We start from the raw sequence: 57,671 nt of genomic DNA, 5'->3' as shown, positions 1-57,671 counted from the left end.
ACCTGGTCCAGGGCGGACCTGATGTCCTGGCGCATGATCAACCCGCCCGGGCCGGTGCCGGTGAGCGTGGTGATGTCCACGCCGTGCTCCTTGGCGAGCTTGCGCACCAGCGGCGAGATGACCGTGGGGGCCATCCTCGGTGCGGCGGTGAGCGCGTCGTGGGTGTGGGAGGCGGCACCGGCCTGGCCGGTCGCGGACCCGCCGGCGGTGCGCGCGGGCTTGCCGCGGCGGCGTCGGCGGGAGGAACCTCCGGACGTGGTGCCGTACCCGATGAGCACGTTGCCGGAGGACTCATCGGAACTGTCATCAGCGGATTCCTCGGCCGTCGGCTGGGTGCCCGCGCGCTCTTCCTCCCGGTAGCCGGCGCCCTGGGTGGGCTCGGGGGAATCGGCAGTGCCGGCGGGTGAGGCCTCCGCCGCGGGCGCCGGGGCGCCCTCCGAGGCCGGGGGTTCGGCGCCGTCGGAGACCGCGATCAGGGCCTGGCCCACCGTGAGCGTCTCGCCCTCGGCGCCGTGCAGTTTGTGAACGGTGCCCTCGAACGGGCTGGGGATCTCCACCGCTGACTTGGCGGTTTCGACCTCCACAATGGGCTGGTCCATGGCCACGGTGTCACCCTCAGCGACCAGCCAGTGCAGGATGTCCGCCTCGGTGAGACCTTCGCCCAGGTCGGGCAGGTGAAACACATTGATACTCACGGGTCAGTCCTCCCACTGCAGTTCGTCCAGGGTGTCGAGGATCCGCTCGACACTGGGAATGTGATGGTGCTCGAAGGCCGGCGAGGGGTAGGGGATGTCGAATCCCGTCACCCGCAGCACCGGCGCGGCCAGCGAATGGAAGCAGCGCTGCTGGGTTCGCGCCACGATCTCCGAGGCCACGGACGCGAACCCCTGCGCCTCGGCAACCACTACGGCGCGGCCGGTCTTGCGCACGGAGGCGGCAACCGTCTCGTCGTCGTAGGGAACAATGGTGCCCAGGTCGATGACCTCCACGTTCAGACCGTCCCGGGCGGCTTCTTCCGCCGCGGACAAGCACACGGGGACGGACGGGCCGTAACTGATCAGGGTTGCGTCCGTACCTTCCCGGGCGACGACGGCGTGCCCCTCGCGTTTTGCAGCGGTGCCGTTCGCGTACTGTTCGCGCAGCTCGTCCAGGTCGATCTGGGCGGTGGACCAGTACAGCCGCTTGGGTTCGAAGAACACCACCGGGTCCGGCGAATCAATGGCCTCGCGCAACATCAGGTAGGCGTCCGTGACGGAGGCCGGGGTGAAGACCTTCAGGCCCGGGGTGTGAGCGTAGTAGGACTCCGAGGAGTCACAATGGTGCTCCACGCCGCCCACGCCGCCGCCGTAGGGGATGCGGATGACCAGTTGCATGCCCAGTTTGCCGCGGGTGCGGTTGTGCATCTTGGCCACGTGCGAGGCGATCTGCTCGAACGCGGGGTAGGCGAAGGCGTCGAACTGCATCTCGACCACCGGTCGCATGCCGTTCATGGCCATGCCCACGGCGGTGCCGATGATCCCGGACTCCGCCAGGGGGGTGTCGAAGCAACGCTCACGACCGAATGTGGCGGTCAGACCATCGGTGATGCGGAAGACACCACCGAGGGTGCCCACGTCCTCACCGAAGATCAACACGCTCGGATCGGATTCCAGGGCGTCCGCGAGGGCGGTGTTCAGCGCCTTGGCAAAGCTGATTTTCGAAACGCTCATCATGCCTCCTCTCGGGACAGTTCGTCGGCCAGCAGGTCGGCCTGCTCGCGCAACTGGGGGGTGGGTTCGCTGTACACGTGGCGGAACAGATCCTGGGGATCCAGTTCCGGCTTGGTGGCCATGGCTTCGCGCAGGCGCTTGGCCATGTCCTCGGCGTGCGCCGAAATCCGCTCCGAGGCGGCGTCGCCCAGGGCGTCCTGATCCGTGAGGTAGCGCTGCATCCGCGTGATCGGATCCTTGGCCACCCATTCGGAGACCTCGTCGCGCTCGCGGTAACGGGTGTCGTCATCCGCGTTGGTGTGCGCTTGCATGCGGTAGGTCATGGCCTCCACCAGCAGGGGACCCTTGCCCTGCCGGCACAGCTCCACGCCACGGCCCAGCACGGACAGCAGGGCCGCCAGGTCGTTGCCGTCCACGCGCTCGCCGGCCATGCCGTAGCCGACCGCCTTGTGCGCCAGGGTGGGAGCGTGAGTCTGGGAGGACAGCGGCACGGAGATCGCGTAGCCGTTGTTCTGCACCAGGAACAGCACCGGCAGCTGGAACACCGCGGCGAAGTTGAGGGCCTCGTGGAAATCGCCCTCGGAGGTGGCGCCGTCACCGCACATGGCCAGCGTGACGGTGTCCTCGCCGCGCAGCTTGGCCGCGTGAGCCACGCCCACCGCGTGCAGCAGCTGCGTGGTGAGCGGGGTCGCTTGGATGCTGACCTTGTACTCGCGGGGGTCAAAGCCGCCGTGCCAATCACCGCGGAACGTGCTCATGACCTCGAGCGGGTCCACGCCTCGGGACATCACGGCCACGGAATCGCGGTAGGTGGGGAACAGCCAGTCGTTGTCGCCCAGGCACATGGCCGCTGCGACCTGGCATGCTTCCTGGCCATGGCTGGACGGGTAGACGGCCATGCGGCCCTGACGGACCAGCGCCATGTTCTGGTCATTGATGCGCCTGCCCACCACGAGCTTCTCGTACGCCTTGAGCAATTGCTCGGTGGGGGGCATGGGGTACTCGTGTCCCGGTTCGGGACCTTGTTCACTGTCCGGAACGGGCTGACCGTCCGGGGCCAGCAGCTGGATCTCGTTGGCCGCCGGAAGCATGTAGGCCTCCGGGGTGATGCCAAAGTTCTTGGAAGCCTCCACTGCGGGGATCACGGGAGTGGCGTTTTCGGAGGCGGGATCGCCGCCGGGTGAAGTGGGCTCGCTCATGGCCGACCCCTTCCATGGTTGGTTCAGACGTTTCGTGATCCAAGTATGGGAACTGGCGGCCTGTTGTCTCTCCGATTCTGGGATGCACTGGACGAAAGTGCGTTTCAGGGGCTCATCGTGGACAATATGATCTGATGTGATGTGCGTCATGACGGTTTGTCAGATGGCTCACTGCCCCTGTCGGTCCTCGGCCGGCGGGCGGGGTGGGTGTGGAGGCGGCGGGCGGCGTCGTCGGCGAAGTGAGCGGAGAACGAGGAACGAGATGGTGGAGAAGCGGCGGGCGGATCTGGACGATACGGATCGGCGGATCCTGGAGGAATTGACGCGGGACGCGCGGCAGTCGGTGACGGCGCTGGCGAGCAGGGTGCATATTTCGCGCGCGCACGCCTACGAAAGGATCAAGAAGCTCCACGATCAGGGCGTGATTCTGCGGTACACGGCGGTGATTGATCCGGTACGGGCGGGACTGGATGCGTCCGCGTACGTGACCGTGCGGCTGAAGCAGAACACGTGGCCGTCGCTGTGCGCCAAGCTGCGGAAAATATCTCAGGTGCAGCACGTGGCGCTGGTGGGCGGCACGTTCGACGTGATGTTGCTGGTGCGAGCCAGTAGCACCACGGAACTGCGCGACGTGATTTTCGAGATGATCCAACCCATGCCCGAGGTGGTGGACACCCAGACCTTCTTGATTTTCGAGGACGTGGATGCGCGGGGGTGAGCCGTGAGTAGGCCGGGCCGTGGGGCTCCCGGCCGGCGCTCGGGGACGCTCAGTTGTCGGTGGAAACGGCGGCCTTATCCCGGCTCGACTTCCGGCGCCACACCGCGATTGCGGCGAGTACGAGCGCAACCGCCAGGAACGGCAGACCCCGCCGCCAGACCTCGCCCTCGACCTGTGTCATCAGCAGCAGGCACGAGACGATCCCACCAATGGGCAGGAAGACGGGCACGCGGAAGTGGCGGTGGTCCGCGCGGTCCCGGCGCAGTACCAGCACCGAGGCATTGACCGCGAGGAACACGACCAACAGCAGCAGCACCATGGCCCCGGCCAGCACTTCGATGGTTCCGGTCAGTGCCAGCAGCACCGACAGGGCGGTGGTCACCACGATCGCGACCCAGGGGGTGCGTCGGCGCGGCAACAGCCGGGTGAGGGCCGAGGGCAACAGCCCGTCGACCGCCATCCCGTAGGCGAGGCGAGAGGACATGATCCCGGTGAGCAGGGCGCCGTTGGCGACGGCGACCAGCGCGACGGCGCTGAACACGATCGGCGGGACGATCCCGGCCGCGGAGATCACCTGGGCAAGCGGGGCGCTGGAGCCGGCGAGCTCCTCGGTGGGCACCACTGCCGATGCGGCCGCCCCCACCAGGGCGTAGATGACACCGGCGACGATCAGCGCACCGAACAGGGCGCGCGGGTAGGAGCGAGCCGGGTCCTTGGTCTCCTCGGCGAGATTGGCGCTGGTCTCGAACCCCGCGTACGAGTAGAAGGCGAGAACGCTGCCGGCCAGCACCGCGGCGATCGGCCCGTTCTCCGGGGTGCCGAGTTCCGTGAGCCGCCCCAGATCGGCCTCCCCTCGGATCACCACCAGGGCACCGAGGGCGATCACCAGCAACAACCCGGACACCTCGATAATTGTCGCCACGCGGTTGGCGCCCAGGGACTCGGAGATACCGCGGGTATTCAGGGCCGCCAGCAAGCCCAGGAACAACACCACCACCAGGATCGTGGGCAGTTCGACGAACACGGCCAGGTAGTCCCCGGCGAAACCGAGCGACAACGCGCCCACGGAGACGATGCCCGCGGACAGCATGCAGAAGCCCACCAGGAAACCGACGAACGGTCCGAAGGCGCGGGTCGCGTAGTGCGAGGACCCTCCGGCCCTGGGGTACTTGGTGGCGAGTTCGGCGTACGAACCGGCGGTCAGCAGGGCCAGCAGCAGAGCGACCAACAGGGGCACCCACAGGGCACCCCCGGAGATCTGGGCGATCTCCCCGGCAAGGACGTAGACACCCGCCCCGAGCACGTCTCCGAGGATGAACAGGAACAACCCGCCGGTGGTGACGGTGCGGGCCAGAGACGCAGAGCGGGTGGGCGACGAACCGGCGGCATGATTCATACCACAACCATAGGTGGCAGCCGCACGGGCGACCCACATTGGATACGCACAGCTTCACAGCCGCACCCTTCCCGGCCCCGCGGATTCGCTCCGCGTACAGTGATTTAAAAACCATCGGTGCCGCCCGCCATCGAGGCGCCGCCACTGTCAGGAGCTGCAACATGAGTGAGACCACACGATTGGCACTGGTCACCGGTGCCACCGGATACATTGGCGGCAACGTTGCTCAGAAACTGCTGGACCAGGGTTGGCGGGTACGCCTACTCAGCCGCAGCGCGGACAAGGTCCGTCACCTCTCTTGGGGTGATCGCGTGGTGGTTGATGGTCGCAAGGCCGGACCCGGCGAGGCGGAGGTCATTGAGGGTGACGCCTCCGACGCCCAGGACATCGCCCGGGCCATGGAGGATGTCGAGGTCGCCTGGTATTTGTTGCACTCCATGGGAAACACCGAGAACTTCGTGGAAGAAGAAAAGTCCATGGCGGACACCTTCGCCACGGCCGCGCGCAACGCGCACGTGAAGAGGATCGTCTATCTCGGCGGACTCCACCCCGCGGATACGTCCACGGAGGAGCTGTCCGACCATCTGCGTTCCCGCGTGGAAGTGGGCCGGGTGCTGATGGATTCCGGCGTGCCCACCGCGGCTCTGCAAACCGGTGTGGTGGTCGGGGACGGGTCCTCGTCCTTCACCATGATTCGGCACCTGTCCGAGCGGCTTCCCGGCGCCATTGCTCCCAAGTGGGTGCGCAACCACATCCACCCCATTGCCGTGGCGGACGTGATGCACTACCTGGTGGCGGCCGCGGACCTACCCGAGGATGTGAATCGCACCTTCGACGTGGGCGGGCCCGAACCTCTCGAATACGCGGACATGCTCAAGGAGTACGCGAGTGCGCTGAACAAGATCCCGCGCTTCTTCCTCATTGCACCGGTGACCACTGCAGAACTGGCGGCGTACTGGATCGGTTTGGTCACTCCGGTGAAGTCGACTCTGGTGCGCCCACTCATCGGTAGTCTCCAGCACGACACCGTGGTGCGCGAGCGCGACCTGGACGATTACGTCGGCCCGCCGCCGGGTGGTTACACCTCGTTCCAGGACGCGGTGCGCGTCGCAGTCAAGAACCTGGACACCTCCCGGTGGAACAAGATTTTCTGGGCGACCACCGCGGGAGTGACCGCGACCGCCGTGATTGGATCGCTGGCGACCAATCCGAACTCGACCTGGTACAAAACCCTGAAGAAACCCGCTTTCCAGCCGCCCGCCTGGCTGTTCCCCGTCGCCTGGACGGCCCTCTACGCGGATATCGCCGCGATCGGTTCCCTGACGATTGCGGATCTGGGCGAGCAGGGGCGCACCAAGGAAAAACGCGGATACATTGCTGCGCTCGCGACCAACCTGGTGCTCAATGCCGGGTGGAGCATTTTGTTCTTCGACCGCCAGAAGCTGGGCCCCGCCGCCGTAGAATCAATAGCGCTGGCCGCGAGCACGGCGGACCTGGTGCGCAGATCTGGCAAGGTGTCCAAGGAAAAGGCAGTGGTCCTCGCACCGTACGCCGGGTGGACCGCGTTCGCCGCGGGGCTCACGGGAACCCTCCGTGCATTGAACCCGCGCCGGGACTGACGCGCGAACTCCCACGGTCCGGCAACTCCAAGACCTCAACACAACCCTTGTGAAAGGCAGCACCGTGAGGGATCCAAAAGCAGTCTCCGCCGATGACCTGCCGGTATTGCCCGGAGGGGCTTCTCGCAGGGCCGTCATCGCCACGGGGGTGTTGGCGGGGGCCGTCCTCGCGTGGTCCCTGCGCATCCAGGCGGGGGACCCGTGGTTTTATCCGGCCACGTTCATCCTGGCCGCGATTTACATGGTGGGTAGTTCCGTGGCGGTCCGGATGGTGGGCAGCAGGTTTCGCTGGCATGCCTCCCGGCGTGGAATTCGCGACGCCGTTGTGGGCGGGGTGCTCTTAGCCCTGCTTTTCTTCGCGGGGGCCTTCCTCGTGCGATACGTTCCCTTTCTCCGCGATCCGGTGGACGAGCTCCTGGACTACGCCCGTGTGGGCAGTCTGGCGTTGGTTCTGCTCATCACCGCGGTCAACGGTGTCGCGGAGGAGATGTTCTACAGGGCTGCGCTGTGGAGGATCCTGAAGCCGGGGTACCGGATCGTGGTGACCACGGTGCTGTACACCGCCGTCACCGCCTTGGCCGGCGTGCCTCTTCTGGCCTTCGCGGCCGCGGCCATGGGTGTGATGGTTGCCGTGTTGCGCGAGCGGACCCAGTCGCTGACCCCGCCGATCATCGCCCACCTCATTTGGTCGCTGAGCATGCTCTTGGTGTTGCCGTGGGTGGTGTGAGTGGCCAGGCCACTGGCTCACCTCGCGCGCTTGCGTACTAGCGTCGTACCCAGCCCATAGGATCGATGCCATGGTGACAGGAACATTGAAAAGCAAGATTGACCGGGTGTGGGATGCGTTCTGGTCAGGTGGCATCTCCAACCCGCTGGAAGTGATCGAGCAGATCACGTACTTGCTGTTCATCCGTCGCCTCGACGATCTCCACACTCTGGAGGAGAAGAAGGCTCGTTTCAACGGCAGTGGCGAAATCGCTAACCCTCGATTCCTGCCCGGGCAGGAACGTTTACGTTGGAGTCATTTCAAGAATCTGGACCCGGACGAGATGTACCGGGTGGTTAGCACCGAGGTGTTCCCGTTCATCCAGCGCCTGGGGCAACAACCCAACGGTGAAAACTCCACGTATTCGGACCACATGAGGGATGCCCGCTTCACCATCCCCACAGCCTCCTTGCTGAGCAAGGTCGTGGAAATGGTCAACGACATTCCCATGGACAGCCGGGACACCAACGGCGACATCTACGAGTACATGCTCTCCAAGATCGCCTCCGCCGGGACCAACGGCCAGTTCCGCACGCCGCGCCACATCATCCAGCTCATGGTGGACATGCGGGCCCCGCAGCCCGACGACGAGATCTGCGACCCGGCCTGTGGCACCGCGGGGTTCTTGGTCGCGGCCTCGGAGTACGTTCGCGAGCACCACCCCTCGGCGCTCACGGATGCCGAGCAGCGCCGGCATTTCCACCAGAATATGTTCCACGGCTACGACTTCGATTCCACCATGCTGCGCATCGGCAGCATGAACATGTTGCTCCACGGCATCGAAGCGCCTGACATCCGCTACCGTGACTCCCTCTCGGAAGGCGCGTCCGGCGACACTGACAAGTACTCCCTGATCCTCGCCAACCCACCATTCGCTGGCTCGCTCGACTATGAATCCACCGCTAAGGACCTGCAGCGCACGGTCAAGACGAAAAAGACCGAATTGTTGTTTCTTGCGCTGTTTCTCAAGCTGCTCACGCCCGGCGGCCGCGCGGCCGTGATCGTTCCCGACGGCGTTCTATTCGGTTCCTCGACCGCCCACAAGTCTCTGCGACGCACCCTGGTCGAGGATCAAAGGCTCGACGCCGTGGTGAAACTTCCGTCCGGTGTCTTCAAGCCCTATGCCGGGGTCTCCACGGCCATCCTGCTGTTCACCAAGACCAATTCGGGTGGGACTGACAACGTCTGGTTCTACGACGTTCAGGCCGATGGCTTTTCGCTGGACGACAAGCGCAACCCGGTCGAAGCCAACGACCTCCCGGACGTACTGGAGCGGTGGCAGAACCGGAAGACTACCGAGCTAGATCGCGCTCGAACCGAGAAGTCTTTCTGCGTCCCCAAGGCAGACATCGTCGCCCAGGGCTACGACCTCTCGCTCAATCGGTACAAGGAGATCGAGTACGAAGAAGTGGAACACCGATCACCCCTGGAGATCATCGCGGACATCGAACAGCTGGAGCAGGAAATCTCCCAGGGCTTGAGCGAGCTGAAGGGGCTGCTGGCGTGAAAACATACCCCTTGGGCGAAATATGCACGTTCACATCCGGTGGGACTCCATCAAAAAAGAAACCTGATTTCTTTAATGGAGATATACCATGGATAACTGGAGCCGACATACGCACTGACGGCTCAGTAGTCCCTCGTTCTTTTATCACACAATCCGCTGTAAATAACTCGGCGACGAATGTACTGCCTAGCGGCACAATCGCCCTAGTGACACGAACTTCCGTGGGTAAAGTGGGCATATTATCGAAGCCGACAGCTATAAGCCAAGACATAACAGGAATTATTCCCGCGGATGGCCTTGACGCCGGATATCTAGCCCACAAACTCAAGAGCTCCAGCGAGTGGCTTGCGAGCCGGGCGCGCGGTGCAACAATTAAAGGGATCACACGTCGTGTGGTCTCTGAACTCGACGTGCCCCTTCCCTCGCTTGACGAGCAGCGGCGGATCGCGGCGATCCTCGACCAGGCCGACGCAATCCGCGCCAAACGCCAGCAGCAGCTTGAGCATTACGATTCTTTGGTTGAATCCGTCTTTCAGTCAATGTTTTCCCAAGAACGATCTGACGTGACCGTAGGCGAAATTGCCGCGGATGCAAAAGGTAGTATTAGAACAGGCCCCTTCGGTAGCCAGCTACGCCACAGTGAGTTCGTCAACTCTGGTGTCGCCGTCCTTGGTTTAGACAACGTGGTCGGCAATAGTTTTAAGTGGGGCGAACGTAGATATATCGCTAAAGAAAAGTATAAGACATTAAGGCGATACACAGTGCATCCTGGTGATGTTCTCATCAGCATTATGGGAACGGTTGGACGATGCGCTGTGGTCCCGAGAAACTTTCCGCTTGCAATCAACACAAAGCACATCTGCGCAATAACCCCGAATCAAGAAATCATAAATTCTTCATTTCTTCGAGCCGCGTTCTTATGGCATCCCGCCTGCAGGGCGCACCTTCGTCGTCAGACCAAGGGAGCGATCATGGCCGGCCTAAATATGGGAATCATTAAGTCCATGCCCGTGCCACTCCCGGCTCTCGAACGACAGAACGAGTTTGCGAAGGTGTCTTTCACCATCACGACACAGCGGCACCATTTGCAGCGCGCCCTCGACCGCGACAATGAGCTCTTCGCCTCCCTGCAATCCCGGGCGTTCAGGGGTGAGCTGTGATGGGGAACTTCGCGTTCATCAAGACGGAGTGGCCGGAAATCCACCGGGACTGCGCGCAGGCGGAGTCCTACATGGCGTCGGATCCGCGGTCGGCGTGCTTCTACGCGCGCCGGGCGGTCGAACTTCTGGTGCGCCATCTCTACGAGCTCATCCCGCTGCCCGCACCGTACAAGACCGATCTCGCGGCGCTCACCAACGACGCACAGTTCACGGCGACCGTGGGCAGCGGGATCCAGCAGAAGCTGAACCTTCTCCGCCAGGTGGGCAATACGGCGGTGCATGACAGTCGCCCCATCCCGGCCCGCACGGCGGTCGATGTACTCCGGCAGCTCTACGACGTCATCATCTGGGCCGCCTTCAATTACTCCACCCTGCCCGAGTCCGTCCCCACCGGCTCCCAGTTCGATCCGGCCCTGGCCGCGAAGTCTGCGCCTCTCACCCACGACCAGGTGCTGGACCTGGCGCGGAAGTTCAAGGAGCAGGATGAGGCCCTCGCCCGCGAGCGCGCCGCGTCCGAGGCCAGGGAGGCGGCGTACGAGGAAGAGAACGCGCGGCTGCGGGAACAGGTCCGGCAGGCGCAGGCCGCCAAGACCGCCGTGGACACCCATGACTACTCCGAGGCGGAAACCCGGGATCTCTTCATCGACGTCCTGCTCCGCGAGGCCGGGTGGACATTGTCGGAGAAACGCGACCGCGAGTACCCCGTTTCGGGTCTCCCCGGTGGGGGCAGGGGTTTCATTGACTACGTCCTGTGGGGTTCGGACGGCTTACCCCTGGCGGTGGTGGAGGCGAAACGAACGCGCAAGAGCGCCGTCGCCGGCCAAGAACAGGCAAAACAGTACGCGGATGCTCTTGAGCGGGAGACTGATCGGCGCCCCGTCATCTTTTACACCAATGGCTATGAGCACTGGCTGTGGGACGACGCCGCGGGCTACCCGCCGCGCGAGGTCAGGGGGTTCTACACTCGCGACGAGCTGGAGCTACTGATCCAGCGGCGGGCCATGCGCCGTTCGCTGTCGGACTTTCCCGTCAGCTCCGAGATCGCCGGTCGTTTTTATCAGACTCGCGCTATCAGGGCCATCAATGACGTGTTCGACAAGAAGCAGCGCGAGGCCCTGCTGGTCATGGCCACGGGCACAGGTAAGACCCGCACGGTGATCTCCCTGGTCGATCAGCTGTCCAAGGCGGGTTGGGTCAAGCGCGTGTTGTTCCTGGCCGACCGCACGGCCCTGGTCGCGCAGGCGGCGAACGCCTTCAGGGAGCATCTACCTTCCGCTCCGCTGGTCAAACTCACGGAAGACAAATCCGGCGAGGGCCGCGTGTTCTTCTCGACATACCCGACCATGCTGAACCTCATCAACGCGGTGGACGAGGCATCGGGTCGGAAGTTCGGGCCGGGGTTCTTCGATCTCGTGGTGATCGACGAGGCCCACCGTTCCGTCTTTGCCAAGTACCGGGCGATCTTCGAGTACTTCGACTCGCTGCTGGTCGGCTTGACCGCCACACCCAAGGACGAGGTGGACCATAATACGTACCGCCTGTTCAATCTGGAGGACGGCGTGCCCACCGACGCCTACAGCCTGGAGGAGGCGATCAGCCACGTCCCGCCGTACCTGGTTCCCCCCAGGGGCGTGTCCGTGGGGACCAAGTTTCTCCGCCAGGGCATCAAGTACAGCGACCTTTCGTCAGACGAGAAAGATCAGTGGGACGCCCTAGATTGGGGAGAGGATGATACGCCCGACGAAGTCGGAGCACAGGAGCTGAACCGGTTCCTGTTCAACGAGGACACCGCGGACAAAGTCCTCGCAACGCTCATGAGCGAAGCCCATAAGGTCGCGGGCGGAGACCGGCTGGGCAAGACCATCATTTTCGCCAAGAACCAGAAGCACGCGGAGTTCATCGAGAAGCGTTTCAACGCAGGGTGGCCCGAATACGGCGGGCGATTCGCCCGCGTGATCACCCATGAGGTGTCACGAGCGCAGGATCTCATCGACGACTTCTCGATCAAGGACAAGGCCCCGCACATCGCGATCAGTGTGGACATGCTCGACACCGGTATCGACGTGCCCGAGGTCATGAACCTCGTGTTCTTCAAGACGGTGTTCTCCAAGTCCAAGTTCTGGCAGATGATCGGCCGTGGTACTCGGCTGTGCCCCGGCCTCTACGGCCCGGGCCAAGACAAGGAAAACTTCTACGTCTTCGACTTCTGCAGCAACCTCGAGTACTTCCAGCAGGACCTCCCTACCGTGGAAGGTTCCTCCCAGAAGTCACTGTCGCAGCGGATCTTCGAACAGCGCGTGGGCCTGGTCACCGCGCTGGATGAACGCGGCACGGATGCAAAACTACGGGCATCTGCGGCGTGGTCGTTGTTCGAGTACGTCAGCGGCATGAGTGTGGACAATGTGCTGGTGCGGCCACACCGGCGAGCCGTTGAGCGCTTCGCCGACCAGGGCGCCTGGGATCGCTTGGACGCCGACGCCGCCCGGGAGGCCTTCTCGCTCGCAGGCCTTCCCAGCGCGGCGAAGGACCCGGACGAACAGGCCAAGCGGTTCGATCTGCTGATTCTCAAACGCCAGCTCGCGCAACTCGAGGGCGACGCCGCGACGGCCGAGCGGACTCGGGAGGCGGTCCAGGACATAGCCGGAGCACTGCTGAGCAAGCTCACCATTCCGTCCGTGGTGGAGCAGAAGGAACTACTGGAAGCGGTCGCAACAGAGGAATGGTGGGTTGACGTCACCCTGGAGTTATTGGAGCGGGTTCGGCTACGGGTGCGCGGCCTGGTGCAGTTCGTGGAGAGGACCGGGCAGCACCCGGTTTACACGGATTTCGAGGACACCCTGGGGGAGCGGGCGGACGTCGAACTATCCGCCGTCACGCCGGGCACCAACTTCGAACGCTTCCGGGCCAAGGCATCGGCTTATCTGCGCAAACACGAAGACCACGTGGCTCTGCAGAAACTGCGCCGGAACAAGCAGCTCACCGCAGCGGATCTGGAATCGTTGGAAAGGATGCTCGTTGCGGCTGGTGGCGAGGAGCCCGACATTCAACGGGCCTCTGATGAACCGGGTGGGCTGGGCGTGTTCATCCGCTCCCTGGTGGGACTGGACCGAGAGGCCGTGGCGGAGACCTTCCGGCAGTTCCTGGACGGTTCCCGGTACTCCGTGGATCAGATGCGGTTCATTCAGCTGATGGTTGATGAACTTACGTCCAACGGTGTCATGGCCCCGTCCCGACTGTTCGAGTCCCCGTACACCGATCGCGCGCCGCACGGGCCGGACATGGTGTTCTCCGGCCCGGACCTGACCATCATTGTGGACATCCTGCATGACGTGCGGAACCGTGCCGAGGCAACCGGCGTGGCCTAACTTCTCTGAGGGATGTGGGCCGCGGGAGGTTCCGGACGTTGCTGTAGGCAGTGCAGGGACCTACCGGTCTGCCAGACGATCGAGTAGCTCCGCGTATCGCTCACGGGCAGCAGACGAAAGCTGGCTGACCTTGAAACTGCTATCGGTGGCCCCGCCCGCACGAGCGGAGTCCTCTGCGCCGGCGGCATTGGAGGCTCCCTGCGGTAGGTCCTCCGTCGCGTGAGGTTCCAAGTTGTTCGTCATGTCTCAAGGCTGCCAAAGTTCTGCGCCCACGAGTAGATGCTCGAATTGTCACCTGGATGGGGCACGCTGAGGACGCGGATTCAATCCAGCTCCAACTCCGCCGTCACCCCGATCCGGGCAATGAAGCTGTCATCATGACTGACCACCAGCAGCGCACCCTCGAACGCGGTGAGCGCATCCACCAGCTGATCCACCGATCGCAGGTCCAGGTTGTTCGTGGGCTCGTCCAGGATGAGCAGCCCGGGTGCGGGCTCCGATGTCAGGACTCGCGCGAGCTCGAAGCGAAGTAATTCGCCTCCGGATAATTCGCCCATGCGCTTGTCAGCCTGTGCGCCGCGGAACAGAAATCGCGCCAGCGTCTCACGGCACGCGTGGTCGGTTGCGGAGGGGTTGCCGCGTCGTAAGTTCTCCACCACCGTGAGATTCGGGCGAGCCACGGTCAGCCGTTGCGGCATGTAGCCAACGGCGGGCAGCCGGTAGCGCACCGCCCACGGATTGGTGCCGGCTACTCCCTCCACGGCGGCGCGCGCCTCAGACGGCCATCTCACCACCCGTTCGAGCAGCGTGGTTTTTCCCGAACCGTTCCGCCCGGCAAGCCGCACCCGTTCAGGACCGGCCATATCGAACCTCTCGGTCTCACCGCCCGGGAGCAAACGTTCCAGCTCGAGCACTGTGGTGCCATTGGCCACGGCGGTCCGGGGGAGTTGGCTGCGGATGTGTCGGTCAGTGCGAACGGCATCTCGGGCCGCCGAGACCGCATCCGTGGCCGTTTTCTCCCGGTCTGCCAGAACGCCGCGCAACTTGCCCGCCTGAACCTGCGCGGATCTCTCGTCGTTTCCCATGGCCATGCCGGGTTTGCGCTTGTCGCGCTTGAACTTTTCGCCCCGGGTCGCCCGGTGGCTCAGCTTGGTTTCCGCCTCGATGCGCTCACGCTTCTGCTTCTTGGCCTCGGCCTCCGCCCGGGAGACGTCGCGCAGCGCCGCCTCCTGCTGGGTGGTCAGGTACGCCTCGTACTCGCTGTACGTTCCGCCGAACTCGGTGAGCTGCCCGTCCCGCAGTTCCACGATCTGGTCCACGAGCTCCAGCAGTTGCCGGTCGTGGCTGACGATCAACAGCGATGCCTTCCAGCCCCGCACGGTCGCGAACAAATCCTCGCGCGCGGCGGCGTCCAAATTATTGGTGGGCTCATCCAGCACGGTCAGTTGCGCTCGCCGCAGCACCGCCCCGGCCAGCGCCGCCCGCACGATCTCGCCGCCGGACAGCTCCGCAACCCGCCGCTGCACATCGGTGGGCAGCCCGCGGGCGGCCAGTTCCGCCCGCGCGCGTTCTTCGATGTCCCAGTCAGCACCGACGACGTCGTACTCCGCCTCAGCCACACTGCCCGCCTCGATTGCGCGGAGACTCGTCAGGATGTGGTCGATGCCCAGCAGCTGGGCCACGGTGGATTCGGAGTGCGCGGTGATGTCCTGCGGGACATCCGCCATGCTGGCCTCACGGTGCAACGACCCCGAGGTGGGTTCGAGCTGCCCCGCGAGGACACGCAGCAGCGTGGATTTACCGCTCCCGTTGTCTCCGATCAGGCCGGTGACTCCCCGCGGAATGGAACCCGAGAGGCCGGTGAAGCACTCGGTGCCGTCGGGCCAGGTGACGGTGAGATCGGAGAAGGTGATGAGTGTCTGTTGTGGATGGGGCATGAGGATCTCCTGACATACACAGAGGATGATCCGCTGCCGCGCCATGACTGGCCCCACGGCGATCGCCCACACAGGGGGCGTCGACAAGTGAAGTGGCCAGAGCGGCGTCGTCAATGAACGAACGAAGGCGTGAAGAAGCGCGTGCAGCGGCGGGCTCAGAGAGAACCGGCAAGCTTCACGGCGCACACCTTTCGTGGACAACAAGACCCCGGTAGCGTAACCCCGGGCCGGCGAGATATCTAGGGTTCCGACCGGCGGGCGGGGCGGGTGAACGCGAGCCACATGGTCGGAATGACTTTCTGGTCGGTGATGTCACCCACGGCCATGCGGTCCGTGAGCTGACCGCTGTAGCTGGTGAGCATGAGCCGGGTCATGTCCGCGGCGGGGATCGTGAACTCCAAGTGCTGGCTCTCTGCCACGCGACCCAGGGCCGTCTCGACGGCGCCGTAGAGCTTGTTGCGCAGCGGACGGACGACGTCGCGGACCTCGGAGGATCGGAAAGCCGCGAGGAACAGTTCCAGGCGTACGGCCTGAACATTCATGTTGGATGTCTGGTCCGTGACGCCTTCGATGATGCGGGTGACGATCTCCTGGGTGTCCGCGTCCGAATCGAGCCACTGTTCCAGCCCCGAGTCGAGTCGGTCGATCAGGCTGTCCACCAGGTCCTCGAAGACCGCCACCGCCAGGTCCAGTTTGGTCGCGAAATTGGAGTAGAAGGCCCCGCGGGTGAATCCGGCGGCGGCACACAGCTCGCCGATGGGTGCGCCATCGATCCCCTTCTCGGCGAAAACCCCCGCCGACGCCGCCACGAGTCTCCTGCGCGTGGCCGTCCGGGACCGCTTCTGCGCATCCTCCTCGGCCGTGTGTGATGTCTGCTCGGTCACTTTCGCTCACTCCCCCTCTTGCTCGCTCGATACATCAGTGTATCGTGAAGGCGAAAACTCGATACAGCAATGTATCCAACACCTTTTCGGGGGCACAATGGCAATGACCACTCAGAGGGCGCGGAATTCCTCCCACCAAGCCGCGGGCAAGGCGCGCGGGCCGTTCTACTCGCCGATCTTCTGGGCGCTTCCGGCGGTGGTCGTGATGGTCCTCGCGGTTCTCGGAACGGCACTGTATCTGGGCGGCCTGTCCAATCCGGCGGGTCACCTCAAGGATTTTCCGGTGGCCATCGTGAACCAGGACCGCGGGGCGGACGTGCCCAGCGACGGCGGCGGCACCGAGCAGCAGAACTACGGTCAGCGCATCGAGGACGAGTTCGCAACCGAAGCGGGCCAGGACGAGCGCCTGGACCTGCGACAGTTGACCTGGGACGAGGCTCGCGAGCAACTGGAGCGCGGCGAGCTGTTCGCGGTGGTGGTCATCCCCGAGTCCTTCTCGGAGGACACAGTGAGCATGGTCAAAGGGTCACTGACGCAGGAGTCCGCCGCGCAGCCGGAAATCACCCTCTACACAGACCCGCAGGCGGGTTCACTCGGCACGAGGGTTGCCACGGAGGTGGTGCAACCCGGCCTTGATGAGGCGAGCTCCGGGATGGGTGAGTCCCTGGTGAAGTCCGCGGAGTCCGCGCAGCAGCAGGCCTACGACCAGGTGCTCTCGGAGCTCGAGTCGCAGCAGGATCAGCAGTCGGAACAGCTGCAGCGCTCGGCGGCTCGGGGCGGTCCGGCCGTGCAGCAGTTCGCGCAGCAGGTTCAACAGGCTCAGGCCGACACGCCCCAGCAGGTGGCGGATCAGCTGGCACCCAAGGTCAGCTCCGTGTCCACCGATCTCCTGCGGGATCCACTGAACGTGGTCACCCAGCCGTACCAAGAACTCGAAGAGGGCACGGCGCTGGGCATGGGGGCCTTCTACTACGCGATCATTCTGTTGGTCATCGGTCTCTCCGGCTCCATTGCGGTCAACGTGCTGATGGATGCCCGCGCGGGCATGGCCCCGTTGGAAATGGGACCATCATTCCGGGACCTGCCCCGCGTGAGTTTGCCTCGGTGGCTGACTTTCCTGATCAAGTGGGGCCTCTTCACGGTGGCGGCCGCCCCCACCTCCGCCTTGATGCTGTGGGTTGCTTCGGGCGTGGGCATGCCGGTGCCGCACGGGGTGGCCTTGTTCTTTGCGGGGTGGCTGTCGCTGTCGGCGGTCTCGGCCGTGGTGCTCGCCCTCATCACGCTGGGCGGTTCAGCGGGCATGCTGTTGTCAATGATCTACCTGGTGTTCATGGGATTGCCGTCCGCGGGCGCGGTGGTTCCGCTGCAGGCCGTGCCGGACTTCTTCCGGGTGATTGCTCCGCTCGAACCGCTTCATCACATCTACATGATGGTGCGCTCCATCCTGTACTTCGATGCTCACGCGGATGCCGGGCTGCAGTCCGGGGTGATCGGGGTTTCGTTGATCCTCGTCATTGCCGTTCTGGTGGCGCTCGCCGGCGGCTGGGTGTACGACCGGAAGTTCGGCAGGCGCGGCTCCCGCGGCCCGGGTAAACATGCTGCGCACCGGGTGCAGTCCCCGGCCACGGATGCGGCGGCGGTAGTGACCGGAGGTCAGCCTGCGGTGAAGAGTGGGGAAAACCCCAATGCAGTGCTGAGTTGACGACCCTAGGCTGGGGGGAGGACGAAAAAATCCCGCCCCTCCACCGCCGGTGGATCACAACCTTGACGGAGATGCCATGAGTTACGAACCGCAGCAACCCCGCCCGGACTACCGCTCCGGCGGTGCCGGCGGCTACGACACCTACGACAGCCACCGCCGGGCCGGTTCCAGTGGTCCCCAGAACGATGAAAAAACCGTGGCCATCCTGACGCACCTGTCCGGGCCCCTTGCCGCGATCATCTCGGTGGGTTGGCTGGGCTTCCTGGGCCCGCTGATCGTGTGGTTCATTTACAAGGACAAGAGCCCGTTCCTGCGAGCGGCCTCCGCCGGTGCCTTCAACTTCAATGTGACCCTGTGGATCATCAACGTGATCGGTTGGATCTGCATCGTCACGGTCATCCTGTTCCCGGTGGGGCTCATCCTGATCGCCGCCTACTGGGTCCTGCTCCTGGTTTGCCACATCATGGCGGCCGTGCGCGCCAACAACGGCGAGGTCTACCGCTACCCCATGCAGCTGCCCATCCTGCGCTGAGGTCGGCTGCGGCGTTACGGGCCCTGCCGCACGTAGGTGGGAGACAAAATCGACGGCCGTTATTTTCCACCCGTGGTGACAAGGGTGTACGCGCGTGGGAAGCTGATGTCCAGCAAATCTCCCGAGCTCGTGCGCGGCACCATCGAAGGCGAAAGAGGATGTCATGATCGACAACGGTTCCACTGACAATTTCCGGATCGGACAGCCCGGCGGGAACCTATCGGGGATGGGACGGTCCGAGACCACCGGGCGTCATGTGGTGGTCTTCGCCGAGACGGAGGACGCGCCGCAGCAACTGCTGCGGGACGCGGGGTTGAACCGGGTGGTCGATTCCCGTGATCTTGGGGAAGGCATGGACGTCTCCGCCGCCGGCGGGGCCGATGCCATCGTCTTCCACAATCTGAACATCGCGGTGGTCAGTGCCGAGGTGGGCCAGCTGGCGGCGCTGCAGACCTCCACCGCGCGTGCGGGGGCCGTGCTGTCGGTCTCACCCGAACTGATCCACCACGTGCTCGCGCCGACCTTGCCGGAGGAACTCACGGCGGCCTACCGGCTGGTCGTGGGGGACCTGTCGCAACACATGCAACTTGGGGACGCCCCGGAGCCGCCGCCCGCCGCCCCGCCGTACTTTCGGGACACGGACGAGTACACGTGGGGCCTGCAGGCCGTGCGGGCGATCTCCTCCCCGTACTCAGGCAAGGGCGTGAAAGTTGCGGTGCTGGACACCGGCTTCGACCTGGAGCACCCGGACTTCGCCGGGCGCTCCGTCACGGTTCAGTCCTTCATCGAGGGCGAGGACCCGCAGGACGGGCACGGGCACGGCACCCACTGCATCGGCACCTCGTGCGGGCCGCGCACCCCCGGCATGGGGCGGCGCTACGGGATCGCCTACGAGGCCGAGATCTACGCGGGCAAGGTGCTCAGCAACGAGGGCTCGGGAAGCGACGCCCAGGTGCTGGCCGGGATGAGCTGGGCCATCGACCAGGGATGCGCGGTGATCTCCATGTCGCTGGGTGCGGACGTCGCCGAGATCCATCCGCCGTACACGGCTGCGGGTCGCCGCGCCCTGGACCAGGGCAGCCTGATCGTCGCCGCCGCCGGCAACAACGCCGACCGGGTGAACGGGAACTTCGGGTTCGTCGGATCACCGGCCAACAGTTCTTACATCATGGCGGTCGGGGCCCTGACCCAGCAGCTGGACGTCGCGTTCTTCTCCGCCCGGACCCTGGACGTCAACGGCGGGCAGGTGGATGTGGCCGGTCCCGGCTTCCAGGTCTACTCCTCCTGGCCCATGCCCCAGCGCTACAACACCATCAGCGGCACCAGCATGGCCACGCCGCACGCGGCGGGGGTCGCGGCGTTGCTCGCGGAGAAGACCGGGTACCGCGGGCGGGAGCTGTGGTCGGAGATCGTCCAGAACGCCCGTCGCTTGCTCGCGCCCTCCGTCGACGTCGGCGCCGGTCTGGTCATCGCGCCGCAAAAAAAACGGGGACATGCCATGAAGAACATCACCGTGACCGTGGACGACTCTTACCTGGCCGCCATGGGAGACGTGGTCGAGCAGCTGCGAGCCCACGGGATGCGAGTGGACCAGGTGCTGTACTCGGTGGGCATCATCACCGGGCGCGCCCCCGATCAGGAGTGCTCCACGCTGGGCGCCGTGAAGGGGGTGGGATCCGTGGACGAACAGCAGCGGTTCCGGGTCCCCCACCCCGACTCCGAGATCCAGTAGGCGTGAGCTGCGAGACAGCCCGTTTCATCCCCATATTGTTGAACAATCCCTTGTGGAGATTGTTGAACAACCTGTAGTCTTCCGGCATTACGTCAATCTGTGACCCCAGTCACCCGACACATCGGATGAAGACATGCCGACAGAAGCACCCCGGCCGGCGCAACCTGCCCAGCCCTCCCAGCCCGGAACCGAACCGGTCAAAGCGAATTCCGGGGGGCACCGTACCGCGCTGCTCGGTGCCATGTTCCTCATGGCCACCAGCGCGATCGGCCCCGGATTCATCACCCAGACCACCGTGTTCACGGTTCAACTCGGGGCGGCCTTCGCGTTTGCGATTTTGGTGTCCATTCTGGTGGACATTGCCGTGCAGCTGAACGTGTGGCGAGTGATCGGCGTCTCGGGCCGGCGCGCGCAGGAACTGGGCAGTCAGGTGCTGCCCGGCGCAGGTATTGTGCTGGCGGCCCTCGTGTTCGTCGGCGGAGCCGTGTTCAACATTGGCAACATTGCCGGAACCGGGCTCGGCCTCAACGCGATGCTCGGGCTGGACCCCAAGATTGGCGGCGCCATCTCCGCGGCCATTGCGATTCTCATCTTCCTGTCCAAACGAGCCGGCATGGCACTTGATCGGATTGTGGTGTTGCTGGGCGCCATCATGATCTTGCTGATTCTCTACGTGGCGATCGTGGCCGCCCCTCCGGTGGGCCTGGCGCTGAAGAACACCGTGCTCCCCGAGGAAATCGATTTTCTGGTGATCACCACTTTGATCGGCGGCACCGTGGGCGGCTACATCACGTATTCGGGTGCCCACCGCATGATCGACTCGGGCGTGAGCGGTGTGGAGAACGTCAAGCAAATCAGCCGCACCTCCGTGCTGGGCATCCTGGTCACGTGCATCATGCGCGTGCTGTTGTTCCTCGCCATTTTCGGCGTGGTGGCCGGCGGTGTGGCGCTGACCAGTGACAACATGGCCGCCGAAGCGTTCGGGGCCGCCGCCGGCGAGATCGGCGTGCGGATCTTCGGCGTGGTGCTGTGGGCCGCGGCCCTGACGTCCGTGATCGGCGCGGCCTTCACGTCCATCTCCTTCGTGACCACGTCCTCCGGCAGTCCACGCACCCGAAACTTGTTGACCGTCGCCTTCATTTTCGTGTGCACCGTTGCCTACCTCTTACTCGGTCAGGCTCCGCAGACCCTGTTGATCTTCGCGGGGGCGTTCAACGGCCTGATCCTCCCGTTCGGTTTCGCCATCCTGCTGTGGGTCGCCTGGCGCCGCCGGGATCTGTTGCACGGGTACGTGTATCCCACGTGGCTCCTGGTCATTGGTGTGCTCGCGTGGCTGCTCACCCTGTTCCTCGGCTGGAACTCCCTGGCCGGGCTCACCAAGTTGTGGAGTTGAGGGACATGACCATCACGGACCACGCAGACCTGGCACGTCTTACACCCCGGGAGGCCCGGGAACGTTTCCGCCGTGGCCTGCTGCGTCCCACGTCCGGAATCTCCGCCGGATACGCGCAGGCCAACCTCATCATCGTTCCGCGTGAACTTGCTTTCGACGTGCTCTTGTTCGCCCAACGCAACGCCAAACCGTGCCCCGTCCTCGGGGTGTTGGACGCGGGGGAGACCACCGGCGAGCTGCTCAAGGACGGTGACATCCGCACGGACCTCCCGCAGTACGTGGTCTACGAGAACGGCCGCGACATCGCCCGCCCCACGGACATCACCGAGTACTGGCGTGACGACCTGGTCACCTTCATGGTCGGCTGTTCCTTCACGTTCGAGGACGCCCTGCTGAACAACGGCATCCGCATGGCCCATAACGACCAGGGCGTGAACGTTCCCATGTACCGCACCAACCGGCGCTGCGAACCGGCGGGGTCTCTCTCCGGCCCGCTCGTGGTCTCGATGCGTCCGGTTCCCGCGTCGCAGGTGGCCGACGCCGTTCGCGTCACCTCCCGCTATCCCGCCGTCCACGGCGCTCCCGTGCACGTGGGCAACCCCGAGGAGCTGGGCATTAAAGACGTTAACCAGCCGGATTTCGGCGACCCCGTCCGGATCGAGCCGGGTCACATCCCGGTGTTCTGGGCGTGCGGCGTGACACCGCAGGCCGCCGTGATGGAATCCCGGCCGCAGTACGCGATTTCTCACGCACCGGGACACATGCTCATCACGGACGCCAAGGACTCCGACTACCAGGTGCCCTGAACCGCTATTCCACGTGGTCCAACAACTGTGCTTCCGCGAAACTCAGATACTCCCGCAGTGATTCGGCAGCCCGTTCGCGTTCACCGGCCTCCAGCAGCCGCAGCAGCTCGGCGTTGCGGTCCACGTAGTCCCCGTGGAAACCGGGGTCCGTGGACATCGAGTGGAACATGAGCCGCATGCGCGCCAGCAACCGGTCCATGGTTGTGACCAGGGTGTCCGAACCGGTCAGATCCATGAGCCCGCGGTGGAAACGCTGATTGGCGTCAGCCATGCCCGTAATGTCCCCGGCCGCACGAGCAGCCCGAGCCGCCTCGATCACAGACCACAACCCCGTGAGCACCTGCTCCGAACAGGAGCCCCACAACACCGCCCCCGGCTCGATGATCCGCCGCGCGTTGTAGATCTCCCGCACATCGCCGGCAGTCGGGCGTGCGACGAAGACCCCGCGATTGGGCACGCGATCAACCAGCGACTCCTCCGCCAGCATTGTGAACGCCTCGCGCAGCGTGTTCCGCGAAACGCCCAGTTCCTGGGCAATGACGTGTTCCGACAGCTTGGTCCCGGGGGCCAAATGCCCCCCGGAAATGCGCTCGCGCAGCCGGCCTGCCGCGAGTGCGCGCGCCTGCGCGCGATGCGCAGCGAGCGGCGTCGGCGGGCCGTGGACAGGGGCAACCGGTGCCGAGGGGGGTTCGAGTGCGAAGTTACTGGTCACCGGCCCATCCTCTCACCGCGCTAGGCGATCTCGCCCAGCGCCTGCCCCTTGCGGACGGCATCGCCCTCGTTCGGCTCGCCACGAGTCAATGTTCCGGAGCGATGCGCGCGCACGGGAGTCTCCATCTTCATGGCCTCGAGCACGAGCACGGTGTCGCCCTCGCTAATGTTCGCGCCGTCCTCCGCCGCCCACTTCACGACCGTCCCGTCCATGGGCGCGGCCAGCGTGGTGTCCGAGGCTCCATGTGCGGTCGACGCCGCAGCCTCACCGCCCGCGCCGGCCCCGCCGCCGTGCAGCAGCGCCTCCACCAAGGCGGTGGGGAGTCCGAGCTGCACGGCCTTACCGTCGAGATCCACGGTCAGGGTGGTGCGCTCGGCGGCGCCGGAGGTCACGTACGGGGACGCCTCCAGCTGCTGCGTGAACGCATCCTCGATCCACGTGGTGTACACGCCCAGCTCATCGGGAGAGGTGAAATCGGGGTGCTCCACCACCGCGCGGTGGAACGGTGCCACCGTGGGCAATCCCTTGATGCTCAGCTCCGCCAGGGCAGCCCGGGAGCGCCGCAGTGCCTGCTGCCGGTCCTGACCCCACACAATGAGTTTGGCCAGCATCGAGTCGTACTGGGGCGGCACCACGGAGCCGGAACGGACACCGGTGTCCACCCGGATTCCCGCGCCGGTGGGAGTCTGGAAGACCTCCACCGTCCCGGGCGTCGGCAAGAATCCCAGTGCCGGATCCTCCGCGTTGAGCCGGAATTCAAAGGCGTGCCCGCGCGGTGCGGGGTCCTCGGTGATGCTCAGGGCCTGCCCGTCGGCCACGCGGAACTGCTCGCGCACGAGGTCCACCCCGGTAGTCTCCTCGGTCACGGGGTGTTCCACTTGCAAGCGCGTGTTGACCTCCAGGAACGAGATCAGCCCGTCCGGAGCCACCAGGTACTCGACCGTGCCCGCGCTCGTGTAGCCGGCCTCGCGACAGATGTCCCGGGCCGATTCGTGAATGGTCCTCCGCTGCTCATCGCTCAAGAACGGCGCCGGAGCCTCTTCCACGAGCTTCTGGTTGCGCCGCTGCAGCGAGCAGTCGCGGGTGCCCACCACGGTCACGTTGCCGTGGGTGTCCGCAACGACCTGGGCCTCCACATGGCGCGGCTTGTCGAGGAAGCGCTCCACAAAGCATTCACCCCGTCCGAACGCGGACGTCGCTTCGCGCACCGCTGCGTCGAACGCTGACTCGACCTCGTCCAGGGTGCGGGCAATGCGCATGCCGCGGCCGCCGCCACCGAACGCCGCCTTGATGGCAATGGGCAAACCGTGCTCCTCCGCGAAGGCGCGGGCCTCGGCGGCGTCGGCCACGGGACCGTCCGTGCCCGGGACCAGGGGAGCTCCGGCGCGTACCGCGATCTCGCGGGCGGTGACCTTGTTGCCCAGGACGCGGATGACGTCCGGGTCGGGACCGATCCACGTGAGCCCGGCGTCCATCACGGCCTGCGCGAACTCCGCGTTCTCGGACAGGAAGCCGTAGCCGGGATGCACGGCGTCGGCGCCGGCGCGGGAGGCGATCCCGATCAGTTTCTCGATGTTCAGGTAGGTGTCCGCGGAGGCGGACCCCTCCAGGGCATACGCCTCATCGGCCGTGCGCACGTGGAACGAGTCGGCGTCCGGGTCCGAGTACACGGCCACGGACGTGAGCCCAGCGTCCGCGCAGGCTCGGGCCACGCGCACGGCGATCTCCCCGCGGTTGGCGATCAAAACCTTCTTCATGAGTTCTCTCCTGATTGCGGGGTGCCGTGCGGTTCCACAGCGCGGAAGACCACGGTGGCACCGGGTGGTAGTTGTGCGGCCAGGGCCAGGTCCTCCGGGACTACCACGGCGATCACCGGGTAGCCGCCGGTCACGGGGTGGTCCGCCAGGAACAGCACCGGAACCCCCGAGTGGGGTACCTGCAGCGATCCCGTGACCACGCCTTCGCTGGCCAGCTCACCGGTGATGGCGCGTTCCAGGGTCTGCCCGTCCTCGGGCGTCTCGAAGCGCACGCCCACGCGGTTGGACTGGCTGCTGACCCGCCACTGCTGACGGGTGAGGGTCTCGAGCGCGGCCGGGGTGAACCAGTCGCCGCGGGGTCCGGTGGTCACGCGCAGCACGGTGGGTCGGCCCGGTTCGGGCAGGGTGACCGCCGGGGCCTCGGGGCGTCCCACCGGGCGCGATGCCGCGGAGCGCACCTCGATCACGCTTCCTGCGGTCAGCGCTTCCGGGCCGATCCGCGCGAGCACGTCCGTGGAGCGGCTGCCCAGCACCGTGGGCCCGCCAAAACCACCGCGCACCGCGAGGTAGGTTCGCAGGCCGGTGTGCGGGGTGCCCAGGGTGAGGGTCTCGCCGTCGTAGAGGGCAAAGGGAATGTCCCGGGGGAGCGGGTTCTCGCCCTGCTGACCGCTGACCGTGGCGTCCACGGGGGCGCCGGACAGCGCCAGCACGTGGTGGCCGCGCGCGGTTACCGACAGGCCACCCAGCAGTGACTCAATGACCGTGGCACCGGACTCGTTGCCCACCATGCGGTTGGCCTGCGCTGCGGACACGTGATCCGCCGCGCCGGACGCAGGCACACCCAGGTCTCCGAGGCCTGGGCGGCCCAGGTCCTCCAACATGGACTGCATCCCGGGGTCCTTGACCACGAGAGCCTGCGCGGGTTCCACGGAGCCCTCGGCGGGTGCCGCCGGGGCCACCGCCACCTGCTCGCGCACCGCGCGGTAGCGCACGGTGTCCCCGGGGCGGATGAGCGCGGGTTCGTCCCGGCCCAGGTCCCAGAGTGTGGCATTGGTGCGGCCGATCAACTGCCAACCGCCCGGTGAACGCTGCGGGTACACGGCGGAAAACCGCCCCGCCAGCGCCACGGATCCGGCGGGCACCGCGGTGCGCGGGGAATCCCTGCGCGGCACCTCGAGCGGATCCCCGGGGGCCACGAGATACGCGAACCCCGGCGCGAAACCGCCGAACGCGGCCGTCCATTCCGCACCCGTGTGCGCCTCGATCACGCCGCGATCGCCGAGCCCGGTCAGCTCGCCCACATCGACCAGGTCCTCGCCGTCGTACACCACGTCGATCTCCACGGTCTTACCGGTCGCCGCGTCGGTATCGCCCAGGCGAGCGGTGACGACGTCGCTCGCGGCCTTGTGTGCGGCCGCGGGTGACGAGAAGGTCAACAGCACCGTCTCCGCTGCGGCAAGGACGTCCAGCTGACTGGAATACGGATGTGCACTGAGATGGGCGTGCCAGCGCATGACGTGTTCGAGGGACGCGCACTCGATCAAGAAGGCCCGCGTCCCCGCCCAGCGGAGGGAGACCGTCGACGGCGCAGCACCGGTGGGCGGATCCTGGCTCATACGAACGACCGGATCTGCACGCCGGCGCGCTCCAGGCCCGCGCGAACCTCCGCGGCCATTGCGGCGGAGCCGGGGGTGTCACCGTGCACGCAAATGCTCTCGGCCCGGATCCGAACGGTGGAACCGTCCACGGCGCTCAAGGTGCCGTCCTCGGCCAGGCGGATCATGCGTTCGGTGACCTCCGCCGGGTCGTGCAGGACGGCGCCTTCTTCGCGGCGGGAGACCAGCGTGCCCTCGGGTGTGTACCCGCGATCCGCGAACGCCTCGGCCACCCCGCGCAGTCCTGCCCGCTCCGCCTTCCGAAGTGCTACGGACCCGGGTAGGAGCAACAGCGGAAGATCGCCGCCGAAGGCCTTGACCGCGTCCACCACGGCCTGTGCATGGACCTCGTGGTGAACAATCGTGTTGTAGAGCGCGCCGTGCGGTTTCACATACTTGATCTCGGTGCCGGCCGAACGGGCCATTGCCTGGAGGGCACCCATTTGATACAGCACGTCATCCGCAAGTTCCTGCGGGGAGCAGTCCATGAAGCGACGACCGAATCCGGCCAGGTCCCGGTAGGCCACGTGCGCTCCCACAGTGACACCTGCGGCCACGGCGTCCCGGCACGTCTGCGCCATCACGCCCGGGTCTCCCGCGTGGAACCCGCACGCCACGTTGGCGGAGGACACGGAACGGAAGATGGCGGCGTCGTCCCCCATGCTCCAGTTGCCGAACGATTCGCCCACGTCGCTGTTCATATCGATGACCGTCATGCGTGACCTCCGTCTCATTGGTGAGTTCAAGAATGCCCCACCGACGGAGATTGTTCAACAATTACCACCGGTCAGTCCGATTCCACCACGTTCGGAACCACCTCCGAAACTTTCCATGGAATAAATCTCGGGCCGGAGGCATTATGTAAGTAGTTCAAATTTGAAATATCAACGGAGCGGGGCCGCGGGACGACCGCAGCGGCGTCGTCATCCACGACACAGGAGGCAGTCATGCAACTCGGCATCTTCACCATCGGTGACGTCACCGTGGACCCCACCACTGGCAAGGCCCCCAGCGAGCACGAGCGCATCAAGGCGACCGTGGCGATCGCCAAGAAAGCGGAAGAACTGGGCATGGACGTGTTCGCGACCGGCCAGCACCACAACCCGCCGTTCGTCGCGCCGGCCAACCCGCCCATTCTCATGGCGCACGTGGCCGCGCAGACCAAGAACATCCAGCTGTCCACCGCCACCACGTTGATCACCACCACGGACCCGGTGCGGATTGCCGAGGACTACTCGTACGTGCAGCACCTGGCCGACGGCCGCGTGGACCTGACCATGGGCCGCGGCAACACCGGCCCCGTGTACCCCTGGTTCGGCAAGGACATCCGGCAGGGCATCCCGCTGGCCGTGGAGAACTATCAACTGCTTTACCGACTGTGGCACGAGGAGAACGTGGACTTCTCCGGCCGTTTCCGCACTCCGTTGCAGGGCTTCACCGCGACCCCGCGCCCACTGGATGACGTGCCCCCGTTCGTGTGGCACGGCTCCATCCGCTCCCCAGAAATTCCGGAGCAGGCCGCGTTCTACGGCGATGGTTTCTTCCACAACAACATCTTCTGGAACAAGGAGCACACCGAGCGCATGGTGGACTTCTACCGCCAGCGCTACGAGTACTACGGTCACGGTTCCTACGACCAGGCGATCGTGGGTCTGGGTGGGCAGGTGTTCATGCGCAAGAACTCACAGGACGCCAAGCGTGAGTTCCGCCCCTACTTCGACAACGCACCGGTCTACGGCCACGGCCCGTCCTTGGAGGACTTCACGTCCCAGACCCCGCTGACCGTGGGCTCACCGCAGGAGGTCATTGAGCGGACCCTGTCCTTCCGTGACTACGCCGGCGACTACCAGCGTCAGCTGTTCCTCATGGACCACGCCGGCCTGCCCCTGAAGACCGTGCTCGAGCAACTGGACCTGCTGGGCGAAGAAGTCTTCCCGGTGCTGCGCAAGGAATTCGACGCGCTGCGCCCGGCGCACGTGCCCGAGGCACCGACCCACGAGTCCCTGGTGGCCCGCCATCAGGCCGGCAAGGACCCGATCCCCGGCGGCGGCCCGGATTCCCCGGCGGCCCAGGAGCGCGCGAAGCAGGCGGAAGCCACTCAGCGCGAGCACTCCAAGTAATTCCACACAGTAAGTAGAAAGAAGGACACCATGACTGATCGTTTGACCCTCGCGGTGGTGACCGCTGGGCTATCGGAAGACTCCACGACCACCCGCCTGGGTGAGGCGATCGCGAAGGCCGCGAGCGGGACCGTTGAACACGCCGGACAGCACGTCGAGATCAAGGTCATTCCGCTGCGCGATCTGGCGCACGGGCTGACCGACATGATGATCACGCACGTGGCCTCCCCGGCCGTGCAGGACGCGATCGACACAGTGCTCAACGCGGACGGCTTGGTTGCGGCCTCGCCCACGTACAAGGCGTCCTACTCCGGGTTGTTCAAACAGTTCTTCGACGTGATCGACGAATCCGCCCTCGAGAACCTACCCACCGTGGTCGCTGCCACGGGCGGGTCGCCGCGTCACTCGCTGGTGCTCGACACCGCCCTGCGCCCGCTGCTGAGCTACCTCAAGGCGCTCGTGTTGCCGCTGGGCATTTACGCGGCCTCCGAGGACTGGGGGCACGAGGACCTGCAGCGGCGCATCGACCGCGTGGGTGCCTCGCTCGCGGCCGTCGTTCTGGCGGGTTCGCCGGGTGGCGCGCCCCGTTCGCTCGACGACGACGCCGCCGGCCCCGGGCTGCGCCGCGAGGTCAAGGACGAGTTCAGCAACGTCCCCGATTTCGCGAGCCTGTTGGCCTCGGTGGGATCATGAGCGAGACGGTGACCTGCGCGTCCGAGCCGTCAGGGCCGGCGATGGGTGCAGGCGATGCGTCGCAGCAGGAATGGGATGCGTGGCAGCTCTACTTCGAAACCACTGCCCGGCTCACGGCGCGGATCGAGGAGCGGCTCAAGGCCAACGGTTGCTCACTCATGGACTACCAACTGCTGCTGCTGTTGTACAACGACCCGGACCACCGGATGCGCATGGGGGAGCTGGCTCAGCGGCTGGTGTTCTCACCGTCCCGGTTGAGCTACCAGATCGGCGTGCTGGGCAAGCGCGGTTGGGTGGAGCGCCGTCGTGTGGAGTGCGACGGCCGCGGCTGGGAGGCGGTGCTCACCGCCCACGGTGTGCGCGCCTTCCGGGAACTGCGCCCCGCCCACGCGCGCGACGTCCAAGAACTGTTCTTCTCCGCCCTCCACGACGACGACGCCGCCCGCCTGGCCGACCTGATGCGTCGGGTGAGCGGGTTGCTGGGGTAGTCGTCTCGCTCGCTCGTGGTGTGCCTGCCGCGGCGAGGTCCGCGCGCCATGGGATGCCGCCTTACTGTGTAGTAGCAACTCCTACTGTGCAGTAAGGCGGCATCACATGGTTCCGGGGGTCGGGAGCCGAAGTTTCTGCGGCCGGCGCGCTCCGCGAAGTCGTCCAGAGCCTTGACGACAGCTGGGACCACCCAAACTTTTTGGCCTCGTACCTTGATGGACCGCTCTTCTTGTAACAACCCGGTTTCGGTGAGGGAGTCCAGGACCTGCCCGTGGAAGGAGCGGACATCGTTGATCAACTGATCTGCGTTAGCAAGCGACCCCAGAACGACATTGGAGAAACACTCCACGATGGACGCGGGGTTTCCAGCGCGGTAGTCATGCAATGCATCGATGTAATCGTCGATGTCGTGCAGCAATCCCGATGAAATGGGAATGTTGACGTTTTGAACCGTCCCGCGCGCGCGGAGCAGTGATGACACGACGGCACGCCCGGTCCGCCCGTTGCCATCGGTGAAGGGGTGGATGGTCTCGAACTGGGCGTGGGCGATGGCCGCCTGGACGGTGGGAGCCAAGTCGCGGCGGTGCAGGAAGTGGATCAGGTCGGCAATGGCTGCGGGAACACGGTGATGCTCAGGTGCCACATAGGCAGCTGTGACCGGGGATTCCCCGCCGATCCACACCCATTCCTTGCGGTATTCACTCGCGTCGTCTTGGACACCTTCCGTCAACACTCGGTGCATGGTGAGAATGGCCGCCGAATCCACATGAGAAGCGGCGTCAAGGGCAGCCCGCATTGCAAATACGTTGCGGGCCACCAACTCCGCGTTTTCGCCGATGTGCGCCCCGCAAGGATGTTGCGAGGGAGATCCGGGGGACAACTGCTGCCGCAAAATTCCCGGTGTTCCGAATCCGTGCGCGATGAGATGCCATGGGGGCACGGTGGTCCCAGCGGTGGGTTTCGTGGCCGGTCGGGGGCCAGCGCACAGCTGACATGGGACTCCTCAGTGAGACTTCTTGACTCTCTTGTCTCAATAAGAGTCTGTTGCAAGAGGGGCGGCATCCCACGGAGAACCACCTTTGCGCGGCCCAACCGCACTGGTCGTCCGGGTGAGCCATCTGGTGAGGCCTTACTGCAGGGTAGGGCGGCCTACCGTGCAGTAAGGCGGCATCAGTTGGCGTCGGGGGCCAGATGCCCGAGTGCCGTTCGCACCGGGCGGGCGCCGGTCAGGCCGGGAAACATGGCCACGGTGCGGTCGAGCTCCGCCACGGCACCGCGGGGACCGGGGTCGGCAAAGAAACCGGCAACTGCGGCACGGGCCGGTGCCGGGCCGGCGTAGCGGGTGCCGGGGAAACGCCATCGGCGCACCGCAACGCGGGCGATGCGGCGCGCCGCGGCGGCGTCGGCCAGGCGGTTGTGGGCCTCCGGAGCGTAGAAAGCCATGTGCCGGTCCTTCAAACGGCCGACCGTGCACATGAGATCTTCCAGAGCGGGCTCCATGCGGCCCAGCCGCCGGTAGACCGTTGCCACCACGGCGGTGTCCAACCACTCGGTGACCATGTGCGCCCCGGTGATGTCCGCGTTCAGGAGATTGGTGCCGATAGCGGCCACGGTGGGCCGGTACCGGTCGTCCCAGGCCCGCCGGATCCGTCCCAGCTGTGTGTCGTCGGGTTCCTGAAGAGGTCGGACGTTGGTGCTCAGGAGTGCCTGCAGGGTTGCCCCCAGCCAGTGTTGTTCGTGCGCCCAGGTGGAAAGGAAGGCGGTCACCCTGGATTCGGCGTGTGTGGGTGTGCCCAGCAGGTCCCGCATCCGGTCCAACGCGTTGCTCTCCACCGTCCACAGGTAGCTGAGCGTCTCCAGCGTCGGTTCCGACAACGAGCTCATTGTTCCCATGTCCAGGTCTGCGGGATACAAGACGTAGGGGTCGCGCATGTACGCGCGTACGTCGAAGGCGGGAACGCTCATGCGGGCACTCCCCGGGAATCCAGGGCCTCGGCCACCAGGTTCAGCCCCGCCATGCCGGGCAACTTGGCGATATGACGGTCTATGGCGAGGATCTCCTTGCGGCCCTCGGGGCCGGAGAACAGGTGCCGTAGCACGTGGTCGACCTCGGCCTCGGGGGAGACCCCGGAGCCGACCGGTTGCCATGCGGTGCGCAGAGCGAGGCGGGCCAGTTTCTGGGCGCGTGGGTTGTCCTGCAACCGGGCGCGGGCCTGGGTGGTGTAGAAGGCGATGTGCTTGGCCTCCTGGGACGCGATCCGACGCAACAGGTCGCCGAGTACGGGGCTGTCCTCGAGCGCAGCCAGGCGCTTGTAAGCTGCGGCGGTGGAACGTTCGTTGATGGAGCCCCACAACATGTGCACCGCCACGAAATCAATGCCCACAATGTTGGACAACAGTGACTGCTTGACGGGGCTGAGCCGATCCCGCCACCCGAGTTTCATCCGCTTGGCCTTGAGCTGGTCATAGGTCACAGTGATCCCGTGCAGGCTCAGTACGTGGGCCAGGGCTTCCCCGTGCCAGATCTCTTCCCAGTTCCAGGTGGTCATGAACGTGCCGACCTCCGGATCCTTGCGTGAGGGGCTCACGAGCATGTCGCGCAGGTAGCACACGGTGTGGAACTCGATCTCGCACATGTAACGCAAGGTGCGCAGGGTGTCGGGCGGCAGGGGGTGACCGCGGAAGACCTCGTAGTCCAGATCCTCCCAGGTGACCGGTGTGGCGGCTTGGGTGTACCGATCGATATCGAATGCCATTGTGTCTCTCCCTGATTCCCGCGCCGTACTCGACGTTGCCTTCAGGAGGGCGGGGGCGCCGAGCGGTGCGGTGGTGGTTGCTGTTGTTTCACCACATGTTCGGAGTCCATGGCGCGCCGGATGGGTCGCGGCGTCAGATTTCGGTGCTGGCCACCAGTGGCAGGGTGGGAGTGGTGGAACCGCCGGCGGGTTCAATGGTCATGGCCACGGCGTCCGCATCGGCCACGTCGCCGGTCAGCCAGGTGCGAAGTTGACCGCCGGAGAAGTGTGCGTCGGGAACCGGCGTATCGCCGTCCATCAACCACATTTGGTACTCGCTGTTCTCCCCGGGGTCGGGCAGGTCGTCGGAGACGAACATGGCAGTGTTTTGCTCCCGGGACACAAACAGGGTGCCTGCCTGGCCACCCACATCCATGCTTCGGGTGGTGACGTCCGAGGCTGCCAGCAGCCGGTTCTCCCGGTCCTGCTCCTGAGCCACGATTTGTTCCTGGTGTCGCTGCTCCGCCTGCACCCCGAGACCCCACCCGCCCGCGAGCACCCCCGGTACGAGAGCGGTGGACACGGCGGCGACGAGCACGCGACGATAACGACGTCGTAGCGCGTCCAACGACACGTGCGAGCCCCTGTCGGAGCGGGCACGGTCTCCCAACGAGCCCTTGGCGGGTTCACGCTCGGCATCCCCGGCAGCAGGCTGGGCCGTGGCCGTAGCGGTGTCGGGGCGTGCCGGCAAGGGGAAGGTGCCGTGAATGGCATTCAGGACGCTGGTGCGCAGGGCGGGCGGAGGCTCCAACGCCACCGCGGCTGCCAGCTGGGCCGTGGTTTCGGCATAGCTGGCGACCTCCGCCCGGCACGGTGGGCAGCCGGCCAAATGGGACTCGAAGGCCGCCCGTTCGGCGGGCTCCAAGGCGTCCACGGCGTACAGGGAGGACAAGTTGTGGAGATCGCCGGGAACGAGACCGGGCTCTGGGATGTCGTGGTTCATTGCTGCGCCCCCAGTGTGGCACCGAGCCTCTTCAAACCATCTCTGATCCTGGCCTTGGCCGTGCCCAAGGGGATCTCCAGCCGCTGGGCCACCTCCTGGTACGTGTATCCGTCGTAATACGCCAAGGTGATGGCCTCGCGCTGCAGCGGCGTCAGGTCTCCCAAACCCGTCCGAACGTCACGCGTGTCCATGGCCTGTTCGACCTCCTGCCAGGTCGCATCCATCGGTGCCCCCACCCTCCGATTCTCATAAACTTGTTCTCTGCCCCGTTCCTGCACCACTTGCCGGATCCGATCCACGGCGCGGCGGTGGGCCAGAGTGGACAGCCAGGCGACCACAGAGCCGCGGCTCGGATCGAAGCGGGCGGCTTGCTGCCAGGCCATCAGATAGACCTCTTGGACGACCTCTGCGGCTAGCTCCGGTGAACGAGTCAGCCGTCTTGTCAGTCCGTAAACCCTGGACGCGGTGGCGTCGTAGAGCGCCGCGAAGGCGGCTTCGTCTCCGCGAGCGCTGCGGAGCAGCAGTTCCGTGAGATCGCCCGCCCTGTCCTCACCGGATTCTACGTGTGCCCGTGAGGATGCGCGCTGTTGGGGGGCGGGCCGGTCCGCGGAGCCGGGAAGAGGATCACGGGGGGTTCCCCGGCCGGAGCCGGGCTCAAACATGCTTTCCCACTGGTCATCCCTTCGACACGAGTATTTCTCACGGGGGCGGTCGATGCTGTTCCAATGTGAATACTGCCATACGCCGCAGATATGGGGGCGCCACTGACACATGTCCCCGAAGGGCACCGTGACTGGGCGGTTTCCCGGACGAACACGTTGGGGCAGGGCCGGACCGTGGCGGTGCGAGAAGGGCTGGCGGGAGGGGTTCACACGGGTGATTCGTAGCCGAACCCCGCACGGATGGCTTTTATCGGGCGCAGTCGCGCAGTGAAAAGAAATCTTAAGGTTCTTCTCAGCTCACCCGTCCGGGCAGCGCTCGGCACCGAACTCTCCGTGTAACACCAGCACAAAGCACCCCCCGCACGCACAGTAAGGAACCGATCATGAACAAGAAGTTGCGTTTGCTCGCCGTTCCCACGTTGGCCCTGAGCGCCCTGGCGCTGCAGGTCGCCCCGGCCATGGCCCACGAGGGCGACATGTGGTCGACCCAGACGACTTTGAACACCATGAACAACTCCGGCACCACAGGTGAGGCCATGGTCGACGTTCACGGCAACCAGGCCACCGTCACGGTCAACGTCACCGGTGCCGCGGAGACCTTCATGGACGGGCCGTTCCCGCACGCCCAGCACATCCACATCAGCGCTCAGGGTGTCTGCCCGCCGGCCACCGCCGACACCGACGGCGACGGCGTGGTCAGCACACCCGAGGGCCATCCGTTCTACGGTCACATCGGTACGTCCCTGACGACCGAGGGTGACACGAGTGCCGATTCCGCCCTGGCCGTGGACCGCTTCTCCGGCGGTAGCTCCTACACCTATGAGCGGACCTTCGATCTCAATGCGGAGACCGCTCAGTCCTTGAAGGACGGCACCGCGGTTGTGGTCGTCCACGGTGTGGACCCGGCGAAGATGCCGGCTGCTGCGGCTGAGAAGATGTCCAGTCTGGATCCTAAGTTGCCTCTGGCCGCGACCCTGCCGGCCGCGTGCGGCACCTTGGGGGCATCGCAGATGGAGGCCATGCCGGACGGCGGAGCCGACACCGGCGTGGAGACGGACACGAACACCGGTGCGACAGTTGGAATCGCCGCGGCCGGTGTCGGTGCCATGGCGCTGGCCGCCTCCGGAATGTTCGTGGCTCACCGCCGCGCCCGGAGCTGACCGATTCGAATGCCGATCCGGCACTAAGGAGTTTGACTCCCATGACGGGTTCGAGCAAAGATCGCCGCGCAGGCCTGATGGCTTGCGCGGCGATCGCTGCCCTCTTCACCTTCACCGGCTGCACCGCCGACGCCGCTCCGGAGGCCGGGGCTGCCGGTGATGTCCCCGTGGCGTCGGGCAGCCCCACGGCAGCCACGCCGGTCCCCAGCCCCACGGGCGCATCGGCAGTCGCTTCCGGGCCCGCACAAAAGGTACTGGCCGCATCGGACCCGCACTCCCTGTCGATCCCGGCCACCGACACCACGTCCGAACTACTGCACCTGGGCTTGCGCGAGGACGGCTCCCTGGAGGTCCCACCGGAGCCTCCCGGGTCCCCGGCCGGCTGGTACGACGGCTCTCCCACACCCGGCGAGCGGGGCCCGGCCGTGTTGCTCGGCCACGTCAACGCCGCGGGCGGTGGCCCCGGAGTCTTTGCAGACCTGCGCCAACTGCGTGCCGGGGACACCATTGAAGTTGCCCGGCAGGACGGGACCACCGCTACATTCACGGTCGATCGCGGGGAGGCCTACGCGAAGGACGAATTCCCCACCCTGAAGGTCTACGGCAACACCCCGGGGGCCGAGCTGCGGCTGATCACCTGCGACGGCTACGATCCCGCCACCGGTAACTTCGGGGACAACTACGTGGTGTACGCCACTCTCATTACCTGAACCTGCAAGGGCGGCGCTGGTATCCCGGGAAATGATCCTGGAAGGATGGGGCCATGAGCGTTTCGCGAGCGGCACTTCCGCTGTCCGGGCAAACCGCGCTTGTCACCGGGGTGTCACGACGCCGCGGGATCGGGTTCGCCGTGGCCCGCGCCTTCGCTCGGTTGGGCGCCAGCGTGTTCATCCACCACTACGGCCCGCACGACGAGGACCAGCCGTGGGGCGCGGACGACCTGAGCGGCGTCGTCGGCGAAGTAGAGGCCGAACTCACCGAGGGTGCCGTGCTGGGCGAGAAGAGCGCGGACCTGCAGGACACGGGGCAAATCCAGTCGCTCATCGACGCCGCGCACGCGCTCACCGGCTCCCTGGACATTCTGGTGTGCAATCACGCCAAGAGCGGCGGAGACGGGTCCATTCTGGACATGACGCCCGAGGCGCTGGACGCGTTTTGGACCACGAACACTCGCTCCACCCTGTTGCTAACGCGAGCCTTCGCGCTGCTGAAGGCCGACGCACCCACCGAGGCCGCGCGTCCCGGTGATCGAGTGCGGACCGATCAAGGTCCGAAATTCACCAAACCGACCGGTCGCGTGTTTTGGATGACCTCGGGGCAGGGGCACGGGCCCATGCGAGGCGAAGTCGCCTATGCCACGAGTAAGGCCGCGCTCGCGGGTGTGACCGCCACCGTGGCCGCGGAACTGCTCGAACTGGGTATCGTGCTCAACACCGTGAATCCCGGCCCGGTGGACACCGGTTACCTGTCTCCCGATGCCACGGACCGTTCCCTCGACGGCATCCAGGAGTTGCTGGCTCGCCAGCCGTTCGGGCGCTTCGGTCGCCCCAATGATCCGGCCAACCTCATCAGCTGGCTCGCTACGGACGATGGCGCGTGGATCGTCGGTCAGGTGCTCACCTCGGACGGCGGGTTCTATCTGGGATGATTTCGGGTGGGATGCCCCTGGCGAGCCATCTGGTGCGGCCTTACTGCGGAGTAGGACGGCCTACCGTGCAGTAAGGCAGGATCAGATGGCGGCGCGAGTGGCGCGGAGAGTTTTCGCCGCCACCACCGTCACCACCAGTACCGCAGCCAGGAACACCAGGCCCAGCCCGGAGAAACCGACCAATGCCAGGATCGGCCCCGCCATCGCCCCGCCCAGAGCGCCGCACAAGTTCATGACCAGGTCCGAGGTGCCCTGCAGCCCCGGCCGGTCCTGCACCGGAACGGATTCCGTGACCATGGTGGAGCCCGCCACGGTGGACGCGGACCAACCGAGACCCAGCAAGATCAGGGCGGTCAGCACCAGGGTCTGGTTTTCTGCGCCCAAGAACGTGAGCAACAGTGCGACGGCGAAAATCGCCTGTCCCAGAAGTACGGTCTGCGCGCGGCCCATTTTGTCCGCGAGCCACCCGAAAACGGGGGACAGCGCATACATACCGGCCACGTGCAGGCTGATGGTGAGCCCCACGAGCGACAGAGCGGCACCGTGGCTGGTCAGATGCACGGGCGTCATGGACATCACCGCCACCATCACGGCGTGGGAGAGCGCCACGATCAGGACAGCCCGGCGAGCAGCCGGAACGGAACGTAGGCTCCCGAATCCACCGGCGGGACCGGGCTTGTTCTTGATGGCGGCACCCCGGGCGAGTGCGAGTTTGAGCGGGTCCGGGCGCAGCCCCAGGAAATAGACCGCCGCACCCAGGACCTGTGCGGCCATGGCAATCAGGAACCCACCGGTGAACTGGGGAAGTCCAAGGGCCCGGCCCAGGAGCTCACTGGGTTCGAAGAGGTTGGGCCCCACCACGGAACCAAGCGTGGTGGACCACACGATCAAAGACAGATCCCGGGCACGAGTCTTCTGCGGGGCCAGGTCCGTTGCGGCGAAGCGGGACTGCAAATTCAGCGCAATGCCCGCACCCTGTAACCCCATGCCGAGCAACAGCAGGGGAAGCGATCCGAGAACCGCGGCCGTAATAATCACGGACGCACCAAGAATTGCCACCAGTGCTCCGGTGGTCAGCGAGATCCGCCGCCCCCGCCGCTAGGCGAGGCGGGCCAATGGAATGGCCAGGATTGCCGCGCCCAGGGTGTTCATGGTGGCCGCCAGCCCGGACAGCGCACTGGACCCGGAGACCTCGCTCACCAGGAGTGCACCTAGTGCCAAGGTGGCGCCCACGCCCAGCCCGCCCGTGATCTGACCGGTGGCAAGGACGATCAGCACCTTGCGGTGTAACCGGGTACTACCCTCGGGGGGCCTCGTGGAGTGTGTGGGCGAAGAAGCGGCCATGCAGGCATCATGACCGATCACGGGCCGGCGCGCATCCACGTGGCCGGATCACAGCCACGTGCTCGACGCCCCCACCCGGTGAGCGGGTGATCAGGAGCGCACGGTGAAGACCCGCTCGTGCCAGCCCGAGGAACCGTTGGGGTCGGGACGTGCCTGCTCCGAGGTCTGCACCTGACCGTCCGCGTCCACGGCTCTGACCTCGGCGGTATGGGAACCGGCTGGAAGATCGGTGACGCGCACGGACCACTGCCGCCAGGTGTCTTCGGACGGCACCGCGGCGAGGGTCGCGTCCCTCCATTCCCCGCCGTCCACCCGCACCTGAACCGCGGTGATTCCCGTGTTCTGGGCCCACGCGCTGCCCGCGAGGGTCGTGTCGGGGTCCACGCTCGCGTTTTCTCGGGGGACGTCGATACGCGAGGACATCTTGATGGGCCCCTCCGCGGACCAACCCCGGGGCGTCCAGTAGCCTTCGGCCTGGTCAAAGCGGGTGACCTCGAGATCCACGAGCCATTTGGTCGCGGATACGTACCCGTAGAGACCCGAAACCACCATGCGCACCGGATAGCCGTGCTCGAGGGGCAGCGGCTCTCCGTTCATGGTCACGGCAAGCATGGCGGTGCGGTTTTCGTCCTTGAGGGCGCTCAGGGGTGTCCCGGCCGTGAAACCGTCCTCGGACGTCGAGAGCACCATGTCCGCGTCCGGGCTCACTCCGGCCTCCGCGAGCACTTCTCGCAACGGCACACCGGTCCACACGGCGTTTCCCACGAGGTCACCGCCCACCTGATTGGACACGCACGCGAGCGTCACCGTGCGTTCGTGCAGCGGACGCCCGATGAGGTCGTCGAAGGTCAGCTCGATCTCCCGGTCCACCATCCCGTGGATGCGCAGCCGCCACTGGTTCACGTCGAGATGGGGGACGCTCAGTGCGGTGTCGATCCGGTAGAAGTCCTCGACGGGGGTCAACCACGGCTCGGTGCCGGCGACTGGCACCTGGGTCCCGGCGGGGATGGCCTCGCGAGCGACCGGGGCAGGGATGCTCAGCGCGGCGCGCATGTCGGGGACTTTCCGGGCCGCCGACACCGCCCATCGCCCCACTGCGCCCGCAACCACGCCCAGGGTCAGTGCTCCCACGGACAGCTGGAGGAATTTACGGCGATCCAGCGGGTCATCGGCCACGGGCGCTGCCGCACGGCCACCCGCGTAGCTGAGGAATGCGAGGCCGGCGCCGGTGCCGACAACGACGGGGACGGCGTTGACCGCGTCCGTGCCCGTTCGGGTCATCACCGCGACCAGTCCGACCAGCCCCAGCGCGGCGAGGACCGCGATACCCGTGCGGCGCCGTCTCCGCTCCGCGACGCCGACGAGCAATCCCAGTACCACGAGCCCCACGGCCATCATCACGAACAGGAAAATCTTGTCACCGGTGCCGAACACGGCGATCACGGTGTCCTTGACGGGCGCGGGGACAGAGTCCACCACGACTCCGCCCACCGCGGTCAGGGGGGACCCCAAGGGCCCGGTCAGCCACGCGAAGAATTCGGCGATCCCCGCGGCCAGCGCGGTCGCGGCCACGCCCAGCAACTTCCAGGCACCGGTGAAGCTGCGGTGCGTGAACGGAGCGGCTGCGTCGGCAGAATCCGTGCGGCGTGAGGACGAGGGCATGTCACCAAGGATATGCGGCAACGGCCCAGACTCCTCGTGCCCGTGCCCTGCAAGACGTCGGGCGGTCATCGGCCGTGGGTCGTGGTTCGAGGCGATCCAGGCGGAGCAGAACAGCGCGTCTTTCAGCCGGTTGTTGCCCGAGCGGACGGAGGAACTTCCCGCGGATCGAGGATGCTCACACAGCAACGGGACGAATCAGTACGTTTCCGATATCAAAGCCCGGTTCCGGAACGTCATGGGTGTTGCTACCGTGAGGCGCATCACTCGTTGATAACATCAACGATGGAGATTGTCCTCTATTTCAGGAGATCATCCGTGTCCCACCCGGTCAACATCAATCCCGTCCGCGGCCTGCTCTTCAACCAGCGGTACAGTCGCGACCTGGCGGCCGTGATTTACGAGGGCCGCACCTATAGCTACGACGAGTTCGCGGCCAATGCGCGCGAACTCGCGGCGAGCCTGGCGGCGTCGGGCGTGGGTGAAGGCGACCGCGTGGTGTACCTGGGCCTGAACTCCGAAATGTTCCTGCGCACCATGTTTGCCACCTGGTGGCTGGGCGGTGTTCTCGAGCCGCTCAATTTCCGCCTTGTCCCGCGCGAGGTCGGCGAGCTCCTGGTACGTTCCGCACCTCGCGTGATGGTCGTAGAACCCGGTCACGTCCCGGTGGTCGACGCCGCCCTGGGCGCCCAGGACTCCGCCGGCCAGGAAAAGGCGGGGTGGCCTTTCCAGACCGAAACCGTCCTGATCGATGACGATCCCGCGGCGCCGCTCAACGCCGGCCTCGAAGTCGCCGAGCACTGGATCCCGCTGAGTGGTTTTGTGCAACGGGCGGAGGGCGCCGAACTCGGCGAACCGGTGGAGACCACGGACGACACCCTGGCGATCCTCATGTTCACCTCCGGCACCACGGGTAAGCCCAAGGGGGTGCGACTGAGCCACGGCAATATTTTCTGGAACGCGTTCAACGTGGATTCACTCGTGGACACCCGCCGCAGGGACATCAACTACGCCGTGGCGCCCTTGTTCCACATTGGTGCGCTGAACTCGTTCACGGTGCGAGCGCTGGTGCGCGGCAACACCACGGTGGTTCGGCGCGGGTTCGTGCCGTCCCAGGTGCTCGCGGACATCGAGAACTACGGCGTGAACAATGCCTTCTTCGTGCCGGCCATGCTTTTGTCCTTGACCCACGATCCCGAATTCAAGGGATCGAAACTCGATTCCCTGCGCGCCCTGATCTGCGCCGGGGCCCCCGTCCCTCCCGTGGTGATCTCACTCTTCGAGGCCAAGAACGTTCCCGTCCAGCAGGCCTGGGGTCTGACCGAAACCGCACCCTTCGCCACCTACCTGCCCACCGAGCTCACCTACGAGAAGGCCGGTTCGGCGGGAATGCCCATGCTCTACACCGAGGTGCAGATCATGGATCCCGGCACGGGAGAGCCCGTTTCCGAACCGGATACGCGAGGCGAACTGTGGGTGCGGGGCCCCAACGTCACGAGCGGCTACTGGGAGGACGAGGGTGCCACCGCCGCAGCCTTCACGGACGGCTGGTTCCACACCGGGGACATCGGCTACCGGGATCCGGAGGGTTATTACTACATCGTGGATCGGCTCAAGGACATGATCATCACCGGCGGTGAGAACGTGTACCCCGCGGAGATCGAGCGCGTCCTGGCCGAGCACCCGGACATCTTGGACGCAGCGGTGGTGGGCGCTCCCGACGAGCAGTGGGGTGAGCGCATCGTGGCCGTCCTGCAACCGCAGCCCGGGCACGAGGTTCCGTCCATCGCGGAGCTTCGACAGTTCTGCAGTGACCGCCTGGCGCGCTATAAACTCCCCAAGGACCTGGTCACCGTGGCAGAAGTGCCCCGCAACGGTTCCGGAAAGCTCGACAAGGTGGCCATCCGCCAGTTGGTCCGAGGCTGAGAAACGACGACGACGCCCGAAACCCGCGACCTTGCCGCGCGAGCTCACTAAGCTGAACTCATGCAGCCGCACACGGACATCACATTCCGCACCCGCAAGTGGGTTAAACCCGAAGATCTCAACGCCAACGGCACCCTGTTCGGCGGGTCGCTGTTGCGCTGGATCGACGAGGAAGCCGCGATCTACGCGATCGTGCAGCTGGGCAATCAGCGCGCGGTGACCAAGTACATGTCCGAGATCGAGTTCGTGTCCTCCGCCGTGCAGGGCGACATCATCGAGATGGGTCTGTCCGCCACCAAGTTCGGCCGCACGTCCCTGACCATGCGCGCGCAGGTGCGGAACATGATCACGCGCGAGCTGATTCTGAGCATCGACAAGATCGTGTTCGTGAACCTGGACAAGCAAGGCCGTCCCACCCCGCACGGGTACACGGAGATCACCTACGACCGCGACCGCATTCCCACCACGGCGGTACCGATCGTCCAAGAGCTACGCAGGTCCGAGCGATGAACCGGCTCAGCGCGCAGCGGCTGACGCCCAGCTGGGTCTACCACGGCGAGGGCCCCTGCTGGAGCCCCGAGTGGGGTGGCCTGGCGTGGGTGGACATGCTCGCCGGGGACATTCTCACGTTCGGTCGTGACGAGCAGCCGCGCAGGCAGCACGTGGGATCCGTGGCGGCGTGCGTGCGCCCGCGCGTCAATGGCGGCCAGATCATTGCCGTGGAGCGGGGGGTGCTCCTCACGGACGCCGCCGGTAATCCCGAGCAGGAAATCACCCTGTGGACATCGCCGGAGATTCGGATGAACGAGGGCGGGATCGCCCCGGACGGCACCTTTTACATCGGGTCCATGGCCTACGACCAGTCCGATGGGTCGGCCACGCTCTACCGGGTCTCACCGGACCTGGACTGGGAACCGGTGCTCGAGAACGTCACGATCTCCAACGGCATCGCGTGGTCCCCGGACGGTTCGCTCGCGTATTACAACGACACCCCCACGGGAGAGGTCTCGGTCTTCGACTGGTCCGCGGCGAGCGGCCTGCACAATCGCCGCACCTTCGTCTCACCGGTTGTCGACGACGACGCCGCGGCCGGTGCCTGGGACGACGACGAAGAGTACGAACCCGCCAGCGTGTCGGCCAACCCGGACGGGCTGACGGTGGACTCGGACGGGGCCGTCTGGGTAGCGCTCAACGGTGCCGGGCAGGTCCATCGCTACCTCCCGGACGGCACCCTGGACACCGTGGTGAGCGTGGGAGCCAAGCAGACCACCGCGTGCACACTGGGCGGTCAGGACCTGCGCACCCTGTACATCACCACCTCGCGCGAGAACCTGCCGAACGACGTGCAGCCCACCGCCGGTTCCTTGTATTCGGTGCGCGTGGCGGCTCCCGGCCAACCCGCGGGACGGTTCGCGGGCTGACGTCGGCCGGCTGACTCACGACAACCGAGGCCGGTCCCTGAGACTGACTCGCGGTCGCAATCTGTTATGTTCCGCGAGCCCCCACCGGGCCGGACATAGGATGAACGTTCAAGAGTTCAGCGCAGGCGATGGAGCAAGCGGAGGCATTCCATGGATACACCGGCCACGGACCACCAGGGTCAGAACAATCGTCGGGGGAGTGCCGCGGGAATCCTTGAACCGGACCCCGGAATGCCCGCCAGCACCTGGCGGTTGCGCAGCGACGCCTGGGAGTACCTGCGGTTCGCCATGAAACGGATTGCACTCGGCAACGAGGACAAGGAAGCCCTCGCCGCGGACAGCGAACTCCGGCGCTCTCTGCGCGCCCTTGAAACCGTGGAGATGTACTGGGCCGGATTCGGTCAGCGCTACGTCGCCGCCATCCGGGAGATGCTGGAACAGGGCGATTACCACATGGCCCTCGAGCGGATCGGCAAGGTCGTCAACCGGCTCCGCGGTGACACCGTGCCGGACACGACCCGCGATGACTTCGCAGACGATTCGGAGAACTCGGACCTGCTGGTCGACACCGACCCGCGTCCCCGGTTCGAAGTTCTGATCGTGGACGAGAGCACACCCGCGGACCGTGACGGCCTGCGCACCGAGGGCCTGCGGTTGCGCTCCTCCGCCGATGACTTCATTTACGAGTACGTGATCGTGCCCTCCGCGGATGATGCCGTGGCCGCGGTCCTGACCAACCCCAATATTCTCGCGTGCGTTGTCCGCCCAGGATTCAGCGAGCGCTCCCGGCAGCCGTTGAGCCGCGATCTCAAGAGCTCCATTGAGATGGCGCGCAACCTGGTGAGCCCGGAATCGGCCTCCGCCCGCACCCCGCTCGCATCCATTCAACGAGTGCTCCGCCTGGCCGACACCCTCGCCGCGCTGCGCCCCGAGATGGACCTGTACCTCATGGCGGGCGCGCACATCGAGGGCCTCTCCGGTGCCTTGACCCATCGCTTCCGCCGTGTGTTCCGGCGCGAGGACAAGTTGGAGCTGCACCTCACGTTGCTGCGCAGGGTGTCCCACCTGTACGACACCCCGTTCTTCTCCGCGGTCCAGGAGCATGCCCGCCGCCCGGTGGGTGTGTTCCACGCCCTGCCGATTGCCCGCGGTGGTTCGGTGGTGGGCTCCAAGTGGATCAAGGACCTCCTGGACTTCTACGGGTTGAACCTGCTGCTGGCCGAGACCTCGGCGACCTCCGGTGGCTTGGATTCGCTCCTGGCCCCGGTGCACACGTTGAAGAAGGCCCAGGAACTTGCGGCCCGCGCCTACGGCGCCAAGCACACGTTCTTCGTGACCAACGGAACCTCGACCGCCAACAAGATCGTGCATCAGGCGCTGTTGTCACCCAATGACGTGGTGCTCGTGGACCGCAACTGTCATAAGTCCCACCACCACGCGGTGGTGCTCACCGGCGCTCGCCCCGCGTATTTGGAGGCTTACCCGCGCAACGAGTTCGCGTTCTACGGTGCGGTGCCGCTGTCGCGCATCAAGCAGTTGCTGCTGGATTATCGCGCCCAGGGGCGCCTGGACGAGGTTCAGCTGGTCACGCTCACCAACTGCACCTTCGACGGCATCGTTTACGACCCCGAGCGGGTCATGGCGGAGTGTCTGGCCATCAAGCCTGACCTGGTTTTCCTATGGGACGAGGCCTGGTTCGCCTTCGCGACCTTCCATCCGGTGACGCGACGCCGTACCGCCATGTGGGCGGCCACCCATCTCAAGGAACGGATGGGCACAAGGGCCCACCAGATCGCCTACCGCGAGCAGCAGAAGCGGCTCTTCGACGAGCAGGGCAACCCCGCGCCGGACGAGGTCTGGTTGCAGGAGCGACTGATCCCCGCCCCGGACGTCAAGATTCGCGTGTACGCGACCCAGTCCACGCACAAGACCCTCACCGCGCTGCGGCAGGGGTCCATGATCCACGTCCACGACGACGAGTGGGTGCGCGAGGCAGAAGAACCCTTCCACGAGGCGTACATGACGCACACCTCCACCTCGCCCAACTACCAGATCCTCACGTCCCTGGACATCGGGCGTCGGCAGGTGGAGTTGGAGGGCTACGAGCTCGTGCAGCGACAGCTGGATCTGGCCACGAGCCTGTCCCAGGCCATTGCTCGGCACCCGCTGCTGCGCCGTACCTTCCGTGTGCTCACCGCCCACGACCTGGTGCCGCAGGAGAATCGTGAGGTGGGCCGCCCCATGCCGTTGCGTGACGGGCTGGCCAGCATGTGGGAAGCGTGGACCACGGACGAGTTCGTGGTCGACCCCAGCCGGATCACCATTGAGATCAGCCGGACCGGCGTGGACGGTGACACGTTCAAGCACGACCTGCTCATGGACCGCTACGGCATCCAGGTCAACAAGACCAGCCGGAACACCGTGCTGTTCATGACCAACATTGGCACCTCGCGCAGCGCGATCGCGTATCTCGTGGAGGTGCTCGTGAAGCTCGCTCAGCGTTTCGAGGACGAGAGCTCCCAGCTCGATCCCGAGATCGCAGCGAAGGTCGATGACACACCCATGCCGCCGCTGCCCGACTTCAGTTCATTCGCGGACGGATACGCGACCGATGGGCAATTGCCGGACGGTGACATGCGCGCCGCGTTCTTCAAGGGTCAGCGCCGCACGTCGGTGGAGCACGTGGGCCACGAGGAACTGCGCGAGCGAGTGGCCAGCGGTGAGAAGCCCGTCTCTGCCGGCTTCGTGACTCCTTACCCGCCCGGTTTCCCGGTGTTGGTGCCGGGCCAGGTGATCTCCCCGGACGTACTGGATTTCATGGCCGTGTTGGACACCCGTGAGATCCACGGTTACGACCCGCGCAAGGGCTATCGCGTCCTGCGGGGCTCGTAGGCGTCCGCCGCGCAAGCACTTGCACGGACTACCATCTCGGCAGGAGGCCAGATGAGTATCGCACCCGGGGCGACCGGCGACGTCGTCACCCAGGCAATCCGCTTATTGGCCGCGCAGGGTTACCACGCGACCACCGTGGATCAACTGGCGCAGGCCACGGGGGTCAGCCGCGCCACGTTCTTTCGCAAGTACGGGTCCAAGGAAGACATTGTCTTCGCGGATCACGCCTCCAACTTGGAACGCCTCGAGCAGCTGTTGAACCGGCCGGGCCTCACACCGCAGGCGGGACTGGCGGAAGGCGTTCAACTCGTGTTCCGGCACAATCTTGATTACGCGGACCGGGCCGTTGCCCGGCATCACCTGCTGCAGGACGTGGAATCCCTCCGGGACAGGGAGCTGGCCACGTCACATCGCTACGAGCGACTGTTCCAGGGGTTCCTGCGCGGGGCGCTCCCCGAGAACGCGGATCAGCGCGTCACCGCAGTGTCCCTGGCCTCGGCCACGGTGGCCGTGCACAACGCCTATTTGCGCACGTGGCTGAGGGATCCGCAGGCCAACAACGGTGAACAGCTCGCCGCGGGCCTCAACCAGCGCATCGGCTGGCTGTGCACGGCGTTCGGTCTGTCACCGGGGGCTGGGCGCCTTGCAAGTGTGCCGCGCCAACCCGAGGCGGCGGCGTCGGCCTCGCCGGTGGTTGTCGTGCTCCAGGAAGGCGCTGATCCTCGGGAGGCGGCGGAGCAGACGGCGCGTTCGGTCTATGAGGCGCTGGTTACCGCCCGGGGTCAGTCGAGATTGCGCTCGGAGACCAACACCGCGTAGATCAGTTCATCGCGCCACTCGCCCAGTTGGAAGTGGCTTTCGCGCAGGGTGGCCTCATGTCGCATCCCGATGCGCTCGCACACCTTGGCCGAGGCAACATTGAGGCTGTCCAGGCGCGCGAAGACGCGATGCGCCCCCAATCTTTCGAAGGCGGCCTCCACGGCCGCGCGCGCGGCCTCCGCAGCGTAGCCCCTGCCCGTATGGTCCGGGTGCAGCGCCCAGCCGATTTCGACCTGGGAGGCCTCGGCATCGGCGAGTGTCAGCACGATCTCCCCGGCCAGCTCGTCCGTATCGTGCGGTGACACGGCAAGACGAATCTGGTCCCCGTCCTCGGACCAGCGGCGCTCACCCGTGTGGTCCTTGGCCATGCCGATGACATCGTCCATGTTTCGCGGTCCACGCCACGCGTGCACGGCGTAGTCCTCGCGGGACTGGTAGGAGTGCATCGGCTCAATATCCGCCTCGGTGAGCCGGCGGAACGTCAGGCGCTGTGAGCGCAGGGGCAGCACGGTTTTCATCCCGTTCAGCCTATCGACCGTGCACCCTGGTAAGCCGCCCCGAATGACACGCAATATCTTGACGTGAGACGCAGTCTCAGGGCACTCTGGGGGATGATGATGTGGCACGGACCACAACCCCTCAGTGCTCAGGAGTTCAGCGTGACCGAGACCAAGTTCCCCTCCACCGTGACCATTGGCGTGGATTATCCGGTCCTCCCCGGGCGCGAACGTCCGATTGCCCTGGTCAGCCTGGACTCCGCGGACTCCAAGGGGCTGATCATCTGGGGTTCTGAGGCGCTGCAGCAGCTGCGCCGCGAACTCACGGCAATTGACACCTCCGCGGTTGAGGCCGTGGTTGTCACGGGCAACACCACATCCTTCGGTGCAGGGGCGAACCTCAAGGAGATCCGGCACGCGCAGCTCAACGATGCCTCGGAGGATTACATTTGGGCCGGGCACGAGACGTTCGCGGTGCTCGCGGACATGCCGGTGCCCACCTTTTCACTTGTCACGGGCATGGCCCTGGGTGGCGGCATGGAGCTGGCCCTGCACTCGGATTATCGCCTGGCCGCCTCGGGAAAGGCACAGCTGGGCCTGCCCGAGTGCCACCTGGGCTTCTTCCCCGGCTGGGGCGGCGTCTACCTGTTGCCGCACCTGGTCGGCGCCCAGGCCGCCCTCGACGTGATCGTCACCGACTCCATGCGCGGGCGGAATCTCAAGCCTCAGCAGGCCTTGGAGATCGGCATGGTCGACGCCGTACTGAACGGTTCCCCGGGGACGAGCGAGTGGGATCAGCAGTGGCGGCAGTGGGTGGTCGATGCTCTCGACGGCAAGCACGAACCGCGCAGGTCCTCCGATGACGACGCCGCCTGGCAGGGCGCCGTGGACTCCGCCCGGGCCAAGGCCGAGCGCGCCTGGCACGGTGCCGCGCCGGGTCCGGTCGCGGCCATCGATCTGGTGGGGCGCGCCCGGACGGATTCCCGGCACGCCAATGCCGCAGCGGCCGTGCAGTTGGCCTCGTCCGTGCTGCGGACCGACGCCGCCAAGGCCTCCCTCTACGCATTCGAGTTGGTCACCGCCCGACGCCGCGCTGCCGCCAACGTGCCGGACGCCCCCGTGCGCCCCATCCGCAGGGCGGCGGTCATTGGCGCGGGTCTGATGGCGGGCCAGCTCGCGAGCCTGATGGCCCAGGGCGCCCAGATTCCCGTGGTCATGACCGACCTGGACGACGAGCGCTTGGCCACCGGTGTGCAGCGCACCCGCGACCGGTTCACCGCGCAGGCGGAGAAGGGCCGCATGAGCCCCGAACAGGCCGAGAAGCTGGGCTCCCTGATCACCGGCGCCAAGAGCCCCGAGGATCTCGCGGACGCGGACTTCGTGATCGAGGCGGTCTTCGAGGAGCTCGACGTCAAGAAGAAGGTCTTCGCCCAGTGGGAGCCGGTGCTGCGTGCTGACGCGATTCTCGCCACCAATACGTCATCGCTGTCCGTCACCGCCATGGGTGAAGACCTGCAGCACCCCGAACGGCTCGTGGGGTTCCATGTGTTCAACCCCGTGGAGGTCACCCCGCTGCTCGAGATCGTGGCGGCCCAGGCCACCGATGACTCCACGGTGGCCACCGCGTTCGATTTCGCGGCCACACTGCGCCGGATCGCCGTGCTCGTCAAGGACGCGCCGAGCTTCGTGGTCAACCGCGTGCTGACCCGCATGTATGACGAGATCGGCCGCGCCATCGACGCCGGCGGCGATCCCAAGACCGTGGACCGGGCACTGGCACCCATGGGTCTGCCCATGACGCCGTTGCAACTGCTGGACTTCGTGGGCCCCGCGGTGCTCGTGCATATCACCCACACGATGCACCAGGCCTACCCGGACCGCTTCACACTCTCCCCGTGGTTGGACGCCGTGGCCGAGGCCGGCCTCACCCGCGTGCTGCCCCGGCGCGGCGAAGACTCCGACACCTACCTCACCCCGCAGGCGGAGCAGGCCCGGGATCGCACGCGGGGCGAGCGGGCGGCGTCGTCGGCGGGGGACGACGGCGCGAACGGCCAGTTGCTCACGCGCGTCCAGGACGCGCTCGCGGACGAGATCGGCCACATGCTGGATGAGAGCGTGGTCGCCTCCGCGCGGGACGTGGACCTGTGCATGATTCTGGGCGCCAACTACCCGTTCCACTTGGGCGGCATCACCCCGTATCTGGACCGGTGCGGAGCAGCCGAACGCGTGCGCGGCCAGCGATTCGACGCCGCCCAGAAGTAACCCACCCCGCCGAGAACCACCACGACTTCACGAAAGAGATCACAGCATGAGCGAGCAGCCCACCACCGAACCTTCCACGGGTAGCCAGGATTTGTTCCCGCAGGGCACCGTGGAACCCGAATACTCCCTCAACGATGTGCTCGACACGGACGCCGCCGGTGTCTATGCGGACATCACCGACGAGGACCGCGCGCACTGGATGCGCGCCTGCGCGTTCGTGCAGGACGAGCTGCTGGGCGTGATCCACGAGTACTGGGACCGCGGCGAGTACCCGCTGGACCTGGTGGCGCGCATGGGCGAGTTGGACCTGTTGCGTGACGGCGTGGACGTCCCCGGGTATGCGCCGATGTCCAAAATGGCTGCCGGATTGGTGGCCATGGAACTATCCCGCGGGGACGGCTCCATCTCCACCGTGAGCGGCGTGCAGGGCGGGCTGGCCATGCGCTCGATCGCCATGTGCGGCAACGACGAACAGCGGGAACGCTGGCTGCCGAATATGGCCGCGGGCAAGCTGCTGGGTGCCTTCGCGCTGACCGAACCCACGCACGGCTCGGACTCGATCGGCCTGGAAACCCGCGCCACCCCCTCCGAGGGCGGTTTCATTCTCAACGGTGAGAAGAAGTGGATCGGTAATGGTTCCATGGGCGGCATCACCGTGGTGTGGGCCCGCAACGATGTCACCAACGCGGTGCAGGGCTTTGTGGTTCCGCAGGAGTCGGAGGGTTACAGCGGCACGACCATCCGAGGCAAGTTGGCGTTGCGCGCCATCCATCAGGCCCACATCCGCATGGAGAATGTCTTTGTTCCCACGGAGAACGTGCTGCCGGGTGCCGGTTCGTTCCGGGACACCTCCGCGGTGTTGTTCGCAACGCGCATCGGTGTGGCCTGGGCCGCGGTCGGGCAGGCGGTGGCTTGCTACGAGACCGCCGTTCAGTACGCGGCGCAGCGGCAACAGTTCGGTCGTCCGCTGGCCGCGTCGCAGATCGTGCAGGAGCGACTGGCGCGCATGCTCAGCGAGTTGACTGCCATGCAAACAATCGTGATGGCCATGGCCCGCAAGGAGGAGGCCGGCACACTGACCGGGCCCCAGGCCTCGCTGGCCAAGTACACCGCGACCCGCACGGCCCGTCGTGTTGCGGCGAACGCGCGCGATCTTTTGGGCGGCAACGGCATTTTGGTGGAAAATCGTGTTGCGCGTCACTTTGCGGACGTCGAGGCGCTGCACACCTACGAGGGCACCGAAACCGTTCAGGCCCTCATTATCGGCAAGTCCATCACCGGTTTCTCGGCCTACAACTGAGCCACCGATTACAGGAGCACCCATGTACGCCAACGCACAGCCCCTGTCCCCGCTGCGATTCATCGAGCGCAGCGCGGAAGTCTTTCCCCAGCGAGAAGCCATTGTGTACGGCGACCAATCGTGGACTTATCAGGCCTTCGAACGAGACGTGCGGCGCTTCGCCACCGCGCTGCTGCCGCATCTGCCACCCCTTTCGGTTTCGGGGGACGACGCCGCCGCGTCCGGTGACGCTGCGGGACAGGGGTATCTGGGTGCGGAGCAGCTGACACGGTCCCTGCCCACGGTGGCCGTGATTGCACCCAACCTTCCGGCCATGCTGATGGCCCACTATGCGGTTCCGGCTGCGGGTGCGGTTCTGGTGCCGTTGAACCCGAGGTTGTCCACGCGTGAGCTCGACTACATCCTGGAGCACAGCGAGGCGCGGGTGGTCATCGCCGACTCCTCCGTGCTGGATTCCGTGGCCGCCGCGATCGAAGGCAAAGACGGCATCACGCTCGTCCAGCTGCCCGATGAGCAGGCCGGTATCGAACCGGTGCGGGAGCACTCCCACGGTGAGATCCCCACGTTCGACGAGTTCATCGATGTGGAGCCCCGGGAAGCCGGCCGGGCGGCGTCGTCGGGCGAGCGGGGCGTGAGTTACGGGGTGACGGACGAGAACTCGCCCATCACCCTCAACTACACGTCCGGGACCACGGGCCGCCCCAAGGGCGTGCTGTACGGCCACCGCGGGGCGTACCTGAACAGCCTGGGCGAGGTGTTCCACAACGGCTTCGACGGCGCGACCCGCTACCTGTGGACGCTGCCGATGTTCCACTGCAACGGGTGGTGCACCACGTGGGCGGTGACCGCGGCCGGCGGCACGCATGTATGTTTGCGGGCCGTGCGGCCGGATGCGATCTGGGACGCGTTCGACAACCAGGGCATCACGCACCTGTGTGGCGCGCCGGCCGTGTGCTCGATCATCGTGGACGCGGACGAAGCTCATGCGCTTGACAACCCCATTCGCATCACCACGGCGGGAGCTCCGCCGGCGCCGAGCATCATTGAGCGCCTCGAGAGTGCCGGGTTCGGGATCGTGCACGTGTACGGGCTCACCGAGGTGTTCGGTCCCATCACCATTTGTGAACCGCAAGAGGAGTGGAAGGAACTCTCCCCGCAGGACCGCGCCCAGCAGATGTCCCGCCAGGGCGTGGGCATGGTGCAGGCGGAGTCCGCGCGCATCGTGGATACCGAGATGAACGATGTCCCCGAGGACGGCGAAGCACTGGGTGAAGTGGTATTGCGCGGCAACAACGTGATGATCGGCTATTACAAGGACCCGGAAGCCACGGAGCAGGCGTTCTTCGGTGGGTGGTTCCACACCGGCGATCTGGGCGTCATGCACCCCAACGGGTACATCCAACTGCGTGACCGCGCCAAGGACATCATCATTTCCGGCGGCGAGAACATCTCGTCCATCGAGGTGGAGCAGGCCCTGTATTCCCACCCGGACGTGATCGACGTGGCCGTGATCGGTGTTGCCCATGAGAAGTGGGGTGAACGGCCGGTGGCGCACGTGGTGCGTTCGGCCGGCTCCTCGGTCACCGGGGAGGAGCTGCGGGAGCACGTGCGTGAGCGCTTGAGCGGATTCAAGGTGCCGGACACCGTGACCTTCAGCGACGAGCTGCCGCGCACGGCCACGGGCAAGGTGCGAAAAAACCTGCTGCGGGGATAGCCGGGGGCCCTGGGTCGGGTCCCTCTGCCGTGGGTGCGCGGGACCCGGCCGACGCTCTCTGCAGGCCCAGATGATCGAGAATGTAGTGACCCAGGCCACGTATAACACAGGTCCGATCGATGCTTTGCGCGGTGGTCGATCTCTGTGTAATGTATTCCGAGTCGCCGCAAGGACGGACAAGCGAGAGATCGCCTTCCCGGTACCGCCGACAGCTACCAACCACTTACCGAGCTTTGCTCAGTCGCGAACGAGAGTTTGCGGAAAGGTAAACGGCTGGATAAGCTGAAGGGGTTGCCGCAGGGGAAAGCGAAAAGCTTCCGGATCCAGCGGCAGGACCAACCAACAAAGAACCTAAGGGTTTCTTGTGTGGTTTGTTGTTTGTCAACTCAATAGTGTGCCTAGTTTGTTGATACCAAGAATTTGTTTTTTTGGTTGATGGCCTGATGCTCTGGGGTGTTTTTCCCGTTTCCTTGGGGTGTTGGGTGTCAGCTGGGATCCCATGATCGTTGTGGTTGTGGTTTCTGTTGAGTGTTTTTTGACGGAGAGTTTGATCCTGGCTCAGGACGAACGCTGGCGGCGTGCTTAACACATGCAAGTCGAACGCTGAAGCTTGGGTGTTTTTCATCTGGGTGGATGAGTGGCGAACGGGTGAGTAATACGTGAGTAACCTGCCCTTGACTCTGGGATAAGCCTGGGAAACTGGGTCTAATACTGGATACTACATATCTTCGCATGGGGGTGTGTGGAAAGGGTTTTACTGGTTTTGGATGGGCTCACGGCCTATCAGCTTGTTGGTGGGGTAATGGCCTACCAAGGCGACGACGGGTAGCCGGCCTGAGAGGGTGACCGGCCACACTGGGACTGAGACACGGCCCAGACTCCTACGGGAGGCAGCAGTGGGGAATATTGCACAATGGGCGAAAGCCTGATGCAGCGACGCCGCGTGAGGGATGACGGCCTTCGGGTTGTAAACCTCTTTCAGCACGGAAGAAGCGAAAGTGACGGTACGTGCAGAAGAAGCGCCGGCTAACTACGTGCCAGCAGCCGCGGTAATACGTAGGGCGCAAGCGTTGTCCGGAATTATTGGGCGTAAAGAGCTCGTAGGCGGTTTGTCGCGTCTGCTGTGAAAGCCCGGGGCTTAACCCCGTGGTGTGCAGTGGGTACGGGCAGACTAGAGTGCAGTAGGGGAGACTGGAATTCCTGGTGTAGCGGTGAAATGCGCAGATATCAGGAGGAACACCGATGGCGAAGGCAGGTCTCTGGGCTGTTACTGACGCTGAGGAGCGAAAGCATGGGGAGCGAACAGGATTAGATACCCTGGTAGTCCATGCCGTAAACGTTGGGCACTAGGTGTGGGGGACATTCCACGTTTTCCGCGCCGTAGCTAACGCATTAAGTGCCCCGCCTGGGGAGTACGGCCGCAAGGCTAAAACTCAAAGGAATTGACGGGGGCCCGCACAAGCGGCGGAGCATGCGGATTAATTCGATGCAACGCGAAGAACCTTACCAAGGCTTGACATACACCAGACCGGCCCAGAGATGGGTTTTCCTCTTTGAGGTTGGTGTACAGGTGGTGCATGGTTGTCGTCAGCTCGTGTCGTGAGATGTTGGGTTAAGTCCCGCAACGAGCGCAACCCTCGTTCTATGTTGCCAGCACGTGATGGTGGGGACTCATAGGAGACTGCCGGGGTCAACTCGGAGGAAGGTGGGGATGACGTCAAATCATCATGCCCCTTATGTCTTGGGCTTCACGCATGCTACAATGGCCGGTACAATGGGTTGCGATACCGTGAGGTGGAGCTAATCCCAAAAAGCTGGTCTCAGTTCGGATCGTGGTCTGCAACTCGACCACGTGAAGTCGGAGTCGCTAGTAATCGCAGATCAGCAACGCTGCGGTGAATACGTTCCCGGGCCTTGTACACACCGCCCGTCAAGTCACGAAAGTTGGTAACACCCGAAGCCGGTGGCCTAACCCTTGTGGGGGGAGCCGTCGAAGGTGGGACTGGCGATTGGGACTAAGTCGTAACAAGGTAGCCGTACCGGAAGGTGCGGCTGGATCACCTCCTTTCTAAGGAGCAGGCCCAGCAGCCGTGTGGTTGCAGCCGGGGTCCTGGTTATCAGGTCCTTGGTGGTTAGTGGCCGCCATGCGCCCAACAGTTTCGTTGTGGTGGTGGTTTGCTCATGGGTGGAATATCAACAGGCGTACAGACTTAACCCCGCGCACGGGAACCCCGCAACATCATGTTGTGGGTGGTGTGTGGTGGTGGTGTGGTGGCACATTGTTGGGTTGTCGATCAACAAGCTCAGCACGTATGTCCCTGGTGGGTGGGTCCGTGAGGATCTCCTGGGTGGGGGTGTGGGTGGTGGTTGTTGGTTATTACCTGGAACATCACTATTACCGGTGTGAGCTGGTGATGGGTGGTGTTGGTGGGTTGTTGTTTGTCAACTACATAGTGGACGCGAGCATCTTTGAACGCCGCGCATGGATGACCTCTTTGGGGTTGTTGGTGTGTGGTGTGTATTTTTGATGATTATTTGTGTTGTGTGGCGTATAAGTTGTTACGGGCACACGGTGGATGCCTTGGCATCAGGAGCTGATGAAGGACGTGGAAATCTGCGATATGCCTCGGGGAGCTGATAAACGAGCTGTGATCCGAGGGTCTCCGAATGGGGTAACCCGGCTGCGTGTTATGCGTGGTCACTCGTATCTGAATTCATAGGGTGCGAGGAGGAACGTGGGGAAGTGAAACATCTCAGTACCCATAGGAAGAGAAAACAATAGTGATTCCGTTAGTAGTGGCGAGCGAAAGCGGATGGTGGCTAAACCGGTTGTGTGTGATACCTGGCGAGGGTTGCATGATCGGGGTTGTGGGATGCGTTGTTCTCGGGGTCGCCACCTCGGGGGTTGTGGTGTTGTGGTAGTCGAACTGGTGGTGAGTGCCAGACCGTAGTGGGTGGGAGTCCCGTAGACGAAACCATGATTATTGTGACTTGATGTTCTCCCAAGTAGCACGGGGCTCGTGAAATCTCGTGTGAATCTGCCAGGACCACCTGGTAAGCCTGAATACTTCCTGATGACCGATAGCGGATCAGTACCGTGAGGGAATGGTGAAAAGTACCCCGGGAGGGGAGTGAAATAGTACCTGAAACCGTGTGCTTACAAGCCGTCGGAGCCTTTTTGGGGTGACGGCGTGCCTTTTGAAGAATGAGCCTGCGAGTTAGTGTTACGTCGCGAGATTAACCCGTGTGGGGTAGTCGTAGCGAAAGCGAGTCTGAATAGGGCGTTATGAGTGGCGTGATCTAGACCCGAAGCGGGGTGATCTACCCATGGCCAGGTTGAAGCGCGTGTAAGAGCGCGTGGAGGACCGAACCCACTTCAGTTGAAAATGGAGGGGATGAGCTGTGGGTAGGGGTGAAAGGCCAATCAAACTCCGTGATAGCTGGTTCTCCCCGAAATGCATTTAGGTGCAGCGTCGTGTGTTGCTTGCTGGAGGTAGAGCTACTGGATGGCTGATGGGCCCTACAAGGTTACTGACGTCAACCAAACTCCGAATGCCAGTCAAGTGTAAGCGCGGCAGTGAGACTGTGGGGGATAAGCTTCATAGTCGAAAGGGAAACAGCCCAGACCATCAACTAAGGCCCCTAAGCGTGTGCTAAGTGGGAAAGGATGTGGAGTTGCTTAGACAACCAGGAGGTTGGCTTAGAAGCAGCCACCCTTGAAAGAGTGCGTAATAGCTCACTGGTCAAGTGATTCCGCGCCGATAATGTAGCGGGGCTCAAGTACACCGCCGAAGTTGTGGCATGACACCGGATAGCTGAGCCGTTAGTGGTTGAGGTGGTGTTGTGGGTAGGGGAGCGTCGTTGGGGTAGTGAAGCTGCGGGGTGACCCAGTGGTGGAACCTCAACGAGTGAGAATGCAGGCATGAGTAGCGAAAGACGGGTGAGAAACCCGTCCGCCGGATGATCAAGGGTTCCAGGGTCAAGCTAATCTGCCCTGGGTGAGTCGGGACCTAAGGCGAGGCCGACAGGCGTAGTCGATGGATAACGGGTTGATATTCCCGTACCGACGAAGAACCGTCCATACTGAACCGGGGACACTAACCACCCGAACCACTCATTATTGGATCCCTTCGGGGTGATGAGGTGTGTGGGGAGCGTGGGACCTGATCCGGGGAGGTAAGCGTATTAACAGGTGTGACGCAGGAAGGTAGCCAAGCCAGGCGATGGTTGTCCTGGTCTAAGCATGTAGGGTGGTTCGTTGGTAAATCCGCGGACCCTAAAGCCTGAGATGTGATGGGACTCTCTTTGGTGAGAGAATTTGGTGATCCTATGCTGCCGAGAAAAGCATCGACGTGAGGTTTTAGTCGCCCGTACCCTAAACCGACACAGGTGATCAGGTAGAGAATACTAAGGCGTTCGAGAGAATCATGGTTAAGGAACTCGGCAAAATGCCCCCGTAACTTCGGGAGAAGGGGGGCCTTGGCTGGTGATCACCCACGCGGTGTGAGCTGGTTGGGGTCGCAGAGGCTAGGGGGAAGCGACTGTTTATCAAAAACACAGGTCCGTGCGAAGTCGTAAGACGATGTATACGGACTGACTCCTGCCCGGTGCTGGAAGGTTAAGAGGACTCGTTAGACTTCGGTCGAAGCGGAGAATTTAAGCCCCAGTAAACGGCGGTGGTAACTATAACCATCCTAAGGTAGCGAAATTCCTTGTCGGGTAAGTTCCGACCTGCACGAATGGAGTAACGACTTCCCTACTGTCTCAACCATGAACTC

General features: G+C 65.0%; 43 protein-coding genes, 2 rRNA genes and 2 pseudogenes (1 of these 47 running past the window's edge). 28 read left to right on the top strand and 19 right to left on the bottom strand.

The genetic code is table 11. From position 1 onward, the window contains the following. The 3 genes in view from ABEA06_RS02190 to pdhA are tightly spaced (at most 3 nt apart) and all read right to left on the bottom strand, a layout consistent with a single transcriptional unit that may run on beyond the window. On the bottom strand, nt 1-695 hold the 5' portion of the coding sequence (locus ABEA06_RS02190; RefSeq protein ID WP_345310414.1) for a dihydrolipoamide acetyltransferase family protein. It extends 943 nt beyond the left edge of the window; only the first 695 of its 1,638 coding nucleotides appear in the window; its start codon is at nt 693-695; its stop codon lies off the left edge, out of view. A gap of 3 nt (nt 696-698) precedes the next feature. After that, nucleotides 699-1,709, bottom strand: a complete 1,011-nt coding sequence (locus ABEA06_RS02185; RefSeq protein WP_345310413.1) for an alpha-ketoacid dehydrogenase subunit beta — start codon at nt 1,707-1,709, stop codon at nt 699-701. Continuing rightward, nucleotides 1,709-2,908: a pyruvate dehydrogenase (acetyl-transferring) E1 component subunit alpha gene (gene pdhA / locus ABEA06_RS02180; RefSeq protein WP_345310412.1), complete on the bottom strand. Its 1,200-nt coding sequence runs from the start codon at nt 2,906-2,908 to the stop codon at nt 1,709-1,711. Before pdhA ends, ABEA06_RS02185 begins: the two co-directional genes overlap by 1 nt. A gap of 262 nt (nt 2,909-3,170) precedes the next feature. Between pdhA and ABEA06_RS02175 the strand changes: the two genes are divergently transcribed. After that, nucleotides 3,171-3,626, top strand: coding sequence for an Lrp/AsnC family transcriptional regulator (locus ABEA06_RS02175; RefSeq protein WP_345310411.1), 456 nt, complete (start codon nt 3,171-3,173; stop codon nt 3,624-3,626). Between the two features lie 49 nt (nt 3,627-3,675). On the opposite strand, the gene ABEA06_RS02170 is transcribed toward ABEA06_RS02175, so the two are convergent. Next, the gene (locus ABEA06_RS02170; RefSeq protein ID WP_345310410.1) at nt 3,676-5,022 is read right to left on the bottom strand and encodes an APC family permease; all 1,347 of its coding nucleotides are present in this window, start codon (nt 5,020-5,022) and stop codon (nt 3,676-3,678) included. 161 nt (nt 5,023-5,183) lie between these two features. Here ABEA06_RS02170 and ABEA06_RS02165 point away from each other — a divergent pair, with 161 nt between their 5' ends. From ABEA06_RS02165 to ABEA06_RS02145, 5 genes are all read left to right on the top strand, one after another. After that, nucleotides 5,184-6,641, top strand: coding sequence for a tryptophan-rich sensory protein (locus ABEA06_RS02165; protein ID WP_345310409.1), 1,458 nt, complete (start codon nt 5,184-5,186; stop codon nt 6,639-6,641). A 64-nt stretch (nt 6,642-6,705) separates the two neighbouring features. Further along, entirely contained in the window at nt 6,706-7,368 is a 663-nt protein-coding gene (locus ABEA06_RS02160) for a CPBP family intramembrane glutamic endopeptidase (RefSeq protein WP_345310408.1), read from the top strand. Nucleotides 7,369-7,453: 85 nt separating this feature from the next. Then, nucleotides 7,454-8,914: a type I restriction-modification system subunit M gene (locus ABEA06_RS02155; RefSeq protein ID WP_345310407.1), complete on the top strand. Its 1,461-nt coding sequence runs from the start codon at nt 7,454-7,456 to the stop codon at nt 8,912-8,914. Then, nucleotides 8,911-10,074 carry a restriction endonuclease subunit S gene (locus ABEA06_RS02150; RefSeq protein ID WP_345310406.1) on the top strand — a complete coding sequence of 388 codons (1,164 nt, stop codon included), beginning with the start codon at nt 8,911-8,913 and terminating at the stop codon, nt 10,072-10,074. The genes ABEA06_RS02155 and ABEA06_RS02150 overlap by 4 nt, the downstream gene beginning before the upstream one ends. Further along, entirely contained in the window at nt 10,074-13,439 is a 3,366-nt protein-coding gene (locus ABEA06_RS02145) for a DEAD/DEAH box helicase family protein (protein WP_345310405.1), read from the top strand. The genes ABEA06_RS02150 and ABEA06_RS02145 overlap by 1 nt, the downstream gene beginning before the upstream one ends. A gap of 60 nt (nt 13,440-13,499) precedes the next feature. Here ABEA06_RS02145 and ABEA06_RS02140 read toward each other — a convergent pair whose 3' ends face one another. The 3 genes from ABEA06_RS02140 to ABEA06_RS02130 all read right to left on the bottom strand — a co-directional run bounded on the left by ABEA06_RS02140 (nt 13,500) and on the right by ABEA06_RS02130 (nt 16,260). Continuing rightward, nucleotides 13,500-13,682 carry a hypothetical protein gene (locus ABEA06_RS02140; protein ID WP_303383503.1) on the bottom strand — a complete coding sequence of 61 codons (183 nt, stop codon included), beginning with the start codon at nt 13,680-13,682 and terminating at the stop codon, nt 13,500-13,502. Nucleotides 13,683-13,762: 80 nt separating this feature from the next. Then, entirely contained in the window at nt 13,763-15,376 is a 1,614-nt protein-coding gene (locus ABEA06_RS02135) for an ATP-binding cassette domain-containing protein (protein ID WP_345310404.1), read from the bottom strand. A gap of 239 nt (nt 15,377-15,615) precedes the next feature. Next, nucleotides 15,616-16,260 carry a TetR/AcrR family transcriptional regulator gene (locus ABEA06_RS02130; RefSeq protein ID WP_345310403.1) on the bottom strand — a complete coding sequence of 215 codons (645 nt, stop codon included), beginning with the start codon at nt 16,258-16,260 and terminating at the stop codon, nt 15,616-15,618. Nucleotides 16,261-16,363: 103 nt separating this feature from the next. Between ABEA06_RS02130 and ABEA06_RS02125 the strand changes: the two genes are divergently transcribed. From ABEA06_RS02125 to ABEA06_RS02105, 5 genes are all read left to right on the top strand, one after another. After that, entirely contained in the window at nt 16,364-17,962 is a 1,599-nt protein-coding gene (locus ABEA06_RS02125) for a DUF3533 domain-containing protein (protein ID WP_345310402.1), read from the top strand. 76 nt (nt 17,963-18,038) lie between these two features. Then, complete coding sequence (locus tag ABEA06_RS02120) at nt 18,039-18,494, top strand: DUF4870 domain-containing protein (protein ID WP_345310401.1); 456 nt, start codon at nt 18,039-18,041, stop codon at nt 18,492-18,494. Between the two features lie 163 nt (nt 18,495-18,657). Further along, entirely contained in the window at nt 18,658-20,226 is a 1,569-nt protein-coding gene (locus ABEA06_RS02115) for a S8 family serine peptidase (RefSeq protein WP_345310400.1), read from the top strand. 133 nt (nt 20,227-20,359) lie between these two features. Continuing rightward, on the top strand, nt 20,360-21,619 hold the full coding sequence (locus ABEA06_RS02110) for an NRAMP family divalent metal transporter (RefSeq protein ID WP_345310399.1): 1,260 nt from the start codon (nt 20,360-20,362) through the stop codon (nt 21,617-21,619). Between the two features lie 5 nt (nt 21,620-21,624). Then, nucleotides 21,625-22,425: a putative hydro-lyase gene (locus ABEA06_RS02105; RefSeq protein WP_345310398.1), complete on the top strand. Its 801-nt coding sequence runs from the start codon at nt 21,625-21,627 to the stop codon at nt 22,423-22,425. A gap of 4 nt (nt 22,426-22,429) precedes the next feature. On the opposite strand, the gene ABEA06_RS02100 is transcribed toward ABEA06_RS02105, so the two are convergent. Genes ABEA06_RS02100 through ABEA06_RS02085 form a run of 4 tightly spaced genes read right to left on the bottom strand, consistent with a single transcriptional unit; the run spans nt 22,430 to nt 27,265 of the window. Further along, entirely contained in the window at nt 22,430-23,137 is a 708-nt protein-coding gene (locus tag ABEA06_RS02100) for a GntR family transcriptional regulator (RefSeq protein WP_345310397.1), read from the bottom strand. Nucleotides 23,138-23,157: 20 nt separating this feature from the next. Next, nucleotides 23,158-24,894, bottom strand: coding sequence for an acetyl/propionyl/methylcrotonyl-CoA carboxylase subunit alpha (locus ABEA06_RS02095; protein ID WP_345310396.1), 1,737 nt, complete (start codon nt 24,892-24,894; stop codon nt 23,158-23,160). Continuing rightward, a complete protein-coding gene (locus ABEA06_RS02090) occupies nt 24,891-26,510 on the bottom strand; it encodes a 5-oxoprolinase subunit B/C family protein (protein WP_345310395.1) in 1,620 nt (539 codons plus the stop codon). The genes ABEA06_RS02095 and ABEA06_RS02090 overlap by 4 nt, the downstream gene beginning before the upstream one ends. Then, complete coding sequence (locus tag ABEA06_RS02085) at nt 26,507-27,265, bottom strand: LamB/YcsF family protein (RefSeq protein ID WP_303383379.1); 759 nt, start codon at nt 27,263-27,265, stop codon at nt 26,507-26,509. Before ABEA06_RS02085 ends, ABEA06_RS02090 begins: the two co-directional genes overlap by 4 nt. Before the next feature lie 231 nt (nt 27,266-27,496). Here ABEA06_RS02085 and ABEA06_RS02080 point away from each other — a divergent pair, with 231 nt between their 5' ends. The 3 genes from ABEA06_RS02080 to ABEA06_RS02070 are packed head-to-tail and all read left to right on the top strand — an operon-like array spanning nt 27,497 to nt 29,850. Further along, the gene (locus tag ABEA06_RS02080) at nt 27,497-28,669 is read left to right on the top strand and encodes an LLM class flavin-dependent oxidoreductase (protein ID WP_345310394.1); all 1,173 of its coding nucleotides are present in this window, start codon (nt 27,497-27,499) and stop codon (nt 28,667-28,669) included. 30 nt (nt 28,670-28,699) lie between these two features. Further along, the gene (locus ABEA06_RS02075; RefSeq protein ID WP_345310393.1) at nt 28,700-29,362 is read left to right on the top strand and encodes a CE1759 family FMN reductase; all 663 of its coding nucleotides are present in this window, start codon (nt 28,700-28,702) and stop codon (nt 29,360-29,362) included. Next, nucleotides 29,359-29,850, top strand: coding sequence for a MarR family winged helix-turn-helix transcriptional regulator (locus ABEA06_RS02070; RefSeq protein WP_345310392.1), 492 nt, complete (start codon nt 29,359-29,361; stop codon nt 29,848-29,850). The genes ABEA06_RS02075 and ABEA06_RS02070 overlap by 4 nt, the downstream gene beginning before the upstream one ends. A gap of 527 nt (nt 29,851-30,377) precedes the next feature. Here ABEA06_RS02070 and ABEA06_RS02065 read toward each other — a convergent pair. The 5 genes and pseudogenes from ABEA06_RS02065 to sigK form a co-directional block, all read right to left on the bottom strand. Beyond that, nucleotides 30,378-30,593: pseudogene (locus ABEA06_RS02065) on the bottom strand (Fic family protein); the annotation flags it as partial. 428 nt (nt 30,594-31,021) lie between these two features. After that, nucleotides 31,022-31,816, bottom strand: coding sequence for a hypothetical protein (locus ABEA06_RS02060; RefSeq protein WP_345310391.1), 795 nt, complete (start codon nt 31,814-31,816; stop codon nt 31,022-31,024). Then, nucleotides 31,813-32,607 (bottom strand): ferritin family protein, encoded by a 795-nt coding sequence (locus ABEA06_RS02055; RefSeq protein WP_345310390.1) that lies wholly within the window; start codon nt 32,605-32,607, stop codon nt 31,813-31,815. Before ABEA06_RS02055 ends, ABEA06_RS02060 begins: the two co-directional genes overlap by 4 nt. 133 nt (nt 32,608-32,740) lie before the next feature. Then, the gene (locus ABEA06_RS02050) at nt 32,741-33,589 is read right to left on the bottom strand and encodes an anti-sigma factor (protein ID WP_345310389.1); all 849 of its coding nucleotides are present in this window, start codon (nt 33,587-33,589) and stop codon (nt 32,741-32,743) included. After that, complete coding sequence (gene sigK, locus ABEA06_RS02045) at nt 33,586-34,251, bottom strand: ECF RNA polymerase sigma factor SigK (protein WP_345310388.1); 666 nt, start codon at nt 34,249-34,251, stop codon at nt 33,586-33,588. Before sigK ends, ABEA06_RS02050 begins: the two co-directional genes overlap by 4 nt. Before the next feature lie 383 nt (nt 34,252-34,634). Here sigK and ABEA06_RS02040 point away from each other — a divergent pair, with 383 nt between their 5' ends. Genes ABEA06_RS02040 through ABEA06_RS02030 form a run of 3 tightly spaced genes read left to right on the top strand, consistent with a single transcriptional unit; the run spans nt 34,635 to nt 37,059 of the window. Continuing rightward, the gene (locus ABEA06_RS02040; RefSeq protein WP_345310387.1) at nt 34,635-35,411 is read left to right on the top strand and encodes a hypothetical protein; all 777 of its coding nucleotides are present in this window, start codon (nt 34,635-34,637) and stop codon (nt 35,409-35,411) included. Nucleotides 35,412-35,452: 41 nt separating this feature from the next. Then, nucleotides 35,453-36,121, top strand: coding sequence for a class F sortase (locus ABEA06_RS02035; RefSeq protein ID WP_345310386.1), 669 nt, complete (start codon nt 35,453-35,455; stop codon nt 36,119-36,121). Between the two features lie 53 nt (nt 36,122-36,174). Further along, nucleotides 36,175-37,059, top strand: a complete 885-nt coding sequence (locus ABEA06_RS02030) for an SDR family oxidoreductase (protein ID WP_345310385.1) — start codon at nt 36,175-36,177, stop codon at nt 37,057-37,059. Between the two features lie 81 nt (nt 37,060-37,140). Here the strand turns inward: ABEA06_RS02030 and ABEA06_RS02025 are convergent. Further along, nucleotides 37,141-38,403, bottom strand: a pseudogene (locus tag ABEA06_RS02025) (MFS transporter). 90 nt (nt 38,404-38,493) lie between these two features. Continuing rightward, nucleotides 38,494-40,065, bottom strand: coding sequence for a molybdopterin-dependent oxidoreductase (locus ABEA06_RS02020; protein WP_345310384.1), 1,572 nt, complete (start codon nt 40,063-40,065; stop codon nt 38,494-38,496). A 315-nt stretch (nt 40,066-40,380) separates the two neighbouring features. Here ABEA06_RS02020 and ABEA06_RS02015 point away from each other — a divergent pair, with 315 nt between their 5' ends. The 5 genes from ABEA06_RS02015 (at nt 40,381) to ABEA06_RS01995 (ending at nt 47,120) form a co-directional block, all read left to right on the top strand. Continuing rightward, a complete protein-coding gene (locus ABEA06_RS02015; RefSeq protein ID WP_345310383.1) occupies nt 40,381-41,988 on the top strand; it encodes an AMP-binding protein in 1,608 nt (535 codons plus the stop codon). 60 nt (nt 41,989-42,048) lie between these two features. Further along, nucleotides 42,049-42,498: an acyl-CoA thioesterase gene (locus ABEA06_RS02010; RefSeq protein WP_345310382.1), complete on the top strand. Its 450-nt coding sequence runs from the start codon at nt 42,049-42,051 to the stop codon at nt 42,496-42,498. Then, complete coding sequence (locus ABEA06_RS02005; protein WP_303382753.1) at nt 42,495-43,409, top strand: SMP-30/gluconolactonase/LRE family protein; 915 nt, start codon at nt 42,495-42,497, stop codon at nt 43,407-43,409. Before ABEA06_RS02010 ends, ABEA06_RS02005 begins: the two co-directional genes overlap by 4 nt. Before the next feature lie 150 nt (nt 43,410-43,559). Next, a complete protein-coding gene (locus ABEA06_RS02000; RefSeq protein ID WP_345310381.1) occupies nt 43,560-46,301 on the top strand; it encodes an aminotransferase class I/II-fold pyridoxal phosphate-dependent enzyme in 2,742 nt (913 codons plus the stop codon). A gap of 51 nt (nt 46,302-46,352) precedes the next feature. Continuing rightward, on the top strand, nt 46,353-47,120 hold the full coding sequence (locus ABEA06_RS01995; RefSeq protein ID WP_303382755.1) for a TetR/AcrR family transcriptional regulator: 768 nt from the start codon (nt 46,353-46,355) through the stop codon (nt 47,118-47,120). Here ABEA06_RS01995 and ABEA06_RS01990 read toward each other — a convergent pair. Continuing rightward, nucleotides 47,084-47,638, bottom strand: a complete 555-nt coding sequence (locus ABEA06_RS01990; RefSeq protein WP_345310380.1) for a GNAT family N-acetyltransferase — start codon at nt 47,636-47,638, stop codon at nt 47,084-47,086. The genes ABEA06_RS01995 and ABEA06_RS01990 overlap by 37 nt on opposite strands. A gap of 141 nt (nt 47,639-47,779) precedes the next feature. Between ABEA06_RS01990 and ABEA06_RS01985 the strand changes: the two genes are divergently transcribed. The 6 genes from ABEA06_RS01985 to ABEA06_RS01960 form a co-directional block, all read left to right on the top strand. Next, a complete protein-coding gene (locus tag ABEA06_RS01985) occupies nt 47,780-49,879 on the top strand; it encodes a 3-hydroxyacyl-CoA dehydrogenase NAD-binding domain-containing protein (protein WP_345310379.1) in 2,100 nt (699 codons plus the stop codon). A gap of 46 nt (nt 49,880-49,925) precedes the next feature. Next, a complete protein-coding gene (locus ABEA06_RS01980; RefSeq protein ID WP_345310378.1) occupies nt 49,926-51,179 on the top strand; it encodes an acyl-CoA dehydrogenase family protein in 1,254 nt (417 codons plus the stop codon). 22 nt (nt 51,180-51,201) lie between these two features. After that, on the top strand, nt 51,202-52,893 hold the full coding sequence (locus ABEA06_RS01975; RefSeq protein ID WP_345310377.1) for an AMP-binding protein: 1,692 nt from the start codon (nt 51,202-51,204) through the stop codon (nt 52,891-52,893). Nucleotides 52,894-53,428: 535 nt separating this feature from the next. After that, nucleotides 53,429-54,961: ribosomal RNA gene (locus tag ABEA06_RS01970) — 16S ribosomal RNA — on the top strand. Between the two features lie 265 nt (nt 54,962-55,226). Beyond that, the gene (locus ABEA06_RS01965; RefSeq protein WP_345310376.1) at nt 55,227-55,421 is read left to right on the top strand and encodes a hypothetical protein; all 195 of its coding nucleotides are present in this window, start codon (nt 55,227-55,229) and stop codon (nt 55,419-55,421) included. Nucleotides 55,422-55,442: 21 nt separating this feature from the next. After that, a 23S ribosomal RNA gene (locus ABEA06_RS01960) occupies nt 55,443-57,671 on the top strand; the annotation flags it as partial.

This window comes from Kocuria gwangalliensis, assembly GCF_039544365.1.
Classification (GTDB): domain Bacteria; phylum Actinomycetota; class Actinomycetes; order Actinomycetales; family Micrococcaceae; genus Kocuria; species Kocuria gwangalliensis.
The sequence above is the reverse complement of the archived record's forward strand: the minus strand, read 5'-3'. Positions and strand labels throughout refer to the sequence as shown.

Bases quoted from the DNA above. Each gene is read 5' to 3' on its own strand.
- ABEA06_RS02185 (WP_345310413.1), bottom strand. From the start codon at position 1,709: ATGAGCGTTTCGAAAATCAGCTTTGCCAAGGCGCTGAACACCGCCCTC.
- pdhA (WP_345310412.1), bottom strand. From the start codon at position 2,908: ATGAGCGAGCCCACTTCACCCGGCGGCGATCCCGCCTCCGAAAACGCC.
- ABEA06_RS02175 (WP_345310411.1), top strand. From the start codon at position 3,171: ATGGTGGAGAAGCGGCGGGCGGATCTGGACGATACGGATCGGCGGATC.
- ABEA06_RS02170 (WP_345310410.1), bottom strand. From the start codon at position 5,022: ATGAATCATGCCGCCGGTTCGTCGCCCACCCGCTCTGCGTCTCTGGCC.
- ABEA06_RS02165 (WP_345310409.1), top strand. From the start codon at position 5,184: ATGAGTGAGACCACACGATTGGCACTGGTCACCGGTGCCACCGGATAC.
- ABEA06_RS02145 (WP_345310405.1), top strand. From the start codon at position 10,074: ATGGGGAACTTCGCGTTCATCAAGACGGAGTGGCCGGAAATCCACCGG.
- ABEA06_RS02140 (WP_303383503.1), bottom strand. From the start codon at position 13,682: ATGACGAACAACTTGGAACCTCACGCGACGGAGGACCTACCGCAGGGA.
- ABEA06_RS02135 (WP_345310404.1), bottom strand. From the start codon at position 15,376: ATGCCCCATCCACAACAGACACTCATCACCTTCTCCGATCTCACCGTC.
- ABEA06_RS02125 (WP_345310402.1), top strand. From the start codon at position 16,364: ATGACCACTCAGAGGGCGCGGAATTCCTCCCACCAAGCCGCGGGCAAG.
- ABEA06_RS02120 (WP_345310401.1), top strand. From the start codon at position 18,039: ATGAGTTACGAACCGCAGCAACCCCGCCCGGACTACCGCTCCGGCGGT.
- ABEA06_RS02115 (WP_345310400.1), top strand. From the start codon at position 18,658: ATGATCGACAACGGTTCCACTGACAATTTCCGGATCGGACAGCCCGGC.
- ABEA06_RS02110 (WP_345310399.1), top strand. From the start codon at position 20,360: ATGCCGACAGAAGCACCCCGGCCGGCGCAACCTGCCCAGCCCTCCCAG.
- ABEA06_RS02105 (WP_345310398.1), top strand. From the start codon at position 21,625: ATGACCATCACGGACCACGCAGACCTGGCACGTCTTACACCCCGGGAG.
- ABEA06_RS02095 (WP_345310396.1), bottom strand. From the start codon at position 24,894: ATGAAGAAGGTTTTGATCGCCAACCGCGGGGAGATCGCCGTGCGCGTG.
- ABEA06_RS02090 (WP_345310395.1), bottom strand. From the start codon at position 26,510: ATGAGCCAGGATCCGCCCACCGGTGCTGCGCCGTCGACGGTCTCCCTC.
- ABEA06_RS02085 (WP_303383379.1), bottom strand. From the start codon at position 27,265: ATGACGGTCATCGATATGAACAGCGACGTGGGCGAATCGTTCGGCAAC.
- ABEA06_RS02080 (WP_345310394.1), top strand. From the start codon at position 27,497: ATGCAACTCGGCATCTTCACCATCGGTGACGTCACCGTGGACCCCACC.
- ABEA06_RS02075 (WP_345310393.1), top strand. From the start codon at position 28,700: ATGACTGATCGTTTGACCCTCGCGGTGGTGACCGCTGGGCTATCGGAA.
- ABEA06_RS02070 (WP_345310392.1), top strand. From the start codon at position 29,359: ATGAGCGAGACGGTGACCTGCGCGTCCGAGCCGTCAGGGCCGGCGATG.
- ABEA06_RS02060 (WP_345310391.1), bottom strand. From the start codon at position 31,816: ATGAGCGTTCCCGCCTTCGACGTACGCGCGTACATGCGCGACCCCTAC.
- ABEA06_RS02055 (WP_345310390.1), bottom strand. From the start codon at position 32,607: ATGGCATTCGATATCGATCGGTACACCCAAGCCGCCACACCGGTCACC.
- ABEA06_RS02050 (WP_345310389.1), bottom strand. From the start codon at position 33,589: ATGAACCACGACATCCCAGAGCCCGGTCTCGTTCCCGGCGATCTCCAC.
- sigK (WP_345310388.1), bottom strand. From the start codon at position 34,251: ATGTTTGAGCCCGGCTCCGGCCGGGGAACCCCCCGTGATCCTCTTCCC.
- ABEA06_RS02040 (WP_345310387.1), top strand. From the start codon at position 34,635: ATGAACAAGAAGTTGCGTTTGCTCGCCGTTCCCACGTTGGCCCTGAGC.
- ABEA06_RS02035 (WP_345310386.1), top strand. From the start codon at position 35,453: ATGACGGGTTCGAGCAAAGATCGCCGCGCAGGCCTGATGGCTTGCGCG.
- ABEA06_RS02030 (WP_345310385.1), top strand. From the start codon at position 36,175: ATGAGCGTTTCGCGAGCGGCACTTCCGCTGTCCGGGCAAACCGCGCTT.
- ABEA06_RS02020 (WP_345310384.1), bottom strand. From the start codon at position 40,065: ATGCCCTCGTCCTCACGCCGCACGGATTCTGCCGACGCAGCCGCTCCG.
- ABEA06_RS02010 (WP_345310382.1), top strand. From the start codon at position 42,049: ATGCAGCCGCACACGGACATCACATTCCGCACCCGCAAGTGGGTTAAA.
- ABEA06_RS02005 (WP_303382753.1), top strand. From the start codon at position 42,495: ATGAACCGGCTCAGCGCGCAGCGGCTGACGCCCAGCTGGGTCTACCAC.
- ABEA06_RS02000 (WP_345310381.1), top strand. From the start codon at position 43,560: ATGGATACACCGGCCACGGACCACCAGGGTCAGAACAATCGTCGGGGG.
- ABEA06_RS01995 (WP_303382755.1), top strand. From the start codon at position 46,353: ATGAGTATCGCACCCGGGGCGACCGGCGACGTCGTCACCCAGGCAATC.
- ABEA06_RS01990 (WP_345310380.1), bottom strand. From the start codon at position 47,638: ATGAAAACCGTGCTGCCCCTGCGCTCACAGCGCCTGACGTTCCGCCGG.
- ABEA06_RS01980 (WP_345310378.1), top strand. From the start codon at position 49,926: ATGAGCGAGCAGCCCACCACCGAACCTTCCACGGGTAGCCAGGATTTG.
- ABEA06_RS01975 (WP_345310377.1), top strand. From the start codon at position 51,202: ATGTACGCCAACGCACAGCCCCTGTCCCCGCTGCGATTCATCGAGCGC.